Origin of the sequence: Streptomyces longispororuber (assembly GCF_024448165.1) — a bacterium.
Lineage (GTDB): Bacteria > Actinomycetota > Actinomycetes > Streptomycetales > Streptomycetaceae > Streptomyces > Streptomyces longispororuber_A.
On sequence record NZ_JAMOLN010000030.1, the window covers coordinates 1 to 56,653 of the forward strand.

Annotated in this window: 54 protein-coding genes and 1 pseudogene (1 of these 55 cut by a window edge); 27 read left to right on the forward strand and 28 right to left on the reverse strand. The window is 69.2% G+C overall.

The features are described from left to right. Nucleotides 1-244, reverse strand: a pseudogene (dnaA, locus tag M4J07_RS11415) (chromosomal replication initiator protein DnaA); the annotation flags it as partial. 410 nt (nt 245-654) lie between these two features. On the opposite strand from dnaA, the gene rpmH reads away from it, so the two are divergent. The 9 genes from rpmH to M4J07_RS11460 all read left to right on the forward strand — a co-directional run bounded on the left by rpmH (nt 655) and on the right by M4J07_RS11460 (nt 7,656). Further along, on the forward strand, nt 655-792 hold the full coding sequence (rpmH, locus tag M4J07_RS11420; protein ID WP_006381191.1) for a 50S ribosomal protein L34: 138 nt from the start codon (nt 655-657) through the stop codon (nt 790-792). A gap of 20 nt (nt 793-812) precedes the next feature. After that, nucleotides 813-1,184, forward strand: a complete 372-nt coding sequence (rnpA, locus tag M4J07_RS11425) for a ribonuclease P protein component (protein ID WP_255970620.1) — start codon at nt 813-815, stop codon at nt 1,182-1,184. Then, nucleotides 1,181-1,531: a membrane protein insertion efficiency factor YidD gene (yidD, locus tag M4J07_RS11430; RefSeq protein WP_255970622.1), complete on the forward strand. Its 351-nt coding sequence runs from the start codon at nt 1,181-1,183 to the stop codon at nt 1,529-1,531. The genes rnpA and yidD overlap by 4 nt, the downstream gene beginning before the upstream one ends. Before the next feature lie 3 nt (nt 1,532-1,534). Continuing rightward, on the forward strand, nt 1,535-2,818 hold the full coding sequence (yidC, locus tag M4J07_RS11435) for a membrane protein insertase YidC (RefSeq protein ID WP_255970624.1): 1,284 nt from the start codon (nt 1,535-1,537) through the stop codon (nt 2,816-2,818). A gap of 54 nt (nt 2,819-2,872) precedes the next feature. Further along, entirely contained in the window at nt 2,873-3,385 is a 513-nt protein-coding gene (locus tag M4J07_RS11440; RefSeq protein WP_255970626.1) for a Jag family protein, read from the forward strand. Between the two features lie 106 nt (nt 3,386-3,491). Beyond that, entirely contained in the window at nt 3,492-4,208 is a 717-nt protein-coding gene (gene rsmG, locus M4J07_RS11445; protein ID WP_255970628.1) for a 16S rRNA (guanine(527)-N(7))-methyltransferase RsmG, read from the forward strand. A gap of 348 nt (nt 4,209-4,556) precedes the next feature. Next, entirely contained in the window at nt 4,557-5,633 is a 1,077-nt protein-coding gene (locus tag M4J07_RS11450; protein WP_305127571.1) for a ParA family protein, read from the forward strand. Further along, a complete protein-coding gene (locus M4J07_RS11455) occupies nt 5,630-6,733 on the forward strand; it encodes a ParB/RepB/Spo0J family partition protein (RefSeq protein WP_255970630.1) in 1,104 nt (367 codons plus the stop codon). Before M4J07_RS11450 ends, M4J07_RS11455 begins: the two co-directional genes overlap by 4 nt. 305 nt (nt 6,734-7,038) lie before the next feature. Beyond that, entirely contained in the window at nt 7,039-7,656 is a 618-nt protein-coding gene (locus M4J07_RS11460; protein WP_255970632.1) for a GNAT family N-acetyltransferase, read from the forward strand. A 109-nt stretch (nt 7,657-7,765) separates the two neighbouring features. Here the strand turns inward: M4J07_RS11460 and trxA are convergent, their stop codons facing one another. From trxA to M4J07_RS11495, 7 genes are all read right to left on the reverse strand, one after another. Beyond that, on the reverse strand, nt 7,766-8,098 hold the full coding sequence (trxA, locus tag M4J07_RS11465; protein ID WP_111663056.1) for a thioredoxin: 333 nt from the start codon (nt 8,096-8,098) through the stop codon (nt 7,766-7,768). A gap of 47 nt (nt 8,099-8,145) precedes the next feature. Then, nucleotides 8,146-9,123: a thioredoxin-disulfide reductase gene (gene trxB, locus M4J07_RS11470; RefSeq protein WP_255970636.1), complete on the reverse strand. Its 978-nt coding sequence runs from the start codon at nt 9,121-9,123 to the stop codon at nt 8,146-8,148. Between the two features lie 142 nt (nt 9,124-9,265). Then, on the reverse strand, nt 9,266-10,177 hold the full coding sequence (locus tag M4J07_RS11475; RefSeq protein ID WP_255970638.1) for an anti-sigma factor family protein: 912 nt from the start codon (nt 10,175-10,177) through the stop codon (nt 9,266-9,268). After that, nucleotides 10,174-10,896 (reverse strand): RNA polymerase sigma factor SigM, encoded by a 723-nt coding sequence (gene sigM, locus M4J07_RS11480; RefSeq protein WP_255970640.1) that lies wholly within the window; start codon nt 10,894-10,896, stop codon nt 10,174-10,176. Before sigM ends, M4J07_RS11475 begins: the two co-directional genes overlap by 4 nt. 42 nt (nt 10,897-10,938) lie before the next feature. Beyond that, nucleotides 10,939-12,666: a protein kinase family protein gene (locus M4J07_RS11485; protein ID WP_255970642.1), complete on the reverse strand. Its 1,728-nt coding sequence runs from the start codon at nt 12,664-12,666 to the stop codon at nt 10,939-10,941. Between the two features lie 120 nt (nt 12,667-12,786). Further along, nucleotides 12,787-15,036 (reverse strand): murein biosynthesis integral membrane protein MurJ, encoded by a 2,250-nt coding sequence (gene murJ / locus M4J07_RS11490; RefSeq protein ID WP_255970644.1) that lies wholly within the window; start codon nt 15,034-15,036, stop codon nt 12,787-12,789. Between the two features lie 45 nt (nt 15,037-15,081). After that, on the reverse strand, nt 15,082-17,424 hold the full coding sequence (locus tag M4J07_RS11495; RefSeq protein WP_255970646.1) for a DUF6049 family protein: 2,343 nt from the start codon (nt 17,422-17,424) through the stop codon (nt 15,082-15,084). 221 nt (nt 17,425-17,645) lie between these two features. On the opposite strand from M4J07_RS11495, the gene M4J07_RS11500 reads away from it, so the two are divergent. Then, nucleotides 17,646-19,118 (forward strand): CCA tRNA nucleotidyltransferase, encoded by a 1,473-nt coding sequence (locus M4J07_RS11500; protein WP_255970648.1) that lies wholly within the window; start codon nt 17,646-17,648, stop codon nt 19,116-19,118. 127 nt (nt 19,119-19,245) lie between these two features. Here M4J07_RS11500 and M4J07_RS11505 read toward each other — a convergent pair whose 3' ends face one another. From M4J07_RS11505 to M4J07_RS11515, 3 genes are all read right to left on the reverse strand, one after another. Beyond that, on the reverse strand, nt 19,246-20,502 hold the full coding sequence (locus M4J07_RS11505; protein ID WP_255970650.1) for an MFS transporter: 1,257 nt from the start codon (nt 20,500-20,502) through the stop codon (nt 19,246-19,248). Nucleotides 20,503-20,627: 125 nt separating this feature from the next. After that, nucleotides 20,628-21,710, reverse strand: coding sequence for an inositol-3-phosphate synthase (locus M4J07_RS11510; RefSeq protein ID WP_255970652.1), 1,083 nt, complete (start codon nt 21,708-21,710; stop codon nt 20,628-20,630). A 43-nt stretch (nt 21,711-21,753) separates the two neighbouring features. Continuing rightward, the gene (locus M4J07_RS11515) at nt 21,754-22,434 is read right to left on the reverse strand and encodes a PadR family transcriptional regulator (protein WP_255970654.1); all 681 of its coding nucleotides are present in this window, start codon (nt 22,432-22,434) and stop codon (nt 21,754-21,756) included. Nucleotides 22,435-22,804: 370 nt separating this feature from the next. Between M4J07_RS11515 and M4J07_RS11520 the strand changes: the two genes are divergently transcribed. After that, on the forward strand, nt 22,805-25,558 hold the full coding sequence (locus tag M4J07_RS11520) for a transglycosylase domain-containing protein (RefSeq protein WP_255970656.1): 2,754 nt from the start codon (nt 22,805-22,807) through the stop codon (nt 25,556-25,558). Between the two features lie 120 nt (nt 25,559-25,678). Beyond that, the gene (locus M4J07_RS11525; RefSeq protein WP_255970729.1) at nt 25,679-27,208 is read left to right on the forward strand and encodes a glycosyltransferase family 87 protein; all 1,530 of its coding nucleotides are present in this window, start codon (nt 25,679-25,681) and stop codon (nt 27,206-27,208) included. A 92-nt stretch (nt 27,209-27,300) separates the two neighbouring features. Here the strand turns inward: M4J07_RS11525 and M4J07_RS11530 are convergent, their stop codons facing one another. The 3 genes from M4J07_RS11530 to M4J07_RS11540 all read right to left on the reverse strand — a co-directional run bounded on the left by M4J07_RS11530 (nt 27,301) and on the right by M4J07_RS11540 (nt 30,050). Next, a complete protein-coding gene (locus M4J07_RS11530; RefSeq protein ID WP_255970658.1) occupies nt 27,301-28,332 on the reverse strand; it encodes an alanine racemase in 1,032 nt (343 codons plus the stop codon). 146 nt (nt 28,333-28,478) lie between these two features. Further along, a complete protein-coding gene (femX, locus tag M4J07_RS11535; protein ID WP_255970660.1) occupies nt 28,479-29,600 on the reverse strand; it encodes a peptidoglycan bridge formation glycyltransferase FemX in 1,122 nt (373 codons plus the stop codon). A 129-nt stretch (nt 29,601-29,729) separates the two neighbouring features. Continuing rightward, entirely contained in the window at nt 29,730-30,050 is a 321-nt protein-coding gene (locus tag M4J07_RS11540; protein ID WP_255970662.1) for a hypothetical protein, read from the reverse strand. Between the two features lie 288 nt (nt 30,051-30,338). Here M4J07_RS11540 and rpsF point away from each other — a divergent pair, with 288 nt between their 5' ends. From rpsF to rplI, 4 genes are all read left to right on the forward strand, one after another. Next, nucleotides 30,339-30,629 carry a 30S ribosomal protein S6 gene (gene rpsF / locus M4J07_RS11545; RefSeq protein ID WP_037615007.1) on the forward strand — a complete coding sequence of 97 codons (291 nt, stop codon included), beginning with the start codon at nt 30,339-30,341 and terminating at the stop codon, nt 30,627-30,629. A gap of 72 nt (nt 30,630-30,701) precedes the next feature. Further along, complete coding sequence (locus M4J07_RS11550; protein WP_255970666.1) at nt 30,702-31,313, forward strand: single-stranded DNA-binding protein; 612 nt, start codon at nt 30,702-30,704, stop codon at nt 31,311-31,313. Between the two features lie 63 nt (nt 31,314-31,376). After that, nucleotides 31,377-31,613, forward strand: coding sequence for a 30S ribosomal protein S18 (gene rpsR / locus M4J07_RS11555; RefSeq protein WP_003949403.1), 237 nt, complete (start codon nt 31,377-31,379; stop codon nt 31,611-31,613). 18 nt (nt 31,614-31,631) lie between these two features. Next, entirely contained in the window at nt 31,632-32,078 is a 447-nt protein-coding gene (rplI, locus tag M4J07_RS11560) for a 50S ribosomal protein L9 (protein WP_018529699.1), read from the forward strand. Between the two features lie 117 nt (nt 32,079-32,195). Here rplI and M4J07_RS11565 read toward each other — a convergent pair whose 3' ends face one another. Continuing rightward, nucleotides 32,196-33,533: an MATE family efflux transporter gene (locus tag M4J07_RS11565; protein ID WP_255970668.1), complete on the reverse strand. Its 1,338-nt coding sequence runs from the start codon at nt 33,531-33,533 to the stop codon at nt 32,196-32,198. 460 nt (nt 33,534-33,993) lie between these two features. Here M4J07_RS11565 and dnaB point away from each other — a divergent pair, with 460 nt between their 5' ends. Together dnaB and M4J07_RS11575 are read left to right on the forward strand one after the other, a co-directional pair. Beyond that, the gene (dnaB, locus tag M4J07_RS11570; RefSeq protein ID WP_255970670.1) at nt 33,994-35,472 is read left to right on the forward strand and encodes a replicative DNA helicase; all 1,479 of its coding nucleotides are present in this window, start codon (nt 33,994-33,996) and stop codon (nt 35,470-35,472) included. A gap of 70 nt (nt 35,473-35,542) precedes the next feature. After that, nucleotides 35,543-36,925: a serine hydrolase domain-containing protein gene (locus M4J07_RS11575; protein ID WP_255970672.1), complete on the forward strand. Its 1,383-nt coding sequence runs from the start codon at nt 35,543-35,545 to the stop codon at nt 36,923-36,925. 106 nt (nt 36,926-37,031) lie between these two features. Here the strand turns inward: M4J07_RS11575 and M4J07_RS11580 are convergent, their stop codons facing one another. Continuing rightward, nucleotides 37,032-37,484: a GNAT family N-acetyltransferase gene (locus M4J07_RS11580; RefSeq protein ID WP_255970674.1), complete on the reverse strand. Its 453-nt coding sequence runs from the start codon at nt 37,482-37,484 to the stop codon at nt 37,032-37,034. Nucleotides 37,485-37,524: 40 nt separating this feature from the next. After that, entirely contained in the window at nt 37,525-37,983 is a 459-nt protein-coding gene (locus M4J07_RS11585) for a MarR family winged helix-turn-helix transcriptional regulator (RefSeq protein WP_255970676.1), read from the reverse strand. A gap of 144 nt (nt 37,984-38,127) precedes the next feature. Here M4J07_RS11585 and M4J07_RS11590 point away from each other — a divergent pair, with 144 nt between their 5' ends. Beyond that, entirely contained in the window at nt 38,128-39,345 is a 1,218-nt protein-coding gene (locus tag M4J07_RS11590) for an MFS transporter (RefSeq protein WP_255970677.1), read from the forward strand. Nucleotides 39,346-39,421: 76 nt separating this feature from the next. Beyond that, complete coding sequence (locus M4J07_RS11595) at nt 39,422-39,841, forward strand: GlcG/HbpS family heme-binding protein (protein WP_255970679.1); 420 nt, start codon at nt 39,422-39,424, stop codon at nt 39,839-39,841. An 84-nt stretch (nt 39,842-39,925) separates the two neighbouring features. On the opposite strand, the gene M4J07_RS11600 is transcribed toward M4J07_RS11595, so the two are convergent. Together M4J07_RS11600 and M4J07_RS11605 are read right to left on the reverse strand one after the other, a co-directional pair. Beyond that, the gene (locus M4J07_RS11600) at nt 39,926-40,792 is read right to left on the reverse strand and encodes a GNAT family N-acetyltransferase (protein ID WP_255970681.1); all 867 of its coding nucleotides are present in this window, start codon (nt 40,790-40,792) and stop codon (nt 39,926-39,928) included. Nucleotides 40,793-40,797: 5 nt separating this feature from the next. Beyond that, nucleotides 40,798-41,334: a DUF2269 domain-containing protein gene (locus M4J07_RS11605; RefSeq protein ID WP_255970683.1), complete on the reverse strand. Its 537-nt coding sequence runs from the start codon at nt 41,332-41,334 to the stop codon at nt 40,798-40,800. Nucleotides 41,335-41,410: 76 nt separating this feature from the next. Here M4J07_RS11605 and M4J07_RS11610 point away from each other — a divergent pair, with 76 nt between their 5' ends. Then, the gene (locus M4J07_RS11610) at nt 41,411-42,049 is read left to right on the forward strand and encodes an HAD family hydrolase (protein WP_255970685.1); all 639 of its coding nucleotides are present in this window, start codon (nt 41,411-41,413) and stop codon (nt 42,047-42,049) included. A gap of 443 nt (nt 42,050-42,492) precedes the next feature. Beyond that, complete coding sequence (locus tag M4J07_RS11615) at nt 42,493-43,938, forward strand: globin domain-containing protein (protein WP_255970687.1); 1,446 nt, start codon at nt 42,493-42,495, stop codon at nt 43,936-43,938. 73 nt (nt 43,939-44,011) lie between these two features. Here M4J07_RS11615 and M4J07_RS11620 read toward each other — a convergent pair whose 3' ends face one another. The 5 genes from M4J07_RS11620 to M4J07_RS11640 form a co-directional block, all read right to left on the reverse strand. Next, nucleotides 44,012-44,494 carry an NUDIX domain-containing protein gene (locus tag M4J07_RS11620; RefSeq protein ID WP_255970689.1) on the reverse strand — a complete coding sequence of 161 codons (483 nt, stop codon included), beginning with the start codon at nt 44,492-44,494 and terminating at the stop codon, nt 44,012-44,014. 59 nt (nt 44,495-44,553) lie between these two features. Beyond that, nucleotides 44,554-45,459 carry a LysR family transcriptional regulator gene (locus M4J07_RS11625; RefSeq protein WP_255970692.1) on the reverse strand — a complete coding sequence of 302 codons (906 nt, stop codon included), beginning with the start codon at nt 45,457-45,459 and terminating at the stop codon, nt 44,554-44,556. 192 nt (nt 45,460-45,651) lie between these two features. Next, nucleotides 45,652-46,797: a cystathionine gamma-lyase gene (locus M4J07_RS11630; RefSeq protein ID WP_255970694.1), complete on the reverse strand. Its 1,146-nt coding sequence runs from the start codon at nt 46,795-46,797 to the stop codon at nt 45,652-45,654. Beyond that, nucleotides 46,794-47,288 (reverse strand): low molecular weight protein-tyrosine-phosphatase, encoded by a 495-nt coding sequence (locus tag M4J07_RS11635; protein WP_255970696.1) that lies wholly within the window; start codon nt 47,286-47,288, stop codon nt 46,794-46,796. The genes M4J07_RS11630 and M4J07_RS11635 overlap by 4 nt, the downstream gene beginning before the upstream one ends. A gap of 22 nt (nt 47,289-47,310) precedes the next feature. Then, complete coding sequence (locus M4J07_RS11640) at nt 47,311-47,688, reverse strand: phage holin family protein (protein WP_255970698.1); 378 nt, start codon at nt 47,686-47,688, stop codon at nt 47,311-47,313. A 59-nt stretch (nt 47,689-47,747) separates the two neighbouring features. Here M4J07_RS11640 and M4J07_RS11645 point away from each other — a divergent pair, with 59 nt between their 5' ends. From M4J07_RS11645 to M4J07_RS11660, 4 genes are all read left to right on the forward strand, one after another. Continuing rightward, nucleotides 47,748-48,065: a cupin domain-containing protein gene (locus M4J07_RS11645; RefSeq protein ID WP_255970700.1), complete on the forward strand. Its 318-nt coding sequence runs from the start codon at nt 47,748-47,750 to the stop codon at nt 48,063-48,065. 146 nt (nt 48,066-48,211) lie between these two features. Continuing rightward, nucleotides 48,212-48,424, forward strand: coding sequence for a DUF5326 family protein (locus M4J07_RS11650; RefSeq protein ID WP_255970702.1), 213 nt, complete (start codon nt 48,212-48,214; stop codon nt 48,422-48,424). A 183-nt stretch (nt 48,425-48,607) separates the two neighbouring features. Next, nucleotides 48,608-49,384, forward strand: a complete 777-nt coding sequence (locus M4J07_RS11655; protein WP_255970704.1) for an IclR family transcriptional regulator — start codon at nt 48,608-48,610, stop codon at nt 49,382-49,384. Nucleotides 49,385-49,484: 100 nt separating this feature from the next. Next, nucleotides 49,485-49,952, forward strand: a complete 468-nt coding sequence (locus tag M4J07_RS11660) for an SsgA family sporulation/cell division regulator (protein ID WP_255970706.1) — start codon at nt 49,485-49,487, stop codon at nt 49,950-49,952. 71 nt (nt 49,953-50,023) lie between these two features. Here M4J07_RS11660 and M4J07_RS11665 read toward each other — a convergent pair whose 3' ends face one another. After that, the gene (locus M4J07_RS11665) at nt 50,024-51,355 is read right to left on the reverse strand and encodes a YibE/F family protein (RefSeq protein WP_255970708.1); all 1,332 of its coding nucleotides are present in this window, start codon (nt 51,353-51,355) and stop codon (nt 50,024-50,026) included. Nucleotides 51,356-51,586: 231 nt separating this feature from the next. Here M4J07_RS11665 and thiC point away from each other — a divergent pair, with 231 nt between their 5' ends. After that, nucleotides 51,587-53,374 (forward strand): phosphomethylpyrimidine synthase ThiC, encoded by a 1,788-nt coding sequence (gene thiC, locus M4J07_RS11670; protein ID WP_255970710.1) that lies wholly within the window; start codon nt 51,587-51,589, stop codon nt 53,372-53,374. A gap of 101 nt (nt 53,375-53,475) precedes the next feature. Here thiC and M4J07_RS11675 read toward each other — a convergent pair whose 3' ends face one another. From M4J07_RS11675 to M4J07_RS11685, 3 genes are all read right to left on the reverse strand, one after another. Continuing rightward, nucleotides 53,476-54,333: a hypothetical protein gene (locus M4J07_RS11675; protein ID WP_255970712.1), complete on the reverse strand. Its 858-nt coding sequence runs from the start codon at nt 54,331-54,333 to the stop codon at nt 53,476-53,478. A 183-nt stretch (nt 54,334-54,516) separates the two neighbouring features. Continuing rightward, a complete protein-coding gene (locus M4J07_RS11680) occupies nt 54,517-55,611 on the reverse strand; it encodes a metallophosphoesterase (RefSeq protein ID WP_305127566.1) in 1,095 nt (364 codons plus the stop codon). 217 nt (nt 55,612-55,828) lie between these two features. Further along, nucleotides 55,829-56,653 carry the 3' portion of a LacI family DNA-binding transcriptional regulator gene (locus M4J07_RS11685; protein WP_255970716.1) on the reverse strand. It continues 288 nt past the right edge of the window, so 825 of the gene's 1,113 nt are visible here — the last part of the coding sequence; its start codon lies beyond the right edge, outside the window — the gene reads right to left on this strand; the stop codon is at nt 55,829-55,831.

The window sequence follows — 56,653 nt, forward strand, 5'->3', positions numbered from 1 at the left end:
TCGGGCGGCCGCACTCGCGGCTCAGGGTCTCGCTGACCACCGGGGCGAGCCGGCCCTCGAGTACGCCCTTCGCGAACTCGTTGGGGACCGCCAGGAGGGCGGTGTCGGCGACGAGTGCCAGTGGCTGGCAGCGCCGGATCCAGTGTTCGTCCTTCGTCTCGACGCCCTGCCCGTGACCTTCCCCGAGGAGTTTCTCCAGTACTCGTGGCCACACTGCGGCAAGATCGGCAGGTACGTCAGCCACAGGGCACGCTCTCTCGCTGGTCCCACGAACGTGTGATTCCTGGGACGGGTTGGGTGGGAGGTTCGAAGCCCGGGTCGGGCAGAAAATCGGGTGGGGTGGTGAGAAGGGAACGAATCGGAGTTCAGCCACGGTAGTCAGCGCGACCGCTGCGGTTCAAGTTGTTGTCCCCAGCCTGTGGACAGTGTCTCCCGCGTGACCCTGGTTTGACCGGATGGCGTAGCCGCGCGTACCGTAACCAGGTCGAGTTGTCGATGGCTGCTGCCGCCTGCCTCCGATGGGCAAGGTCATGGTCCGCAAGTTCTTTGCAGTCTGTGTAGCGGTGCACTCGGGCGTATTGCGAGCTTCTCGTGGGCGCACGGTGACAGCCAGGCGATGTCCCGCCACCACCCGAATTTCTCTGGAGCCCCCGAGTGAGCAAGCGCACCTTCCAGCCGAACAACCGTCGTCGCGCCAAGACCCACGGTTTCCGCCTTCGCATGCGGACCCGCGCCGGTCGTGCGATTCTCGCCAACCGTCGTGGCAAGGGTCGCGCCAGCCTGTCCGCCTGATTTCGTAATCAGGTCATGACGTGCTGCCTACCGAGTATCGGCTGAGGCGGCGCGAAGACTTCGCGACCGCGGTACGCCGAGGACGCCGGGCCGGACGCCCGCTTCTCGTCGTCCATCTACGCAGCGGTTCAACGGACCCGCACGCGCCTGGGGAGAGCGTTTCCCCACCGCGTGCGGGTTTCGTCGTGAGCAAGGCCGTAGGTGGAGCCGTCGTACGGAACGCGGTGAAGCGCAGGCTTCGGCACCTCATGCGCGACCGAATGGCCTTGTTGCCCCCAGGTAGCCTGGTAGTCGTACGTGCGTTGCCCGGATCGGGCGACGCCACCCACGCACAACTGGCCCGAGACCTGGATGCCGCCCTGCAGCGGCTGCTGGGAGGGGGCACGCGATGAAGTACCCACTGCTCGCATTGATCAAGCTGTACCAGTGGACCATCAGTCCGCTGCTCGGTCCGGTGTGCAAGTACTACCCGTCGTGCTCCCACTACGGCTTCACGGCCATCGACCGGCACGGTGCGATCAAGGGGACAGCCCTCACCGCCTGGCGGATCCTCCGGTGCAATCCGTGGTCGCTCGGCGGTGTCGATCATGTTCCGCCGCGTAAGCGTCCGCGGTGGCACGAAATGCTGCGCAACGCCTGGCGCGAACGCAAGGGCGGGCCTTCCGCCGCCGGCGCGCCTGCCCAAGGCTCCCCCGAGAGCCTGGCCGCCGAGACCCCGTCCCATGCTCAAGGAGCCTGATTAGTGGACACGATTGCCGGTTTTTTTAGCTTCATCACGACACCAGTTTCGTGGGTCATCGTCCAGTTCCACTCGCTGTACGGGAAGATCTTCGGTCCCGACACGGGCTGGGCCTGGGGCCTGTCGATCGTGTCCCTGGTGGTCCTGATCCGGATCTGCCTGATCCCGCTCTTCGTGAAGCAGATCAAGTCGACTCGGGCGATGCAGACGCTGCAGCCCGAGATGAAGAAGATCCAGGAGCGCTACAAGAACGACAAGCAGCGCCAGTCCGAAGAGATGATGAAGCTGTACAAGGAGACGGGTACCAACCCGCTCTCCTCGTGCCTTCCCATCCTGGCGCAGTCCCCGTTCTTCTTCGCCCTGTACCACGTGCTCAACGGCATCGCGACGGGCTCGACGATCGGTGTCATCGACGAGCCGCTGCTGGCGAGCGCGCGCAAGGCGCACATCTTCGGCGCCCCGCTGGCCGCGAAGTTCACGGACAGCGCCGACAAGGTCGCCTCGCTGGGCGCCACGCTGACCGACGTCCGCGTCGTCACGGCGATCATGATCGTCCTGATGTCGGCGTCGCAGTTCTTCACGCAGCGCCAGCTCATGACGAAGAACGTCGACACCACGGTGAAGACGCCGTTCATGCAGCAGCAGAAGATGCTGATGTACGTCTTCCCCGTCATGTTCGCCGTCTTCGGTATCAACTTCCCCGTCGGTGTCCTCGTCTACTGGCTGACCACCAACGTGTGGACCATGGGCCAGCAGATGTACGTGATCCGCAACAACCCGACGCCGGGTTCCAAGGCCCAGTCCGCGTACCTGGAGCGCCTGCTCAAGCACGTCACGCACGCCGAGAAGATCCGCACCCGCCGCGACCGCAACGTGGTCAAGGCGATCGTCTCCAAGGGCCGCGACCGCAACGAGTTCGAGCGCAAGTTCATCAACGGTCTGACCAAGGCCGGTCTCGCGGCCCAGGCCGACGGCCAGGTGGCCAAGAGCACGGCGACCGCGGTGCTGGACGAGGACGGCGCTCCCGCGTCGACCGCGACCCCGAAGCGGCAGCAGCCCAAGCGGCAGTCCAAGTCGCAGCGCCAGTCCGGGACGACCACGGCCAAGGAGGACTCCTCCTCCGAGACGAAGACGTCGCTCGAGAAGACGGACGAGCCGCAGGACGCGAAGCCGCAGGCCAAGCAGTCCGGTGGCGCCAAGCCCGCCGGCGGCACGCAGCAGCGGAGCAAGGCCAAGTCCGGGCAGCGCAAGGGCCCGCAGCGGCCCAAGTCCCCGTCCAAGAAGTAAGACCTCGACGTAAGACCGTGGCGCAAGCCTTTGACGCAAGAAGGAGTCCATCCCGTGACGGAAGGCACCACCTCCGCCGCTCCTGAGGGTGGCGACACCCTGTCCCGCCTCGAGCAGGAAGGCGAGATCGCCGCGGATTACCTTGAGGGTCTGCTGGACATCGCCGACCTCGACGGCGACATCGACATGGACGTCGAGGCCGACCGTGCCGCGGTGTCCATCGTCAGCGACTCGGCCGGCCGTGATCTGCAGAAGCTGGTCGGGCGTGACGGAGAGGTTCTCGAGGCCCTCCAGGAGCTCACCCGCCTCGCCGTCCACCGGGAGACCGGGGACCGCAGCCGCCTGATGCTCGACATCGCCGGGTACCGCGCCAAGAAGCGCGCCGAGCTCACCGAGCAGGGCGCCAAGGCCGCGGCCGAGGTGAAGAGCAGCGGTGAGCCGGTCAAGATGAACCCGATGACGCCCTTCGAGCGCAAGGTCGTGCACGACGCGGTCAAGGCCGCCGGCCTGCGCAGCGAGTCCGAGGGCGAGGAGCCGCAGCGCTTCGTCGTCGTGCTCCCTGCCTGAACGGCACGTCGCTCTCCGGCCCCGTCTGTTCGCAGGCGGGGCCGATCTTTGTCAGCCTGTTAGTCAGCCACCCAGTGCGGTAGTGCGGTACGGAAGGACGGTCCCCGTGACGGAGGCAGCAGAACTCCCCCCTGCTCCCGAGCAGGCCCGGACGGTGTTCGGCGAGCGCTTCCCGGACGCTGTGCGGTACGCGGAGCTTCTCGCTGACGCGGGAGTGCAGCGTGGTCTGATCGGCCCGCGCGAGGTGCCGCGCCTGTGGGAGAGGCACATCCTCAATTGCGCCGTGCTGTCCGAGGTGGTCCCCGAAGGCGTCACCGTCTGCGACGTGGGTTCCGGGGCGGGGCTGCCGGGCATTCCGCTGGCCCTGGTCCGGCCGGATCTCAAGATCACGCTGCTGGAGCCGCTGCTGCGGCGTACGACGTTCCTCACCGAGGTCGTCGAGCTGCTCGGGCTCGACCACGTGACGGTGGTGCGGGGCCGCGCCGAGGAGGTCCTCGGGAAGCTGCAGCCCGTCCATGTCGTCACCGCGCGAGCCGTGGCACCGCTCGACCGCCTGGCCGCGTGGGGCGTGCCCCTGCTGCGGCCGTACGGAGAGATGCTCGCCCTCAAGGGCGACACCGCGGAGGAGGAGCTCAAGGGGGCCGGCGCCGCCCTGAGCAAGCTCGGTGCCGTGGAGACGTCGGTCCTCCACGTCGGCGAGGGCGTGGTCGACCCGCTGTCCACCGTGGTGCGCGTCGAGGTCGGAGAGAGCCCCGGCGGTGTGCGCTTCGCCGCGAAGCGCGCCAAGGCGGCTCGTACGGGACGAGCGCGTCGCAGGCGCTGAGCGTCTGTCGCGCGCTGGTCTTGAGCGATCTTCCCGTGTGAGCTCCTGGCGTGATTGCCTGGCGTGATGATGAGTACCGCTGATCCGTCCTGACGACCAGCGGTACTCCACAAAAGCTGTCAAACGTACGCATCTCGGGGTGTCGCCAGGGAGCGCACCACCCTGCGGTGCATCGTGTTTCACGTGAAACGTCGCTCACTGCTGCATGGCATCATCAGTCGCGGCCGCGCAGCGGCCGCTCCCCGCGACCGTAGACCTCTCGGATCCCTCGATACGGGCACGGAGTTGTCCACAGAGGGGGATTCATCCACAGAAGACCGGGCCTCGCTGGTTCTTGACCCCGAAGGCATGGGAGGCTCTGTTCATTGCGAGCCTGAAGTCGAGGAGAGTGAATCCTTGCGGTCCGACGCCAACATCGCGGGACCGATGACCGATCCGGTCCCCGGTCCCCGTACCGAGTCGGCGGGGGAGGATGTTTCACGTGAAACACCGCCTCCGATGGACGACACCCCCATCGGTCGTGCTGCCCAACTGGCAGTAGAAGCTCTTGGTCGTGCCGGCGAGGGCCTGCCACGTCCTGAGCAGACCCGCGTCATGGTGGTGGCCAACCAGAAGGGCGGGGTCGGCAAGACCACCACGACGGTCAACCTTGCCGCCTCGCTCGCGTTGCACGGCGCACGCGTGCTGGTGATCGACCTGGATCCACAGGGCAATGCCTCCACGGCTCTGGGCATCGACCACCACGCCGAAGTGCCGTCCATCTACGACGTGTTGGTCGAGAGCAAGCCGCTCTCCGAAGTGGTTCAGCCCGTCCCTGATGTCGAAGGGCTCTTCTGCGCCCCGGCCACCATCGATCTCGCCGGTGCGGAGATCGAGCTGGTCTCCCTGGTGGCGCGTGAGAGTCGGCTGCAGCGAGCCATCCAGGCGTACGAGCAGCCGCTGGACTACATCCTCATCGACTGCCCGCCGTCGCTGGGTCTGCTGACGGTCAACGCTCTCGTCGCGGGGGCGGAAGTGCTGATCCCGATCCAGTGCGAGTACTACGCGCTGGAGGGGCTCGGCCAGCTCCTGCGGAACGTGGATCTGGTGCGGGGGCACCTCAACCCCGACCTGCACGTCTCGACGATCCTCCTCACCATGTACGACGGACGTACGCGGCTGGCCTCCCAGGTCGCCGACGAAGTCCGCAATCACTTCGGTGGAGAGGTTCTGCGGACGAGCATCCCGCGCTCGGTCCGTATCTCGGAGGCTCCCAGCTACGGGCAGACCGTGCTGACCTACGATCCAGGGTCGAGCGGTGCACTCTCGTACCTCGAAGCGGCGCGGGAGATGGCGCTGCGCGGGGTCGGGATCCACTACGACGCCCAGCATGCCCACGCGGGCACTCAACTTGACCAGCAGAGCACGCCGGAGGGTATTCAGTGAGCGAGCGACGGAGGGGACTGGGCCGTGGTCTCGGCGCGCTGATCCCGGCTGCCCCCACACCTGAGAAGACGGCGCCGGCAAGTCCGGCAGGAGGGGTCTCGACTTCTCCCGCCGCCGTGCCGGTACTGACAGCGGTGCGTGGGGTCGCGGCGGCCAAGGTGGCATCGCTCTCGCAGCAGAATGTTTCACGGGAAACCGAGGAACCTGCGACGGCCGCGGTGGACGGTTTCGAGAGCCCCGCAGGGGCGCACTTCGCGGAACTGCCGCTCGACTTCATCACGCCCAACCCGCGCCAGCCGCGTGACGTGTTCGACGAGGACGCCCTTGCCGAGCTCATCACGTCCATCAAGGAAGTTGGCCTGCTGCAGCCCGTCGTGGTGCGGCAGGTGGGTCCCGGGCGCTACGAGCTCATCATGGGCGAGCGGCGCTGGAGGGCCTGCCGTGAGGCGGGTCTGGAGCGCATCCCGGCCATCGTGCGCGCCACCGAGGACGAGAAGCTGCTCCTCGACGCGCTCCTGGAGAACCTGCACCGTGCCCAGCTGAATCCGCTGGAAGAGGCTGCCGCCTACGACCAGCTGCTCAAGGACTTCCACTGCACGCACGACCAGCTGGCGGACCGCATCGGCCGGTCCCGTCCGCAGGTCTCCAACACCCTGCGTCTGCTGAAGCTCTCTCCGGCCGTGCAGCGCCGGGTCGCGGCGGGTGTGCTGTCCGCCGGCCACGCGCGTGCTCTGCTGTCCGTCGAGGACTCGGAGGAGCAGGACCGTTTGGCCCACCGCATCGTCGCCGAGGGGCTCTCGGTGCGTGCCGTCGAGGAGATCGTGACCCTGATGGGGTCCCGGCCCACGAGCACGGCGCGGGCGAAGGGACCGAGGGCCGGCACGCGGGTCTCCCCGGCACTGAGTGAGCTCGCCACGCGGCTCTCGGACCGGTTCGAGACGCGGGTGAAGGTCGACCTGGGCCAGAAGAAGGGCAAGATCGTCGTCGAGTTCGCGTCGATGGACGACCTGGAGCGCATCCTCGGCTCGCTCGCCCCCGGCGAGGGACCGGTTCTGCAGAACGCCCTCCCGGAGTCGGCCGAGGACGACGAGCAGGACTGACCGCTGCACCGCAGTGACCTGGAGCGGGCTGTGTCCGGTGTGTACCGGAACACGGCCCGCTCTTTGCTTTCTTACGGTATCGATGGAATCGCATCGTGGTTACGATGCGACGGGAAGAGCGCATCCACCCGGCAGCACCTCATAGGGGAGGCGGGGGTCATGCGATCGGTGAGTCGCAGCGGACTGATGACCGCAGGTCTCGGGCTCGGCGCAGTCGGCGGATTCGTCGGCAGCCTGCTCAGGGAACGGAGCGCTCTGGCAGCTGCCCGCGTCGCTGCGGGCGAAGGAAGCGAGGAACTGCCTTCATGGGGCGTCGGCTCGTACCGCTCACACTGGACAACCTTCCGGACCTTCCCAAGCGCTGCCGGTCGTGTGTCTTCTGGGAGCTGGACCCGGTCAGTGGCGAGGCCGCGGTAAAGGCGGGCACCCCCGAACTGGAGAAGGAAGCCTGGATCTCCGCGGTCCTCCTGGAGTGGGGCTCCTGCGGACGCGTCGTCTACGTCGATGACGTTCCGGTCGGCTTCGTGCTCTACGCTCCGCCCGCGTACGTCCCCCGGGCGGCATCCTTCCCGACGAGTCCCGTGTCCCCCGACGCCGTCCAGCTGATGACCGCCTGGATCATGCCGAGCCATCAGGGCCAGGGGCTGGGCCGGGTCATCGTGCAGACGGTCGCCAAGGACCTTCTGCGCAGGGGCTTCAAGGCGATCGAAGCCTTCGGCGACGCCCAGTGGAAAGAGCCGGCCTGCTTGCTGCCCGCGGACCATCTGCTCTCGGTCGGCTTCAAGACGGTGCGACCCCATCCCCTGCACCCCCGGCTGCGCCTCGAGCTGCGTACGACGCTGTCCTGGAAAGAGGACGTGGAGCTGGCGCTGGACCGGCTCCTGGGCGCCGTGCAGAAGGAGCCCGCGCTTCGGCCCCTGTGACGGCCGAGGGGTGGCTGCCTACGAAACGCCGAACGGGCCGGCCCGGAGGGGCTGGCCCGTTCGTGTTTCACGTGAAACACCGTCTGCCGTTCGCGAAAGGCGTCGTCGCTTACTCGGCGATGAAGTCCTCGAGGTCGCGCACGATGGCGGCCTTCGGCTTGGCGCCGACGATGGTCTTGGCGACCTCGCCACCCTGGTAGACGTTCAGGGTCGGGATCGACATGACGCCGTACTTGGCGGCCGTGCCCGGGTTCTCGTCGATGTTGAGCTTGACGATCTCGATCTTGTCGCCGTACTCGGCAGCGATGGCCTCGAGCGACGGCGCGATCTGGCGGCACGGGCCGCACCAGGCAGCCCAGAAGTCCACCAGGACGGGCTTGTCGCTCTTGAGGACGTCCTCGTCGAAGGAGGCGTCCGTCACGTTCTTCAGGTTGCCGGCCACAGCAGGCTCCTCATTTCTTGGGGGGAGGGTCGGGAGGGAAGTTCAGGTCAGACGCTGGCGGTCTGGGTCTTCTCGGGCTCGGCGGCCTCACCGTCGGCCAGCGCGGCCAGGAAGCGCTCGGCGTCGAGGGCGGCGGAGCAGCCGGTGCCGGCCGCCGTGATCGCCTGCCGGTAGGTGTGGTCCACGACGTCGCCGGCGCCGAAGACGCCCGTGAGGTTGGTGCGCGTCGACGGGGCGTCGACCTTCAGATAGCCCTCGTCGTCCAGCTCGAGCTGACCCTTGAAGAGCTCGGTCCGCGGGTCGTGGCCGATCGCGATGAACAGGCCGGTGACCGGCAGCTCCGACGTCTCGCCCGTCTTGAGGTTGCGCAGCGTCAGACCCTGGAGCTTCGGGTCGCCCTTGATCTCGGCGACCTCGCTGTCCCAGACGAACTTGATCTTCGGGTCGGCGAAGGCGCGCTCCTGCATGGCCTTCGAGGCGCGCAGGGTGTCGCGGCGGTGCACGATCGTCACGGACTTGGCGAAGCGCGAGAGGAAGGTGGCCTCCTCCATCGCGGTGTCACCGCCACCGATCACGGCGATGTCCTGGTCCTTGAAGAAGAACCCGTCGCAGGTCGCGCACCAGGAGACGCCACGGCCGGACAGGGCGTCCTCGTTCGGCAGGCCGAGCTTGCGGTGCTGGGAGCCGGTGGTGACGATGACGGCCTTGGCGCGGTGCACGGTGCCGGCGGTGTCCGTCACGGTCTTGATCTCACCGGTCAGGTCCACGGCCACGACATCGTCGGGCACGAGCTCGGCGCCGAAGCGCTCGGCCTGGCCGCGCATGTTGTCCATGAGCTCAGGGCCCATGATGCCGTCCTGGAAGCCGGGGAAGTTCTCCACCTCGGTCGTGTTCATCAGCGCGCCACCTGCGGTGACGGCGCCCTCGAACACAAGCGGCTTCAGCGACGCGCGCGCGGTGTAGAGCGCCGCCGTGTAGCCGGCGGGCCCGGAGCCGATGATGATCACGTTACGGACGTCGCTCACGGCTTGATTCCTCGTCTCTGCGGGACTGCTGCGTACTGCCGGGGGAGCCTCTTCTCAGGACTCTCACCCCACCCAACGGATCCTACGGGGCATGCATTCCCGACGTGTCCGGGCGCACGTCGGGAGTGCGTTCGGGTGCCCCTCAGCGACGCTTGTAGGAGTGGGTGTACAGCAGCTCGCCCGTGGACGTGTGCCGGCTCATGCAGGAGGAATCCACGATGAACGCGGTCACCTGATGCGCCGGGTCGGACTCGTGGGGCAGCACGACGAGGTAGGCGTCCTTCCCCTCGTACGTGCCCTTCTCCACAGCCAGCGGGTCCTCGTTGCGCTGGGTTCCCTGCTGGACGCAGGGCGGTGCGTAGGGCGCCTGCTTCTTCATCGGCGAGTTCGAGCCCGGAGCCTTGGGGCCGGTGTCCTCGGTGCCGAACGGCTCCGTGCTGGACGACTGGGTGCCGAGCAGCTTCGAGACCTTGGTCTGCAGCGTGCTCTGCGCGAAGGTGTCCGATGCGCTGCTCGTGGGCGCTTTCGCAGTCGGGGATCCGCCGGTGTTCTGCATCAGAAGCGCGCCCACGCCGAGCGCGGCCACCGTCAGGACGGAGCCGATGGCGGCACCGGTGCGGCGCCGTGTGAAGCGGGACTTGCGCCCCGGCCCCGTGGCGGCGCGTGCGTGCCCTGCGGGCCGGTCCGTGGAACGCAGCGAAGGCTCGGCGGTCTCGGTCGTCGATGTTTCACGTGAAACAGGATCAGTGGTTTCACGCGGCGAGGTCTCGGCGAGCTCGTGCTCCGGGGCCGCGGTGACACTGTCCAGAAGCGCTTCGGCGGCCAGCGCCGCGTCGATGCGTGTGGCGATGTCCTCGGGCATCCGCGGCGGACCCGGCAGGGTGCCGAGCATGCCGCGGATCTCCTCCAGGGAGGCATAGACGTCCGCGCAGAGCACACAGCCGTCGAGGTGACGCCGGATGTCGGAGGTGCGCGAGGGCGGCAACAGGCCTTCGGCGAGATCGGAGATCTCGGTGACCTCCGGGTGCTCTGCCGTGTCGGTCGTGGATGTCACGCTCGCCCACCTCCGCCCTTCACCGCAGCCGAATCATTTGGTCCTGCGTCGTCCCGAGGACCCGCTGCGGGTGGGACGGATGTCCCCTGCGTCCGGTTCCTTCCAGGGGTCGGGTTCTCGCCACCTTCGGTACTCTCCTTGGCCCCGCTCTCCGTACGGAGATGGGTCAGGAGGGGAAGCAGTCTGGCTCTGCCGCGCGCACAGCGACTCTTGACCGTTCCTGTGGGGACGTCGAGGAGCCGGGCGGCCTCGGCCACCGGGTAGCCCTGCATGTCGACGAGGACGAGCGCGGCCCGCTGGTCCGTCGGCAGCGATCCCAGGGCGGCCAGGAGCTCGCGGTGGAGGTCGTTGCGCTCGGCGGGCGCGGCCGCCGATTCGTGCGGCTCCAGGAGCTGGTCCAGGCGATCGGCGTCGTCCACGGGGGACGTCTTCCGCGATGCCATTTTGCGAGCCCGGTCCAGGCACGCGTTCACGGTGATGCGGTGCAGCCAGGTCGTGACGGCGGACTGGCCGCGGAAGGTGTGCGCGGCGCGGTAGGCGGAGACCAGCGCGTCCTGCACCGCGTCCGCGGCTTCCTCGCGGTCTCCCAGCGTCCGCAGCGCCACCGCCCACAGTCGGTCCCGGTGCCGTCGCACGATCTCGCCGAAGGCGTCCTTGTCCCCCGCGACGTGGCGGGCGAGGAGGTCCTGATCGCTCGCTCCGCCGTAGGCGTCGTCCACTGCCGAACCCCCTCCCCCTGGTGAGTCACGGTGTCCCGGTGGTCAGCCGGTGAACTTCACATCCGTGATGCCCTGCTTGTAGCCGGCCTGGCTGTACCCATCCTGACCCGCGTGCGGCAGTGCCGTCAGCCATACGAGTACGTACCGCGTCCTGACCGGCTTGTCGGCCTCGACGCTCGCCGTCTTGGCCCGGGTCTTGGTCTGGGCGCCGATCCGCTTCAGACCGTCCACGGAGGCCGGTGAGAGCGAGTCGGCCGCGTACAGCGAGACCGTGGTGTGGTCGCCGTCGTAGCGGAGCCCTATCGACGCGGCCGACACGTCCTTGGCCGAACCGAGGTCGTACACGATGCCGACACCCGGCTTTATGACCATCTCGGGGCCGTCGAGGAACGACTTGGTGCGCCAGTACGTGGAACTGTCGCCGTCGTACGTGTCCGCGACGTCGTTGGGTGCCTGGGGGTCGCCCTTGGCGACGTACTCCTGGGCGCCCTTGATGGTGTGCGGCTTGGCGGGCTTCTTGTCGTCCTTGCCGCCGCCGCCGTCGGTCGTGTGCGTGGTCTCGGAGTCGCCGGACTTGCCCTGGTCCATGAGGGCGTCCGCGAGCTGCCAGCTGCCGAGCCCCAGCGCGGCGATGAGCAGCGCTGACACGGCCCACTTGAGGGCCTTGCCGGTACGGCTCTGCAGCGGGGGCGGCGGGGTGGGCACCGGCTGGGTGACGCCGGGCGCGGCCTGGCGGCCGTACGTGCCCTGCTGGTAGGTGGTCCGCTGGTACTCCGGCGGAGCGGTGAAGGCGGGCTCCGGCGGGCGGATCCTGGGCATCTCGCCGATGGCCTTCACCAGGTCCTCCGGCGTGGTGCACGGAGGCTCCTGGCGGGACGCCGTCGCCCCGTCGTTGGCGAGCGCGCGCATGGCGAGCTCCGCGAGGCCGCGGTGCACGCCGGCCCTCACCTGGTCGGGCGCGATGAGGCCGACGCCCTTGGGCAGCCCCGACAGGCCGTACGCGTCGTTCTCGTACGGCCAGCGCTGCGTCAGGGCGGCGTACAGCAGCGCGCCGATCGCCTCGGTGTCGGTGCGCTGCGGGGTGTCGGACGTGATGCCGCGCAGCGCGGCGTTCACGGCGAGGCCGCGGATGCGCCACTGGCCCGTGGAGGTACGCAGCACGGCGCTCGGCGTGAGCCGCAGATGGGCCAGGCCCTCGCGGTGTGCCGCGGCCATGGCGTGCGAGACCTGGTTGACCATCTGGTACGCGTCGTGCGCCTCGAGCGAGCTCACGGCGAGCAGCGCGGTCAGCTCCGTGGCGTCGGGCAGCCACTCGTGGACGACGTAGACGAGATCGTTCTCCTCGACGGCGTCGAGGACCTGGACGAACCGCGGGTCGCCGAGCAGCGCCGACGAGCGGGCCGCGGCGAGCACCGAGCGGGCCCGCGGATGATCGGCGGGCAGCAGGTGCACGCCGACAGCGCGGCGGAGCTTCTCGTCCACCGCACGCCAGCTGCTGAAACCGTCCAGACGGGTGACGCACTCCTCGAGCCGGTAGCGTCTGGCGAGCTTGTGCCCGCTGTGCAGCTCGGGTGGTGTCGTCTTCCCGGGGCTCACGTGTGTCCCCGTCTCCGCGGTGTCCGCGGGTTCCTCGCGTGCCGCCGTGTCCCGCTCCCCGGTCTGGGCCGCCCCGTCGGCCGTGGCCTGCTCCGCCTTGTCCGCCTTGGCGGCCAGCGGCTCGTCGCCGCCGTTGTCGGCCACGTCGACGGCAGCCGTGCTCCGTTCCGCCACCGTCGTTCCTGCCTCCCCATCCGTTGCACTCACTGCGACGTCAAAGCCAATTGTGCCCACAGTCCGGCGCTATGCACGACACGCGGTAGCCGCCGATGGTTGCACGCACTTCCGGTCGGATCACCGGCCGAGACGGCCACGCACCATTCCGACCATCGAATTGAGCTCCTCGATCCTCATCTTCCGGGCCGCCACGTAGAAGACTCCCAGCAGCACCGCACCTCCGACGACCAGTGCCGCGATCGATCCGACCGCGCCGTGGCCGAGGGCCTTCGTGAGCGCGTACCCGATTCCGCCGCCGATCACCGCGGCAGGCACGGACGCGAGGCAGAGGCGGGCGTACGTACGCACGACGTTCGGGCCGTCCAGGTCGCCCCCGAGCCGCTTGCCCAGCCGCTTCCATGCGACGCCGACACCGATCGCGTACGCGAGACCGTACGAGAAGGCCATGCCGACGACCGCCCACCGGGCGGGCAGGATGGCGTAGCAGACGGCCGAGGCGGCGGCGTTGACCGCGGCGACGATGACCGTGTTGTAGAAGGGCGTCCGAGTGTCCTCGTACGCGTAGAAGCCGCGCAGCACCACGTACTGCACGGAGAACGGGATGAGGCCGAGTCCGAACGCCATGAGGATGTAGCCCATGGACTGGGCGGCCTCGGTGCCGCTGGAGCCGAACAGCAGGGTGCACATCGGGACGCCGAGCGCCACGAACATGAAGGCGACGGGGACGATGGCCACCGCCGAGGTCCGCAGACCCGAGGAGATGTCGTCGCGGACCGCTCCGGGGTCGCCGTCGTGCGCGGACCGCGAGATGCGCGGCAGCATCGCCGCCATGACCGAGACGGTGATGATCGCCTGCGGCATGCCCCAGATCAGCTGGGCGTTGGAGTAGCCCAGGATGCCGGTGCCCTTGACCGGGGACGCCTCGCCCGCCGCTGTGGCGAGCTGGGTGACGACGATGACGCCGGCCTGGTTGGCGAGGACGAACAGCACGGTCCACTTGGCGAGCTTCACGGCCTTGCCCAGGCCGTGGCCCTTCCAGTCGAAGCGGAGACGGAAGCGGAAGCCGGTCTCGCGCAGGTACGGGATCATCGCCAGCGCCTGCACGGTCAGACCGAGCAGCGTGCCGATGCCGAGCAGGCGGACGCCGTCGTCCGGGATCGTCTTCACGCCCATGTGGGTCTCGGCCGCGGTGCCGTAGACCCAGATGAACATGCCGAACGTGAAGATCATGACGATGTTGTTCAGGACCGGGGTCCACATCATCGCGCCGAACTTGCCGCGGGCGTTCAGGATCTGGCCCATGACCACGTGCACACCCATGAAGAAGATCGTGGGCAGGCAGTAGCGGGCGAAGGTGACGCCGACACTGTCGGCGTCCGGGTTGTTCGAGACCGTGCTCGACATCAGGTTGATCAGCAGAGGTGCGGCGACGACGACGATCACGACGATCGCCGCGAGGGCCACCATGACGAGCGTCAGCAGCCGGTTCGCGTACGCCTCGCCGCCGTCCTCGTCCTCCTTCATGGAACGGACGAGCTGCGGCACGAACACGGAGTTCAGACCGCCGCCGACGGTCAGGATGTAGATCATCGTCGGCAGCGTGTACGCGACGGTCCAGGTGTCACCGAGCAGTCCGGCGCCGAGCGCCGCGGTGATCACCATGGTGCGGACGAAGCCGGTGAGGCGGGAGACGAGCGTGCCCGCCGCCATCACCGCGCTCGACTTCATCAGGCTGGAGGCCCGGCCGCCCTTCTTCGCGGGCGCCGGGGCGGGCGCCGCTGCCGGCGGAGGCACCGGCACGGGGGCCTGACCGAGGAACTGGGTCGGGTCGTCCACCGGCTGCTCCACCGGGGCGCGACCGCTGCCGTAGCCGGGCTGCTGGTCGCGGAAGAGGTGGGCGAAGGCGTCCGGCTCGTGGCGCTCCTCGCTCGCCTGCGTCACGAGGTCGTCGACGCCCACGAACTGCGTCGTCCGCGCGTCGTCGCCGTACGGCAGGTACTGGGTGGCGCCGTCCGGCTCCGGCGCGGGCGTCTGCGCCCACACCCGCGGGTCCGGCTGGTACTGGTTCGCGGGCGGCGGAGCGTAGAGCGGCTGCTGTTGCTGGTACGTGCCCGGGGGCGGCGGCGGATGCGCGGCGCGGTCGTACAGCGCCTCGGTCACCGGGTCCTGGGCGGCCAGGTCGTTGGCCCGGTACGGGTCCTGGTCGTAGGCGTCCTGGAGGTACGCGTCCTGCGGATACGCGTCGGGCGCGGGCTGGGGCGGCGGGACCTGCCCGCCGGCCCCGTGCGAGCCGGCGTACGGGTGGCCATCGCCCGAGGCAGAGCCGCCCGAGCCCTGGCCACGGTCACCGTCGTACGGCGCGTTCATGGATACCCCACCTCATCGTCCCCGGCCCACCGGCCACGACATCGCTCAACGGTCCACTCTCTCACCCGTCCCCGACGGGGCCGTGCTTTCGGAGGAGGTGTCAGCCGTCGGGTCACTCGGCTGCTGCGGAACGTCTGCCCGGGCGGTGGGAGCCGACTCGTCCTCCGGCGCGGGCTCCGCCGCAGCCTCCGAGTCGCTGTCCGGGGCGTCCTCGCCGGCCTTGGCCGCCTTGTCGGCGGCGGCCCGCTTGCGCTGCGTGTACATCCGGAACCCGGCCAGGACCAGCAGCAGGACTCCGCCGGCGATGACGAGCATCACGGTCGGCGTGACCTCGTTGGCATCCACCTGGAAGGACACCTCCTGGCCGTAGGCGTCACCGTCCTGGGTGAAGAGCTGGGCGTGGACCGTGACCGGGCCGGTCGCCTTGGCCGTGGTGGTGAACTTCACGGACTGGCTGTGGCCGCTGGCGATCTTCACCGGCTGGTCCTGGAACGTCTCGCCGTTGATCTTGAGGCGGGTGCCGTTGCCGGAGGTGAGGCGCAGCGTCAGGTGGTCGACGTCCTGCCACAGGTTGTTCTGCACCGACACCGGGATGGTGGCGCTGCGACCGGAGAGCTTCACCTCGGACTTCTCGATCAGCATCACCTGATCGGTGAGGCCGCGCAGATAGCTGGAGACCCCGTCCCGGAAGGTCGTCGCCGTGCCGGTCCGGCCCCGCCACGACGTGGACACCTCGCGGTCCATCGCCCGGCCGAACGGAGTCACCACGCGCGACTTGTCGGTGAGGATGACCTTGAAGTTCTCGAGGTCGCTCTCGGTGGCCGCGATCTGCTCGAAGGCGGGCGGCTTCAGCTCCTGCTTGCGGAGGTACGCCGGATAGGAGCGCGGCACGCGGGTCGTGGCGCCCGGGTCGGGCTTGGCCTTGGCGGCGGCGGCCAGGCTCTGGGGCTGCGACCAGGTGCCGCTCTGCAGGATGCCCACCGCCTCGGCCATCGTCTGGGCCTGGCTCGCCGTGGGCATCCGCTGCGGGGCCACGACGACGCTGCGCTGCTTGTCCGTCTGCAGGTCGAACATGAGGCTCTGGGCGAGGAACTCCTGCACGGCGAGCGTGGACCTCTCGGCGCCCGTCATGTCGCCCTGGAACGCCGTCGACAGCCGTGCGTCGGCGACCACGGCCGTGGCCCCGCCGCCGATGGGGCGCGCGGCGGACGGGGTGTACGTGAGGGTGCCCGTCTCCCGGAGGCTGTCGCTGCGCGCGATGATCTTGTCCGCGCCCGCCGACGTCGCGACCTTGACGATGTCGGGGTCGACGGCGCCGTCGGCGGGCCAGGCGTACGAGGTGTCCGGCTTCACGTGGAGGATCGTGTCCACGGTCTTCTCGGCGGCGTCCGTGGCGTTCTTGAGGTGGCCGAGGGAGCCGGAGATCTTCGTGCCGCTGTGGGCGAGGGAGGCCAGGTCCGGGTCCGCGAACGGCAGCGTGACCACCTTCTGGCCCTGCACCGCGGTCTCCAGTTCGCTCAGCCACGCCTTGGCCGTCGACTGGTCCTTGCCGGACGTGAGCTTTCCGTCCACTTCCTTGATCTTGTACGACTCCGTCATCGCGTCGACGGAGGCCAGCAGGTCGGGGTCGATCACCCAGGTGACGTCGAGTTCGCTGCCGAGCTCCAGCATCCGCTGGAGGCGGCCGCCGGCGCCGATCTGCTCGGCCAGGCTGTCGTCGTTGAAGACGGGCGTCTGCTCTTCGTTCGTGCCCGTCTCGGCCGTCAGATGGGTGCTGGAGATCAGCGGCCACAGCACCGTGGTCTTCGTCCGGGGGCCGGCGCCGTCGGGCTGCCAGGGAAGGAAGCTCCGCTGGATGCCCAGCGTCTGCAGGTACGGCTGCGCGGCCGTCTGGCCCATGAGGGCGACGCTGATCTGGTAGACGCCCTCGGACCCGAGCTGCAGCGCCTTCGCCGGGACGGAGAGCGTGAAGTCCTGCTGCGCGCCGGGCGCGAGCGTGGGGACCTTCTTGGCGTACTTGCCGCCGATCTCCCGGCCGCTGGGCGTGCCGCCCGTGCTGCTCTTCGCGTCGGCGTCGATCTGGGAGCGGCCGCCGTAGGACGTGCCGACGCGCAGGGCCATGTGCGCGCCGGTGACGGCCTGCTTGCCGTTGTTGGTGATCCGGCCCTTGACGGTGAGCGTGTCACTCTCGCTCGGCGCGCCGGGCGAGAGCTCGTTCACCGCGACGTCGACCGTGGTCGTGCCCGTCGCGGCGGCGGTGGCCGCGGACGGTGCCGAGGCATGGGCGGGAGTGGCTCCGGACAGCAGGGGGAGCGCCGCCACGAGCGGCGCCGCGGCGAGCAGGGCTCCCGCGTGCCGCAGCAGTCGGCGGGCAGGTGAGGGACTCATCCCTGGGAAGTCTGCCGCCTCGGCCACGCGCTCGTCCGTCCCTCGTCGTCGTCAGTGGTCGCAGATGTGTCCACGCATGGTAACGAGGAGCACTGTGGCTGAGTGCCCGGGTCTGCCTCACAAGATCGTGGAGCCAGGGTAGGGGGCCGCCCGGACGGTCCGGGCGGTGGCCCGGCAAACGGTTCGGTGCGGGCCGCCCGGGCCACGTACCCTGTCCTGTTGTGCCGAACGCCAATGAAGACAACCCCAGTGCCCTGAGCCAGGTGCAGCGTCTCGCGGTCAGCGAGCTGCTGCGGGTCTCGCCTGTCGCGGACGATCTCGCCCGCCGATTCCAGGAGGCCGGGTTCTCTCTCGCCCTGGTCGGCGGTTCGGTCCGGGACGCACTGCTCGGCCGCCTCGGCAACGACCTGGACTTCACCACCGATGCCCGCCCCGACGACGTACTGAAGATCGTGCGCCCGTGGGCCGACGCGGTCTGGGAGGTCGGGATCGCGTTCGGCACCGTCGGCTGCCAGAAGGACGCCCGCGTCGACGGCGTCGACCAGAGCTTCCAGGTCGAGGTCACGACGTACCGCTCCGAGGCCTACGACAGGACCTCGCGCAAGCCCGAGGTGTCCTACGGCGATTCGATCGAGGAAGACCTCGTCCGTCGCGACTTCACCGTGAACGCGATGGCCGTCGCGCTCCCGGAGAAGGACTTCATCGACCCGCACGGCGGCCTGGACGACCTCGCCGAGAAGGTCCTGCGCACGCCCGGCACCCCCGAGGACTCGTTCTCGGACGACCCGCTGCGGATGATGAGGGCCGCCCGGTTCGCCGCGCAGCTGGACTTCGAGGTCGCTCCCGAGGTCGTCGCGGCGATGAAGGCGATGTCCGGCCGCATCGAGATCGTCTCGGCGGAGCGCGTCCGGGACGAGCTGAACAAGCTGATCCTCTCCGCGCACCCGCGCAAGGGGCTCACCCTGCTCGTCGACACGGGCCTCGCCGACCACGTCCTGCCCGAGCTGCCCGCCCTGCGTCTGGAGCGCGACGAGCACCACCGGCACAAGGACGTCTACGACCACACGCTGATCGTCCTGGAGCAGGCGATGGCGCTGGAGACCGAGGGTCCCGACCTGACGCTGCGCCTCGCGGCGCTGCTGCACGACATCGGCAAGCCGCGCACGCGCCGCTTCGAGAAGGACGGCCGCGTCTCCTTCCACCACCACGAGGTGGTCGGCGCGAAGATGACGAAGAAGCGCATGACCGCGCTCAAGTACTCCAACGAACTGGTGAAGGACGTCTCGCGCCTGGTCGAGCTGCACCTGCGCTTCCACGGCTACGGCACCGGTGAGTGGACGGACTCCGCTGTGCGTCGCTACGTACGCGATGCGGGACCGCTCCTGGGCCGGCTGCACAAGCTGACCCGCTCCGACTGCACGACGCGCAACAAGCGGAAGGCCAATGCCCTCTCGCGGGCGTACGACGGCCTTGAGGAGCGCATCGAGCGGTTGCAGGAGCAGGAGGAGCTGGACTCGATCCGGCCCGACCTGGACGGCAACCAGATCATGGAGGTCCTGGACGTGACGCCGGGGCCGGTGATCGGTCAGGCGTACAAGTTCCTGCTGGAGCTGCGTCTGGAGAACGGACCGATGGAGTACGACGCGGCGGTGGCGGCGCTCAAGGAGTGGTGGGCCGCCCGCGCGCAGGACTGACGCCCACGTCATCACTCGGGGCTCTGTTTCACGTGAAACAGAGCCCCGAGTCGCGTCTGAGTGGCCCGACCGGGAGGCAATGTTTCACGTGAAACATTGCCTCCGCGCACCGACCGTGCGGCGACGCCTAGCGCGTGGGGAAGCGGGACACGGCCAATGCGACCGCTCCGTAGAGAGCGGCCACCAGGACCACGAGCTGGATCGAGCGGCCGTCCGGCGGCAGCATCAGGGCCGCCACTCCGGCCGCGCCGACGAACGAGACGTTGAACAGCACGTCGTAGACGGAGAAGATCCTGCCGCGGAAGCCGTCGTCGACGGACGACTGCACGACCGTGTCCGTGGCGATCTTCGCGCCCTGGGTGGTGAGGCCGAGGACGAAGGCGGCCACCATGATCGGCGCGGGCTCGAAGGTGAGCCCCAGGGCCAGCTCCAGGACCGCCGCGACGCCGGCGCAGATCATGATCCAGCCGCCGGCTCCGAAGCGCCCGACGGCGGCCGGTGTGATGGCTGCTGCCACGAAGAAGCCGGCACCCGAGATGCCCACGGCGAGACCGAGCAGGGCCAGGCCTTCGGACTCCGTCGACGACCAGGCGTACCGGCAGAGCATCAGCACCATGACCAGAAGGGCGCCGTAGCAGAACCGCATCACCGTTATCGCGGCCAGCGCGCGTGTGGCCGTCGGCCGGGCGGTGAGGTGGCGGACACCGGAGAGCAGTCCCTGTGCGGTGCCCGCCAGCGCGGCCCGCAGCCGGGGCTGCACCAACTCGGGATCCGGGCCGAGGAGCTGTACGTCCATCCGCAGGGACGCGAGTGCCGCACAGAGATAGAGGAAGGCGCCGAGCAGAACGACCGCCGCGTCGGAGTCCGAGGCGACCAGCCGGACACCGAAGGCGAGGCCGCCGCCCAGCGTCGCGGCGAGGGTCCCCGCGGTCGGTGAGAGCGAGTTCGCCATGACGAGACGGTCGGCGTCCACGACCCGTGGCAGCGCGGCCGAGAGGCCCGACAGGACGAAACGATTGACCGCGGTCACACAGAGGGCCGATGCGTAGAAGAGCCAGTCCGGTGCGTGACTCAGCATGAGGACGGCCGTCACGGACGCCAGCAGGACCCGCAGGAGATTCCCGTAGAGGAAGACCTGGCGGCGCCGCCAGCGGTCGAGGAGGACGCCTGCGAACGGTCCGACGAGCGAGTACGGCAGCAGCAGGACGGCCATCGCCGAGGCGATCGCCCCCGGCGAGGTCTGCTTCTCCGGAGAGAAGACGACGTAGGTGGCGAGCGCGACCTGGTACACGCCGTCCGCGCCCTGGGAGAGCAGTCGCAGCGTGAGCAGGCGCCGGAAGTCACGCAGGCGCAGCAGTACACGCAGGTCACGGACGACAGCCATGAGGCACAGCCTCACATACGAGGAAGGCCCCTGGAACGCACGACGTGTGCGATCCAGGGGCCTCGACAACCCTCGGACGATCGGTGTTTCACGTGAAACACCGACGCGGCCCGGTCAGCGGGAGGTCAGCGCTCGACCTCGCCCTTGATGAACTTCTCGACGTTCTCGAAGGCCTCGTCGTCGAAGTACTGAACCGGCGGGGACTTCATGAAGTACGAGGACGCGGAGAGGATCGGGCCGCCGATGCCGCGGTCCTTGGCGATCTTCGCGGCGCGCACGGCGTCGATGATGACACCGGCCGAGTTCGGGGAGTCCCAGACCTCGAGCTTGTACTCAAGGTTCAGCGGGACCTCGCCGAAGGCGCGACCCTCGAGGCGGACGTACGCCCACTTGCGGTCGTCGAGCCACGCGACGTAGTCGGACGGGCCGATGTGGACGTTCTTGTCGCCCAGCTCGCGGTCGCGGATCTGCGAGGTGACGGCCTGCGTCTTCGAGATCTTCTTCGACTCGAGGCGGTCACGCTCGAGCATGTTCTTGAAGTCCATGTTGCCGCCGACGTTGAGCTGCATGGTGCGCTCAAGACGGACACCGCGGTCCTCGAACAGCTTCGCCATCACGCGGTGCGTGATGGTCGCGCCGACCTGCGACTTGATGTCGTCGCCGACGATCGGGACGCCCGCCTCGGTGAACTTGTCCGCCCACTCCTTGGTACCGGCGATGAAGACCGGCAGAGCGTTGACGAACGCGACCTTGGCGTCGATGGCGCACTGGGCGTAGAACTTCGCCGCGTCCTCGGAACCGACGGGCAGGTAGCAGACGAGAACGTCGACCTGCTTGTCCTTGAGGATCTGGACGACGTCGACGGGGGCCTCGGCGGACTCCTCGATCGTCTCGCGGTAGTACTTGCCCAGACCGTCGAGCGTGTGGCCACGCTGGACCTGGACGCCCGTGTTCGGGACGTCGCAGATCTTGATGGTGTTGTTCTCGGAGGCGCCGATGGCGTCCGCGAGGTCGAGGCCGACCTTCTTCGCGTCGACGTCGAACGCGGCGACGAACTCGACGTCGCCGACGTGGTAGTCGCCGAACTGGACGTGCATGAGGCCGGGGACCTTGGTCTCCGGGTCAGCGTCCTTGTAGAACTCGACGCCCTGCACCAGCGAGGCGGCGCAGTTGCCCACGCCGACGATGGCTACGCGAACCGAACCCATTCCGGTTGCTCCCTGTGTGTACTGGTGAAGTCCTGATCGGACTTCACGTGGCGGTGTCGTCGGACGGATCCGGCCGGGTGCTGTCCCGGTGCCGGGGCAGGCCGCCCGTCTCTCCAGATGTGTCCTGCTGAGCTGCGTCCCCCGGGCCCGACCGTCGCTGGTCGCGGCCCGCGCGCTCGCTCTCGATGAGCTCGTTCAGCCAGCGCACTTCGCGCTCCACGGACTCCATGCCGTGGCGCTGCAGCTCAAGCGTGTAGTCGTCCAGGCGCTCCCGGGTGCGGGCGAAGGAGAGGCGCATCTTCTCGAGGCGCTCCTCCAGCCGGCTGCGACGGCCCTCGAGGACACGCATCCGCACATCACGCGACGTCTGCCCGAAGAAGGCGAATCGCGCGGCGAAGTGCTCGTCCTCGTACGCATCGGGGCCGGTCTGCGAGAGCAGGTCCTCGAAGTGCTCCTTACCTTCCGCCGTCAACCGATAGACGATCTTGGCGCGACGCCCTGCGAGTGGTGTCGCCAGGGCATCGGCGGGATTGTTTCCCGACTCCTCGATCAACCAGCCGTTGGCGACCAGCGTCTTGAGGCAGGGGTACAGCGTCCCGTAACTGAAGGCTCGGAAGACGCCGAGCGACGTATTGAGTCGTTTGCGCAGCTCATAGCCGTGCATCGGGGACTCACGGAGCAGGCCGAGTACGGCGAACTCAAGGATGCCGGAGCGCCGGCTCATGTCGCCTCCTCACTGTCGCGGTCCCGTATATCGACTCTTTATGTCGTGCTGATGTATCGGCTCGATACATCTCGACGATAGAACGACCCTGCGACTGCGACAAGAGGGATCACGGTGAACGGCGTCACATCACCGATTCGTAGGAAGCAACTTGCCTGATTTGGGGTGAACTTCGGCCCTAGGAGGGTTTTGACGGTGCGTAGTCTGTCCGCCATGCAGACCACCGGGAACCGAGTGACGCCTGAGGACGTCGTCGTCCCCGGGGCAGTGCGGGTGAGTGCCGGACGAGGCGCATCCGTACTTCGGGGGGACCGGAAACCAGCCGCCGTCCAGGTGCGCGTGCCGCGCCTGCCCTAGGAGTAGTCGTTCGATGAGCGAGCACCGTCGCAAACCGCCGCCGCCGCAGGGTGGCGGGCGTGCCGCGGCCCGTCGCGGAGCATCCGGAGCGTCATCGGGCCGTCGCGCGGCACCGCGTGGCAGCACCGCTTCCCCCTCCGATTCCTACGGTGGCCCGAGTTCGTCGGGGTCGTCCGGGAGCGCGGGCGATGACCGTCAGTGGGGCGGCCGTGCCGAAGCGCGCCGCGCGGCCCAGCGCAGTACCAGCGGCAGCAGGCGCAGGGCGCCTGACGGCGGCGCCGGACGCGGTGGCGCCGGTGGCGGCGGCCGTCGTGGCGGCGGGGGCCCCGGGGGCCCGAACGGGCCGGGGCGCGGCCGGGGCCGCCCGGGGAAGAAGAAGTTCATCGATTACCCGCGTGCCTACAAGGACGGGTGGCGACGGTGGATGCCGTCCTGGCGTCTGGTGACGGGCGTGTGCGTCGGCTTCTTCGGGAGCCTGATGGTGGCGGCCGGCATCGCGTACGCGTTGGTGGACACGCCGAAGGAGGCCCTGACCGCCAAGGCGCAGAACAACGTCTACTACTGGGCCGACGGCAAGCAGATGATCGCGACCGGTGGTGAGACCAACCGGCAGATCATCAAGTACGAGGACATCCCGAAGTCCATGCGCTACGCCGTGATGTCGGCGGAGAACAAGACCTTCGAGACCGACAAGGGCGTCGACCCGATGGGTATCGCCCGTGCCGTGTTCAACATGGCCAAGGGCGGCGAGACCCAGGGCGGCTCGACCATCACGCAGCAGTACGTGAAGAACGCGATGCTGGACGATCAGTCGCAGACGGTCTCCCGAAAGTTCAAGGAGCTCCTCGTCTCCATAAAGGTCGGCCGCACGGTCGACAAGGACGTGGTCATGGCCGGGTACCTGAACACGGCCTACTACGGGCGTGGCGCCTACGGCATTCAGGCCGCGGCTCGTACCTACTTCGGCAAGGACGCCTCGGAACTCGACGCGAGCCAGTCCGCGTTCCTCGCGTCCGTGCTCAAGGGCGCCACGTACTACGACCCGGCGGGCTCGCCCGAGATCGACCCGGTCAACGCGACGGCGGCGAAGAACCGCCAGCGCGCCGAGGACCGCTGGAAGTGGATCCTCGACGAAGAGGTCAAGGACGGCCGCCTGTCGGCCTCGCAGCGGAGCGTCTTCGACAAGAAGGGCTTCCCGAAGCTGCAGAACCCTCGTACCAACGCGCAGCTCGGCGGTCAGATCGGTTACCTCGTCGACCTGGCCAAGGCGTACGTCATCAACAACAGCGACGGGCAGATCACTGCCGAGAAGCTGCAGCAGGGCGGCTACGAGATCCACACCACCTTCGACAGGCACAAGGTGAAGGAGCTCGAGGACGCGGTGAAGAAGGTCCGCAAGGAGAACCTCGACTCCAAGCGCAAGTTCAAGGGCGAGTACGTCGACAAGTACGTCCAGTTCGGTGGCGCTTCCGTGAGCCCCAAGGACGGGGCCATCCAGGCCATCTACGGCGGTGAGGACGCGACCAAGCACTTCACCAACAACGCCGACGTCACCGGTGCCCAGGTCGGTTCGACCTTCAAGCCGTTCGTGCTGGCCGCGGCCTTCAAGTACGGCGTGCGGGACCCGGACGGACTGCCGGACCAGGACGAGTCCGAGCGGACGATCGTCTCGCCGAAGAGCCTGTACAGCGGCAAGAACAAGCTCAAGATCGAGACGTACGACGGCGTGCCCTGGAAGAACCAGAAGGGCAAGGAGTGGCTGCAGACCAACGACGGCGGCGCCTCCTACAACCGGCCCAGCTTCCAGATCGACCTGCGTGAGGCGATGCGGGAGTCCGTCAACTCCGCGTACGTCCAGCTGGGCATGGACGTCGGCCTCGACAAGGTCAAGGAAGCCGCCCAGAGCGCCGGCATCCTCGAGGACAGCTTCGCCAGCGCCAACTTCCCGTCGTTCTCGCTCGGTACCTCCGACCCGAGCGCGATCCGGATGGCCGGTGCCTATGGGACCTTCGCGACCAGTGGCCAGCAGAACGACCCGTACTCGGTGAAGTCCGTCGACCATGAGGGCGAGACCGTCTACCGGCACGAGACGAAGCCCAAGCGTGCCTTCGACCCCCAGGTCGCCGACAACGTGACCGACGTGCTCAAGACCGTGGTCGACAAGGGAACGGGTACCAAGGCGCAGCTGCCGGGCCGGGACGTGGCCGGCAAGACCGGTACCACCGACGGCAACAAGTCCGCCTGGTTCGTCGGCTACACGAAGCAGCTGTCCACCGCGATCACGATGTACCGGATGGACGACAACGAGAAGGCCAAGGACCGCAAGTTCCTGGAGATGTACGGAACGGGTGGCCAGGACAAGATCCACGGTGCGTCGTTCCCGGCCGAGATCTGGCACGACTACATGTCCAAGGCGATGCAGGGCGCGAAGTACGAGTCCTTCCCGACGCCCGAGCCCATCGGCAAGGTGATCGGCGAGACTCCGAGCCCGACGCCGACCCCGTCGGCCACCGCGCCCCCGTCCTCGTCCGCTCCGCCCTCGCCGACCCCGAGCCAGTCGACGGCTGACCCTTCGCCGTCGACCAGCGAGAGCTGCAGCCAGTGGGACTGGAACTGCAACCAGAACGGCGGTGCGGCGAACGGCGGCACGGCGGACGGTGGAACGACGGACGGCGGAGTGACGTCGTCGCCGACGGCTACCGAGACCGACGGCAACGGAAACACCAGAGGGAACGGAAACGGAACCCTCTTCGGCGGAGGAGGCTGACCGGAGCAGCCGCAACGCTCCGTGTTTCACGTGAAACGCTGCGTGTTCCACGCCGATCGAGGGCCGTCGCACCGACCAGGTGCGGCGGCCCTCGCCGCGTTCTCAGCCGCGTACGGCAGGATGTGCGGCATGCCCAGTGCAGAGACGACACGAGCGAACCCGCAGCAGCCGGACCCCGTGCGGCCGACCAGAGAGGACGAGGTCGCGGAGGCCGGCAGCGAGTTCATCGGAGGCCCCATCGGACGGCGTGCCCTGCTCGGCCGCTCGTGGTGGACCCCGGTGCGCGTCATCGCGCTCGTCATGCTGGGCATGTTCGCGCTCGGCATGGTGCAGAAGTTCCCCTGCTACGACGGTGCCTGGTTCTACGGGGCGAGCTCCCAGTACACGCACGCGTGCTACTCGGACATCCCGCACCTCTACCAGGGGCGCGGGTTCGCCGACGGGCTCGTCCCATACTTCGACAAGCTGCCCGGCGACATGGACTACCTCGAATACCCGGTCCTCACCGGTGTGTTCATGGAGGTCGCCGCGTGGCTGACGCCCGGCAGCGGATCCATCCAGCACCAGGAGCAGGTGTACTGGATGGTCAATGCCGGGATGCTGATGATCTGCGCCGCGGTCATCGCCGTCTGCGTCGCCCGCACCCACCGCAGGCGCCCCTGGGACGGCCTCCTGGTGGCCCTGGCGCCCGCGTTCGCGCTGACCGCCACCATCAACTGGGATCTCTTCGCCGTGGCCCTCACAGCGGCCGCCATGCTGATGTGGTCGCGCGGGCGTGCCCTCGCCTTCGGCGTGCTGCTGGGACTCGCGACCGCCGCCAAGCTCTACCCCGTCCTGCTCCTCGGCCCGCTGTTCGTGCTGTGCTGGCGGGCGGGCAGGTGGCGGGCCTTCGGGGTCGCGACGCTCGGCGCGGCCGGTGCCTGGCTGGTCGTGAACCTGCCGGTGATGATCATGGCGCCGGACGGCTGGTCGAAGTTCTACACGTTCAGCCAGGAGCGCGGTGTCGACTTCGGCTCCTTCTGGCTGGTCATCTCCCAGCACATGGACTCACCGCTCGACACCGACGTCGTCAACACCCTGGCCACGGCCCTGATGGTGCTGGCCTGCCTGGGCGTCGCGGCCCTCGCGCTGACCGCCCCCCGCCGGCCGCGCTTCGCGCAGCTCGCGTTCCTGGTGGTCGCCGCCTTCATCCTCACCAACAAGGTCTACTCGCCGCAGTACGTCCTGTGGCTCATCCCGCTCGCCGCTCTGGCCCGCCCGAAGTGGCGGGACTTCCTGATCTGGCAGGCGTGCGAGGTCGCGTACTTCCTGGGGATCTGGCTGTACCTCGCGTACACGACCAGCGGCGACAAGCACCAGGGCCTGCCGACGGACGGGTACCAACTGGCCATCGCCGCCCATCTGCTGGGCACGCTGTACCTCTGCGCCGTCATCGTGCGGGACATCTGGATGCCCGACAGGGATGTCGTGCGGCGTTCCGGGGACGACGACCCGTCGGGCGGCGTCCTGGACGGCGCTGAGGACGTCTTCGTGCTCGGGTACGCGGCCCATCCCCCGCGGCACGCAGGCCACGGCGGCGAGCAGCCCCCGCCCGTGAACTGGGGCGCTGATCCCGGTGATTGGGGCAAGGACCCCGGACGTTCACTCTGAGCGAACCGGGCCCGTGACGGGAACGAAGAAGGGGCCGCGCACCTCCTGGATGCGCGGCCCCTTCTCTCATGCCCTGTGGATGGTGCTCCGGCTCAGCGGTCCACGATCCGGTCGAACTGCGTGGTGGTGTGCCGCAGATGGGCGACCAGTTCCTCGCCGACCTTCGGCTCGGCGGCGTCCGACGGCACGAAGAGGATCGACACCTGCATGTGCGGCGGTTCGGCGAACCAGCGCTGCTTGCCCGACCAGACGAACGGCGCGAGGTTCCGGTTCACCGTCGCGAGGCCGGCCCGGGCGACGCCCTTGGCGCGCGGCATGACGCCGTGCAGCGCCTTCGGGGCCTCCAGGCCCACACCGTGCGACGTACCGCCCGCCACGACCACCAGCCAGCCGTCGGAGGCGGCCTTCTGCTGGCGGTAGCCGAACCGGTCGCCCTTCGAGACGCGGGTGACGTCCAGGACGGCGCCGCGGTACTCGGTCGCCTCGTGGTCGCCCAGCCACAGCCGCGTGCCGATCCGGGCCCGGAAGCGGGTCTGAGGGAACTGCTGCTGCAGGCGCGCCAGTTCCTCGGCCTTGAGGTGGCTGACGAACATGGTGTGCAGCGGGAGGCGGGCCGCGCGCAGCCGGTCCATCCAGCCGATGACCTCCTCGACGGCGTCCGAGCCGTCGGTGCGGTCCAGCGGCAGGTGGATCGCGAAGCCCTCCAGGCGGACGTCCTGGATGGCGTGTGCGAGCTGCGGCAGGTCCTGCTCGCTCACCCCGTGCCGCTTCATCGAGGACATGACCTCGACGACGACGCGGGCGCCGACGAGGCCGTGCACGCCGTCGACGGAGGAGACGGAGCGGATGACGCGGTCGGGCAGCGGCACCGGCTCCTCGCCGCGCCGGAACGGGGTCAGGACCAGCAGATCACCGCTGAACCAGTCCTTGATCCGGGCGGCCTCGTACGTGGTCCCGACGGCGAGGATGTCGGAGCCCAGGCGGGTGGCCTCCTCCGCGAGCCGTTCGTGGCCGAAGCCGTAGCCGTTGCCCTTGCAGACGGGGACGAGCCCCGGAAACTGCTCGAGCACGTGCTTGTGGTGTGCCCGCCAGCGCGCGGTGTCGACGTAGAGCGTGAGCGCCATGGCCGGTCCCGGAACCTTTCTCGTGGCTGCGGTGTATCAGAGGTATGAAGAAACTTTGGAGCTACGTGAATTGTGCCGGGTCCGCGGCGAAAGCGGAGCAGGGAGTGCCGAGCCGAGTCGGTACGGGCCCCGTGCACGCCCAGCGGTCAGCGCCGCGACATGTAGATGTCGAGCGCCTTGTGCAGCAGCTTGTTGAGCGGGAAGTCCCATTCGCCCAGGTATTCGGCTGCCTCGCCACCCGTGCCGACCTTGAACTGGATCAGGCCGAAGAGGTGGTCCGTCTCGTCGAGCGAGTCGCTGATGCCGCGCAGGTCGTAGACCGTGGCGCCGAGCGCGTAGGAGTCGCGGAGCATCCGCCACTGCATCGCGTTCGAGGGCCGGACCTCGCGGCCGATGTTGTCGGAGGCGCCGTAGGAGTACCAGACGTGACCGCCGACGACGAGCATCGTGGCCGCCGAGAGGTTCACCCCGTTGTGGCGGGCGAAGTACAGCCGCATGCGGTTGGGGTCCTCGGTGTTGAGGGCCGTCCACATGCGCTGGAAGTACGAGAGCGGGCGCGGCCGGAAGTGGTCGCGCACGGCCGTGATCTCGTACAGCCGCTGCCACTCGGCGAGGTCCTGGTAGCCGCCCTGGACGACCTCGACACCGGCCTTCTCGGCCTTCTTGATGTTCCGGCGCCACAGCTGGTTGAAGTTCTTGTGGACCTCTTCCAGGGAGCGGTTCGCGAGCGGCACCTGGAAGACGTAGCGCGGCTGCACGTCGCCGAAGCCGGCGCCGCCGTCCTCGCCCTGCTGCCAGCCCATGCGGCGCAGCTTGTCGGCGACTTCAAAGGCCCGCGGCTCGATGAAGTCCGCCTCGATGTCGCGCAGGCGCTTCACGTCCGGGTCCTGGATGCCCTTCTTGATGGAAGCGGCTTCCCAGCGGCGGATGATCACCGGGGGGCCCATCTTCACGGAGAAGGCACCCTGCTGCTTCAGATGCGCGAGCATCGGGCGCAGCCAGTCGTCGAGGTTCGGCGCGTACCAGTTGATGACCGGACCCTCGGGCAGGTACGCGAGATACCGCTTGATCTTCGGCAGCTGGCGGTACAGCACGAGGCCCGCGCCGACCATCTCGCCGGTGCGGTCGTCGAACCAGCCCATGTTCTCGGAGCGCCACTCCGCCTTGACATCTGCCCATGCCGGGACCTGCATGTGGCTCGCCGCGGGCAGGCTCTGGATGTAGGCCAGATGCTGCTCTCGGCTGATGGTCCTCAGGGTCAGGCTCATTCGGGGCGCTCCTCGGGCTGGTGTGTCCCCATGGGTACAGGGGCTCCGGCTCTCGCGCCGAAGCCTACTGCGCCCTGCGAGCGCCCCGACTGGCCGTATGGGAGGTCGGGCTCCGAGGGGGGCCTGACCTCAGCCGATGACCCCTCCGAAAAGGCCTCCGTGGGCCATCCCGATGAAGAAGCCGACGGCCGAGGCCCCGAGGCCCAGGATCAGGCCGAAGCGTTCCCGGGTGGTCTCCGAGATGAACTGGCCGTAGGCGCCCGTCAGGATCCCGACCAGCCCGGCCCAGGAACTGAGGAGATGGAGCCCGCTCCAGATCGAGGTGATGATCGCGATCGCTCCGAGCACGACGGTCACGGCGAGCAGGGTGTCCGGAAGGGGATGGGCCTTGCCGTCCGTCGCGAAGAGGGACGACGAGGCCGTGCTGTTCGGTCGCATTACTTGTGCCATAGCGGCACCTCCTGCGGAAGGCGGCGCATCGTAGCGCCATACACACCCGATGTGTACAGATTGCGGTGCTCCGCTGTCGGATTTCAACCGGAAGCCGAGGTGCGGGTAGTCTGTACCGTCTGCATTGGTGTCTGCCCACGTCCCGACCAGGGACTGATACCCACTGATCTGCAGGGTTCTCCTCGCGAGACCCGGTTGTCAGTGGTGGCCGATACCGTTGCTCACGCATAACAACCCTCCTGCCACGGAACGACCGTGGCCGCTGAGTCCAAAGGAGGTGGGTTCCACATGCGTCACTACGAGGTGATGGTCATCCTCGACCCCGATCTGGAGGAGCGCGCCGTCGCCCCCCTGATCGAGAACTTCCTCTCCGTCGTCCGCGAGGGCGCCGGAAAGGTCGAGAAGGTCGACACCTGGGGCCGTCGTCGTCTCTCGTACGAGATCAAGAAGAAGCCTGAGGGCATCTACTCGGTCATCGACCTGCAGGCCGAGCCTGCGGTCGTCAAGGAGCTCGACCGCCAGATGAACCTGAACGAGTCGGTCCTCCGGACCAAGGTCCTCCGCCCCGAGACCCACTGAACCTCGCGGTTCAGTCCCTCGGGATTCGAGTAGCAGCAAGCAGTCCGCAGCAAACCCGCCGAGAGGTACCCCATGGCAGGCGAGACCGTCATCACGGTCGTCGGCAATCTTGTCGACGACCCCGAGCTGCGCTTCACCCCCTCCGGTGCGGCGGTCGCGAAGTTCCGTGTCGCGTCCACTCCCCGCACCTTCGACCGTCAGACGAATGAGTGGAAGGACGGCGAGAGCCTGTTCCTGACCTGCTCGGTCTGGCGTCAGGCGGCGGAGAACGTCGCGGAGTCGCTCCAGCGAGGCATGCGCGTCATCGTGCAGGGCCGGCTGAAGCAGCGGTCCTACGAGGACCGTGAGGGCGTCAAGCGCACGGTCTACGAGCTGGACGTCGAGGAAGTCGGTGCCAGCCTCCGCAGCGCCACGGCCAAGGTCACCAAGACCAGCGGCCGCGGTGGCCAGGGCGGTTACGGCGGCGGTGGCGGCGGCGGCCAGCAGGGCGGCGGCGGTGGCAGCTGGGGTGGAAACTCCGGCGGCTCCGGCGGCGGTCAGCAGGGCGGCGGCGGTGCTCCCGCCGACGACCCCTGGGCGACCGGTGCCCCTGCCGGCGGCGGCCAGCAGGGCGGCGGCGGTGGCGGCTGGGGCGGAAGCTCCGGCGGCTCCGGCGGCGGCTACTCGGACGAGCCCCCCTTCTAGGGATCACCGCCCTCCGGGGCTGGGCTCGTACCCCAAACTTCTTGATCACACAGGAGAAACACCATGGCGAAGCCGCCTGTGCGCAAGCCTAAGAAGAAGGTCTGCGCATTCTGCAAGGACAAGGTCACGTACGTGGACTACAAGGACACGAACATGCTGCGGAAGTTCATTTCCGACCGCGGCAAGATCCGTGCCCGCCGCGTGACCGGCAACTGCACGCAGCACCAGCGTGACGTCGCCACGGCCGTGAAGAACAGCCGTGAGATGGCGCTGCTGCCCTACACGTCCACCGCGCGATAAGGGAAGGGTGACCGAAAAATGAAGATCATCCTCACCCACGAGGTCTCCGGCCTCGGCACCGCCGGCGACGTCGTCGACGTCAAGGACGGGTACGCCCGCAACTACCTGGTCCCGCGTGGTTTCGCGATCCGCTGGACCAAGGGTGGCGAGCAGGACGTGGCGCAGATCCGCCGCGCCCGCAAGATCCACGAGATCGCGACCATCGAGCAGGCCAACGAGATCAAGGCCAAGCTCGAGGGTACGAAGGTCCGTCTGGCCGTCCGCTCCGGCGACGCCGGTCGTCTCTTCGGTTCCGTCACGCAGGCTGACGTCGCTTCGGCGATCGAGACCGCTGGTGGCCCGAAGGTCGACAAGCGCCGCGTCGAGCTGGGCTCGCCGATCAAGACGCTGGGCGCCCACGAGGCGACCGTGCGTCTGCACCCCGAGGTTGCCGCCAAGGTCAACGTCGAGGTCGTCGCTGCCTGAGCACTGCCCTGAGCAGCGCTGAAGCGATATGTGGGGCCGCACCCTTCGGGGTGCGGCCCCACATGCTTGTCGTCCGGTTTCACGGTGCGCCGTTTCACGTGAAACGGCACGCTTCGGTCAGCGGGTCGCTCCGGTGACTGCCCAGCGGCCCGAGCGGTACCGGACCCAGAGCGTCAGCATCCGCACCGCCATCATCAGCGTCATCGCTCCCCACAGGGCGGTGAGTCCACCGCCGAAGGTCGGTACGAGAAGTGCCACCGGGGTGAAGAACGCCAAGGTGACGAGCATGGCCCAGGCCAGGTAGGGGCCGTCGCCGGCGCCCATGAGGACGCCGTCGAGCACGAACACGATCCCGCAGATCGGCTGGGAGAGCGCCACGACGATCAGAGCGGGCAGCGCCGCGTCCTGTACGACCTGGTCGCTGGTGAACAACGGGACGAACAGTGGTCGCGTGACGATCACCAGAAGACCCAGGACCATGCCCGCCGCGATGCCCCACTGCACCATCCGACGGCAGACGTCGCGTGCGCTGTCGGCGTCATCGGCACCGAGATAGCGGCCGATGATGGCCTGGCCCGCGATCGCGATGGCGTCGAGCGCGAAGGCGAGCAGGTTCCAGAGGGACAGGACGATCTGGTACGCCGCCACGTCCGCGTCTCCGAGCCGGGCGGCGACGGCTGTCGCGATCATCAGGATCGCGCGGATCGAGAGGGTGCGGACGAGCAGAGGTGCTCCTGCTTGTGCACAGGCCCGGATACCTGCGGCGTCGGGGCGCAGAGAGGCACCGTGGCGTCGGGCTCCACGGACGACCACGACGAGGTAGACCACGGCCATGCCGATCTGGGCGATGACGGTGCCCCAGGCGGATCCTGCGATGCCGAGATCGGCGCCGTAGACGAGTCCTACGTTGAGGACGCCGTTGGCGACGAAGCCGGCTACGGCCACGTACAGCGGGGTCTTGGTGTTCTGCAGTCCGCGCAGGACGCCGGTCGCGGCCAGGACCACGAGCATCGCGGGGATGCCCAGGGCGGAGATCCGCAGATAGGTGATCGCGTACGGGGCGGCGGTGTCCGAGGCGCCGAAGAGGCTCACCAGGCCGGGGGCGGTGGGCAGGACGATCGCGATGACGGCGGCGCCCAGGAGCAGGGCGAGCCAGATGCCGTCCATGCCCTGCTGGATCGCGGCCCGCAGATCGCCTGCGCCGACCCGGCGGGCAACGGCCGCCGTGGTCGCGTAGGCGAGGAAGACGAAGACGCTGACCGCGGTCGTGAGGAGGGCCCCGGCGATGGCGAGACCCGCCAACTGGGCCGTGCCGAGATGGCCCACGATGGCGCTGTCGGCCATGAGGAAGAGGGGCTCGGCGACGAGCGCGCCGAAGGCCGGAACGGCGAGGGCGACGATCTCTCGGTCGTGCCGGCGACGAGCGGCCTTGGGAGTCGCGGGAGCCTGTGTCATGGGCACCAATCTAATCTTCCACAGGTAAGAGATGCAACGCTGCTGTGACCCTTACCTTGAGAGGTCTTGCGCGTGTTGCGTGAAGGCCTTCCCAAAGATCTTGGTCCGACTGGGGAAGTTTTTCTCCTGCACAGCCGGTGGACGGAAAAGGTGCAGGTCAGCATGGGTGCGTGGAAATGCTTGAGGGCTTGTTCACAGGGCTGTCCACCGAGCCGTGCACAGGTTTTCCCCGGTTCTCCACAGCGAGAGGCCCGTCGTCCACAGTGCCTGTGGATAACCAGATTGGCTGACGGTGCCCGCACGCCTACCGTGGTGCGGCGCCCACCGTGTCCTCCGCCCTCGGAAACCTCACAAAACCGACGCGTCAGAACCGGAATCGGGTCCCCTGATTTGTCAGTGTCGTGCCGTAGGAAAGAGTGGCACGGCGAGGTCCGCTCGGCGGACGGGAGGAGGCGGCCCGGTGAGTATCTCCGAGCCCTTGGACGACCCTTGGGCCGACAGCGGTCCCGGTGACCGTCTGCCGTCCTCCCGCAAGCGCCGCGACGGTGGCCGGGGCCAGGGCGACCAGCACGAGCGAGGTCATGACGACGGCGGCTGGGACGACGGTCCGGCCACGTTCGAGCGCGTACCGCCGCAGGATCTGGACGCCGAGCAGTCCGTCCTCGGTGGCATGCTCCTGTCCAAGGACGCGATCGCGGACGTCGTCGAGGTCCTCAAGGGCGCCGACTTCTACAAGCCCGCCCACGAAACGATCTTCCAGGCGATCCTCGACGTCTACGCCAAGGGCGAGCCGGCCGACCCGATCACCATCGCCGCCGAGCTGACCAAGCGCGGCGAGATCAACAAGGTCGGCGGCGCATCGTATCTGCACACCCTCGTCCAGACGGTCCCCACCGCGGCGAACGCCGAGTACTACGCGGAGATCGTCCACGAGCGGGCGGTCCTGCGGCGCCTCGTCGAGGCGGGCACGCGGATCACGCAGATGGGATACGCGGCGGACGACGACGTCGACGAGATCGTCAACAAGGCGCAGGCCGAGATCTACGCGGTCACCGAGCAGCGCACCAGCGAGGACTACCTCCCGCTCGGCGACATCATGGAGGGCGCGCTCGACGAGATCGAGGCGATCGGCTCCCGCAGCGGCGAGATGACCGGTGTGCCGACCGGCTTCACCGACTTCGACTCGCTGACGAACGGTCTGCACCCCGGCCAGATGATCGTCATCGCGGCCCGTCCCGCCATGGGTAAGTCCACGCTCGCGCTCGACTTCGCCCGCGCGGCCTCGATCAAGCACAACCTGCCCAGCGTCATCTTCTCCCTCGAAATGGGGCGCAACGAGATCGCGATGCGTCTGCTGTCGGCCGAGGCGCGCGTGGCCCTGCACCACATGCGGTCCGGCACGATGACGGACGAGGACTGGACGCGGCTCGCGCGCCGGATGCCCGAGGTCTCGGCCGCCCCCCTCTACATCGACGACTCGCCGAACCTGTCGATGATGGAGATCCGCGCGAAGTGCCGTCGCCTCAAGCAGCGCAACGACATCAAGCTCGTGATCATCGACTACCTGCAGCTGATGCAGGCCGGTGGTTCGAAGCGTTCCGAGAGCCGTCAGCAGGAGGTCTCGGACATGTCCCGAAACCTGAAGCTGCTCGCCAAGGAGCTCGAGGTCCCGGTGATCGCGCTCTCGCAGCTGAACCGTGGTCCCGAGCAGCGCACGGACAAGAAGCCGATGGTGTCCGACCTGCGTGAGTCCGGCTCCATCGAGCAGGACGCCGACATGGTCATCCTGCTGCACCGCGAGGATGCCTACGAGAAGGAGTCACCGCGCGCGGGCGAGGCGGACATCATCGTCGGCAAGCACCGTAACGGCCCGACGGCCACGATCACGGTCGCCTTCCAGGGCCACTACTCGCGCTTCGTGGACATGGCGCAGACCTGATCAGGACGCCATGATCAGCCGCCGGTGAAATCGGCTCGACGCGGGCCGACTCCCACGGTGGACTGAGCACATGACGACACCCCTGGAAGAGCTGTTGCCTGGCACGCGCCGGGCCCTCCTGCACCGCATCGCCGTCGCCCAGAGCGAGGGCCGCGCCCCGTCCCTCGTGGCGGCGGTCGCCCGTGACGGGAAGCTGGTCTGGACGGGGTCGCGGACCTCGGTCGACGGACACGGGCCCGACGAGAACGTGCAGTACCGCATCGGCTCGATCACGAAGACGTTCACGGCCGTGCTGGTGCTGAGGCTGCGCGACGAAGGACTGCTCGACCTGGGCGACCCGCTGGAGAAGCATCTGCCCGGAACCGGCGCAGGTGAGGTCACCATCGCCGAACTCCTCGCGCACACCGGCGGACTGGCGGCCGAGACCCCGGGCGAGTGGTGGGAGCGCAGCTCCGCGTCGTTGCGGCCGACCCTCGCCGACGTGCTGGGCGAGCAGCCCTTCCGGCACCCCGTCGGACGCCGCCACCACTACTCGAACCCTGGCTACACGCTCCTCGGCTCCCTGATCGAGAAGGTGCGCGGCGTCTCCTGGGAAGAGGCCCTGCGCGGCGAGATCCTCGAACCGCTCGGCCTGAGCCGCACGGGCCTCCAGCCGCAGATGCCGCACGCGGGCGGCTGGGCCGTGCACCCGTTCGCGGACGTACTGCTGCCGGAGCCCAGCGAGGACCTCGGCCTGATGGCCCCGGCAGGGCAACTGTGGTCCACCACGCGTGACTTGGCATCCTTTGCCACCTTCCTTTCCACGGGCGACGACCGCGTGCTGAGCGCGGAGTCCGTGCGCGAGATGCGGACGCCGGCCGCGCCGACGCTGCCAGGTGACCGGGAGATGTCGTACGGGCTCGGGATGCAGATCGTGCACGGCGAAAGGCGCACCCTGGCCGGCCACACCGGATCGCTGCCCGGCTTCCTGGCGGGGCTGTGGCTGAGCGAGGAGGACGGGCTCGTGGCCGTCACTCTCGCCAACTGCACGTCGGGCGTTCCGGTGGCCACGGTCGCCGCCGAGCTGCTGGGCATCGTTGCCGAGGCCGAGCCCCGCATCCCCGAGCCCTGGCGTCCGCTGCCCGAAGTGGACGCGGCCGTCCTGGAGTTGGCGGGGCCCTGGTACTGGGGCACGCAGACCGTGGCACTGCGACTGGCGTCCGAGGGCGGTGTCGAGCTGGGCCCGGCGGCCGGTGGCGGGCGACGCTCGCGGTTCCGTGCGAACGGGGACGGGACCTGGACCGGACTCGACGGCTACTACGCGGGGGAGCAGCTGCGGGCCGTACGCCGCCCCGACGGCTCGGTCAGCCATCTGGACCTCGGGTCGTTCGTCTTCACGCGTGAGCCCTACGACAAGAACGCCCCGGTGCCTGGCGGGGTGGACGCGGAGGGATGGCGCGGGGTGCCGCAGTAGGAGTCCCCATCCGGTCGGCCGTTTCACGTGAAACGGCCGACCGGGCAGTTCCACGTGAAACATCCCCGCCGACCCACTTCACGAACGCAGGAACGCAGGGAACGCCTCAGAGAGGCAGCTTGAACCCCACGTGTGAGGCCACGAAGCCCAGCCGCTCGTAGAAGCGATGCGCGTCGGTGCGGGTGGCGTCCGAGGTGAGTTGCACCAACTGGCAGTCCTGGCGCCGGGATTCTTCGACGGCCCACTCGATGAGCTGGGTCCCCAGACCGGTGCCGCGCTCGTCAGCGTGGACCCGGACCCCTTCGATGACCGAGCGGGTCGAGCCCATCCGGGAGAGTCCGGGGATGACGGTGAGCTGCAAGGTGCCCACGACCCGGCCCTCGCGCACGGCGACGACCAGGTGCTGGTTGGGGTCGGCCGCCAGGCGGGCGTGGGCGGCGAGGTACGGCGCGAGGTCGTCAGGGGACTCGCGCCGAGCGCCCAGTGGATCGTCCGCCAGCATCGCGACGATCGCCGGCACGTCCTCGGCCGCGGCCGGCCTGATCTCAAGATCTCCCATGGGCGCAGCCTAAGCTGGGCGTCCTCCCGGGCACATCGCCCTACGCGGGGACGCGCAACCCCTCGACGGCCCTGACCAGCGGCGCGAGCTCGGGGTTCTCGGCGGCCGTGTCGAGGGCCTCGCGCAGCGCGGTCTCGTTCGTGGGCCGGGCTTCTTCGAGGAGCTTGAGGCCCGCCTCGGAGACGTTGGTGTAGATGCCGCGGCGGTCCGTGGGGCACAGGTAGCGCGCGAGCAGGCCACGGTCCTCCAGGCGGGTCACCAGGCGGGTGGTGGCGCTCTGGCTGAGCACGACGGCGTCGGCGACCTGCTTCATCTGGAGGTGGCCGCCGTCCCCGTCGTGCTGGCGGCTCAGTACGTCGAGGAGGGAGTACTCGCGCACGCTCAGGTCGTGCTGGGCCTGCAGCGCGCGCTCGATGTGGGCCTCGATCCTGCCGTGCAGCAGGGAGAGGGCGCACCAGCCCTGGGAGAGGGCGGTGAGTGCGGGGTCTGTGGCGGTCATGGCTCGTGGATCCTCCGTTCCGGAGTGGCTGCACACCAGGGTAGTCGATATCTGTAAATTGCCCGCGCTTGCAATTAGCCAGCGTCTGCAATTATTGTGAGGTCTCGTAAAGCGCACCCGCAACAACCTGGGAAGGTGGACCCCATGCCTCTCGCGCTTCTCGCCCTCGCGATCGGGGCCTTCGGGATCGGAACCACGGAATTCGTGATCATGGGACTCCTCCCAGAGGTCGCGGGTGACTTCGGCGTCTCCATCCCCACGGCCGGATTCCTGGTCACCGGCTATGCCCTCGGTGTCATGATCGGCGCCCCGCTGATGACGGTCCTGGGCACCCGCATCTCGCGCAAGCGGATGCTGATGCTGCTGATGGGCCTCTTCATCGTCGGCAACCTGCTCTCCGCCGTCGCCCCGGTCTTCGCCGTCATGCTGATCGGCCGGGTGGTCGCCTCGCTCGCCCACGGCGCCTTCTTCGGCATCGGTTCGGTCGTCGCGGCGGAGCTGGTCGCCCCGGAGAAGAAGGCCGGCGCGATCGCCATGATGTTCACGGGCCTGACCGTGGCCAACGTCGTCGGTGTCCCCCTCGGCACCCTGATCGGCCAGACCGCGGGCTGGCGCGTCACCTTCACGGTCGTCGCCGCGCTCGGCGTCCTCGGCCTCGTCGGCATCGCCAAGCTCGTACCCGACCTGCCCAAGCCCGCGGGCGTGCAACTCCGCCACGAACTGGCCGCCTTCAAGAACGTGCAGGTCCTGCTCGCCATGGCGATGACCGTGCTCGGCTTCGGCGGCGTCTTCGCGGCCATCACCTACATCGCACCGATGATGACCCACATCGCCGGCTATGCGGACGGCTCGGTCACCTGGCTGCTCGTCCTCTTCGGGCTCGGCATGGTCGGCGGCAACCTCGTCGGCGGCAAGTTCGCCGACCGGGCCCTGATGCCCATGCTGTACGTCTCGCTGGGCGCCCTGGCGATCGTGCTCGCCCTGTTCACGGTCACCGCGCACGACAAGATCCTGGCCGCGATCACCATCGCCCTGATCGGTGCGCTCGGCTTCGCCACCGTGCCGCCGCTGCAGAAGCGCGTCCTGGACCAGGCGTCCGGCGCCCCGACGCTCGCCTCGGCCGTCAACATCGGCGCCTTCAACCTCGGCAACGCCCTCTCCGCCTGGCTCGGCGGCATGGTGATCGCCGCGGGCCTCGGCTACACCGCCCCGAACTGGGTCGGCGCCGCTCTCGCCGCGGGAGCCCTCGTCCTGGCCGTCCTGTCGGCCGCCCTGGAGCGCCGCTCGCCCGCCCCGAGCCTCGTGGCGGCCGGAGCTGCCGGGGCCACCGGACGGCAGCACGCCGAGCCGGTCCACCACTGACCGCACCCCGCCCCCGGGGCCGACGACGTCCCCGCCCCACCGGAACGACCAGCACCACCCCGCAAGGAGCACCCTCATGAGCACCACCGTCGCCGCCCCGCTGACCACCCAGGACGCCGAGACGCTCGTCTCCGCCGCCCGCAGGGCCGCCGAGGCGGCCGGGGTCACCGTCAGCGTCACCGTCCTCGACGCGGGCGGCCACCTCCTCGCCTTCCGCCGGGACGACCGCGCGGTCCTCATCTCCGGCGAGACCAGCACCCGCAAGGCGTACACGGCCCTCCAGCTCAACGCCCCGACCGCAGACCTCGTCGACCTGGTGAAGCCCGACGGGCCCTTCCACAGCCTGCCGACCGCCCTCGACCGGCCGCTGCTGTTCATCGCCGGTGGTCTCCCGATCCACCGCGACGGGCGCCTGATCGGTGCGATCGGTGTCGGCGGCGGCGCCCCCGAGCAGGACCACGGCTTCGCCGGCGAGGCCCTCGACGCGCTCGTCTGAAGCACCGGCACCCACGACTCCGCCCCCGAGCGGCCGCGGTTCAGCGGCGCTCGGGGGCGGAGTCGTCGTGGTGCGGGCCGGCGGTCAGCCGGCCGCGACCGTCAGCGGGGCGAAGCGGCGGGTCCAGTCGCCGGGCAGGTCCGGTGCGCCGTGGTTCATCACCGCGTTCATGGCGATGCCTTCCAGGCCGCGCTCCTTGATCCAGGTGAGCAGCTCTTCATGGCGTACGTCGATGTCGGTGCGCAGCGGACGGTCCGTGTGCGCCGCGAGCGAGGCGACCAGGGCCTTGGCCGTCTCGGTGTCGCGGGCCACCAGCGGTCCGACGACATGGGTGTCCATGTTGGGCCAGGCGGCCGCGTAGCCGATGAGTTCGCCGCCGTCCTCGGCCACCCGCAACTGGTCCGCGAAGGCGGGCAGCCGCGTGATGATGTGCGTGCGGTCGGGGCCGAACACCTCGGCGTCCAGCCGGAGGATCGCCGTGAGGTCCTCCGCCGTGGCGGGCCGCGTGGGGACCTCCGGCAGGGGGCCGCCCGGTGTGAAGCGGCCCCGCACCATCTCGGCCCTACCGGTCACCTTGAAGCCCAGCTCCTCGTAGAGGGGCCGCCCGTACGGCGTCGCGTGCAGCGTCAGCGGTGTCGTCCCCGCCCGCTCGACGACCGCGTGCATCAGGCGCCGGCCGACGCCCTTGCGGGCGTGCCGTTCGGCGACCAGCACCATGCCGATCGCGGCGAGTTCTGGCCGCTCCCGCGGCCCGTACTCGGTCACCACGCAGCAGCCGACGAGCCCGCCGTCGGGGTCGTCGATGCCGTAGCCGGTACCGGCGGCGAGCAGGAGGCCCCATTTGTGCTCCTCGCGGGGCCAGCCCCGGTCCTCGGAGAGGTCCGCGCACGCGAGGACGTCGCGTCGGGTGAGACGGCGGATGGGAAGGTCGGAGAGGGAAGGTGTCGACACGCAGGTCAGGCTGTCGGACTCGGCCCCGTGGCGTCCACCGCTTTGCGAGCAGTGCCCCGGTGCTTTCGGCCACGTCGGGTCAGTCCCCACGGCTTGAGCACCGAGATCGCGGTCATGAAGGCGTACGAGGTGAGCGAGACGATCGGGCCCGCCAGCAGATCCGTGGGGCGGGTCAACCGACCGCCGTCCGCCAGCGTCGCCACGGCGTCGTTGACGCCCGGCCGCAACGCGAAGATCGACGCGGCGGTCGTGGCGAGCGTCAGCCAGAACTTGACGTAGACCCATCGGTGTCGGGCGAGGCCCCACCGCGTGCCCAGGGAGAGCACCAGACCGCTCAGCAGGGTCAGCAGCGCGAGCGGAAGCACCAGCCAGTCCGCGAAGAGCTTCATGGAGCGGGCCGACGCCTCCACGGCGGGCCCGGCCCCGGTGGCCGTCGCCGTGATGGCCAGCGCGAGCAGCCCGAGCGAGACGCCGAGCCAGGAGGCCGAGGCGGCGACGTGGACAACGAGGAGTGCCCGTCGAGGGCGGCGCTGAAGTTTCACGTGAAACACGGTGCCGGGAGCGGCGTCCGCGGGCGTCTGACGGCGGGAGTAACCCCGGGTACTAGCCTCGGCGTACATGACCCGACCGAGACTGCATCTCTTCGACATGGACGGGACGTTGCTGCCCGGCACCACCGCCCCCGTGCAGATATCGCGTCAGCTGGGCCTGGAGGCCGAGACCGTCGCGCTGGACGCCGAGATCGGGGCGCAGCGCATCGGCCCGCCGGAGTACGCGCACCGTATCCACGCCCTGTGGGCGCGGCTGACGGCCGATCACGTCACGGCCGCTTTCGAGGGAGCGCCCTGGCTCGGCGGGATCCGGGAGACGTGGGCGGAGATCCGTGACCGCGGGGACTACTGCGCGGTTGTCTCCCTGTCCCCGTCCTTCTTCGTCGAGCGGCTCACGGCGTGGGGCGCGCACGCGGCGTACGGATCGCGCTTCCCCGCCGTGCCGTTCGCCGAGCCCGTCGACCCGGCCGGGGTGCTCAGCGCCGCGGCCAAGGTGAAGATCGCGGACCGGCTCTGTGAAGAGTTCGGGGTGGCCCGAGAGGACTGTGTCGCGTACGGAGACTCGCTGTCCGACGTGGAGCTTTTCGGCGTCGTGCCCGTATCGGTCGCGGTCAATGCGGATCGGCATGTAGCAGGACTTGCCACCCACTCCTATGTGGGGCGTGATCTGCGGGAAGCCTACGAATTGGTGCGGCGCGACCGGTAATTGAGCGAATTCGGAGAGCGCGCGACGCCCGCTTAATCGGTGGTTAGGGCGGGAGGGGCTTGTGCCCCTCCCGGCTGCCGGTATGGTCGACTCCGGTTCGTGTCCGGGACCGTGCGAAGACAGCGGAGAAGTCCGTGGACCGCATGCAGGCCGACGCAGCCTAGCCGGACGGGGAGATCGAAGACCCGCACTTTCCGCTTTGCGTTCTGTGCAATGGCACCGGGTGGCATGCTGCGGTGAGGGGACTGCGGGCAATGTCACACTCTTGCCTTACTTGTCCGTAGCAATCCGGGAAACGGGTTCAATGTGGCCGCATTGACCGTCCGAAGTGAGTGGGGGCAGGAGACAGCACGCGGGGGAATACCAGCTTCCGATCACGCGCGAGCAGGAATGCGCGCGGAAGTACAGAGACCGACCGAAAGATGTTCGAGGCGAGGCTCAGGATGGACGCTCCGACCACTACGTCGGCCGATTCCGGTTCGGACGAAGGCGGCGGCTGGTTCATGCCGCGCACCACGCCGGCCCCGGATCCGACCACCAGCGGCGCAGGTCAAGAAGCCACGGACGGCCGCCGGATCACCCCCATACGCCCTGTCGGCCGCCCCGCACCGGCACCGGTCCCCACAGCGGACGCCCAGCAAGAGGGCCGAATACCGCAGCCCCGCACCCACCAGGAGCCGCCCGCCTCATCAGCGCGCGCCTGGACCCAGTACCCCGCCCTCGCCACCGGGCCCGTGGCCGACCCCCGTCCGCCCCGGCCGCCCCAGCCGACCGGTTCCCCTGACGCGATCCTGGTCCGCCGCACGATGGAGGAAGTCGGCCCCGTCGCCGACAAGGTCACCTCGTACTTCTACGCGCTGCTCTTCGTGCGCCACCCCGAGCTGCGCCAGCTCTTCCCCGCCGCGATGGACACCCAGCGCGACCGGCTCCTGCGGGCGCTGCTGACCGCGGCCGAGCACATCGACAACGAGGACGTGCTGGTCGCGTACCTGAAGAACCTCGGGCGCGGCCACCGCAAGTACGGCACCCAGGCCGAGCACTACCCGGCCGTCGGTGAGTGCCTCATCGCGGCGCTCACCCGGTACGCCACGACCACGTGGGACGCGGAGACCGAGGCCGCCTGGGTCCGCACGTACACGACGATCTCGCAGGTGATGATCGACGCGGCGGCCGTGGACGAGCTGACGGCCCCCGCCTGGTGGATGGCCGAGGTCGTCTCGCACGATCTGCGCACCCCTGACATCGCTGTCGTCACCGTCCGGCCCGACCAGCCCTATCCCTTTCTCGCCGGGCAGTACACGACGCTGGAGACGCCGTGGTGGCCGCGGATCTGGCGCCACTACTCGTTCGCGTCGGCGGCCCGGTCCGACGGGCTGCTCTCGTTCCACGTGAAGGCGGTCTCCGCGGGCTGGGTCTCCAACGCCCTGGTGCACCACGCCCGCCCCGGAGACGTCCTGCGGCTCGGCCCGCCCGCCGGCTCCATGACGGTGGACCACAGCAGCGACAGCGGTCTCCTCTGCCTGGGCGGCGGCACCGGAATCGCCCCCATCAAGGCACTCGTCGAGGACGTCGCCGAGCACGGCGCGCGGCGCCCGGTCGAGGTGTTCTACGGCGCCCGCACCGATCACGACCTGTACGACATCGACACGATGCTGAGGCTCCAGCAGAGCCACCCCTGGCTCTCGGTCCGGCCGGTCATCGACCAGCGGGCCCATCTCCATCTGCCGGACGCGGTACGGGAGTACGGCCCCTGGAACGAGTACGACGCCTATCTCTCGGGGCCGCCCGGAATGATCCGCAGCGGGGTCGACGCGCTGCGGGCCGTCGGCATCCCCGGCAACCGCATCCGGCACGACTCGGTGGAGGAACTCGTCGGGGCCGGCGACTGAGCCAAGCACGGACCACGTACGGACCACGTACGCATCGCGTACCCGCCGCACGACGCCTCCTGCGGGGAGGGGCTCAGCCCAGATCGGGTGCGTGCATCGCCCGTACACCCTCGATGTTGCCGTCCAGATAGTGCCGCAGCGACAGCGGCACCAGATGGACCGAGGCGATGCCGACGCGGGTGAACGGCACCCGGACGATCTCGTACTCGCCGCACGGCTCGTCGATCTCGGGGCCGTGCCGCTGGTCGAGGTCCATCGACTCCAGACGGCAGACGAAGAAGTGCTGGACCTTCACGCCGGTCGCGCCGCCGTCCTCGCCGATGTGCTCGACGGTGTCCACGAAGCAGGGCACCACATCGACGATCTTGGCGCCTAGTTCTTCGTGCACTTCACGGTGGAGGGCGTCCACGACAGTCGTGTCCTCCGGCTCGACGCCACCACCGGGCGTCAGCCAGTACGGATCGATGCCGGGCTTGGTCCGCTTGATCAGGATCAGGTCGTCGCCGTCGAGCAGGACGGCGCGTGCGGTGCGCTTGACCACGGGTCGGACGGTCATGGGAGAAATGTGGCCCGGCTGGTTCCACGTGAAACATTCCGCACCGACGACGCTCCCCCTCATGACCAGTCGACAGCAGCGCGCAGCAGCCACTCGTGCGCCCGCGCGATGTGCGGCAGGGCGAGTGTGCCGGTGCGTACGACCAAGAAGTACGTGCGCAGCGGAGGCACGGGCGGGTCGAGCAGCGCCACGATCTCCCCGCGGTCCAGGGCCGGAGCGCACAGATAGCGCGGCAGGACGGCGAGCCCCGCCCCCGCGATCACACAGGACAGCACCGCGCGTAGATCCGGCACGACGACCGTGCCCGAGACCGCGGGCCGGGAGTCGAAGACCGCGGTCCAGTACCGGGCCACCAGCGGCAGCGACTCATGGACCTCGACCACCGGGAACTTCTCCAGCGAGGGCGCCGCGTCGCGGTGCAGCTTCCCTGAACCGATGCGAGCGGCCCAGCGCGGAGCGGCGACCAGGACGTGCTCCTCGTCGCAGAGCGGAGTCGCCGTGAGCAGGACGCCCCTCGGACGGGCCGTGGCGATGGCCAGATCGTGGTGTCCGGCGGCGAGGCCCTCCAGTGACTCCTCCGCCGTGCCGAACGAGGCGCGCAGGGCGATGCTCTGGCCGTCGTAGCGCGTCAGTGCCGTGAGCGCGGGCAGGGCGCGCTCCGCAGTGAACTCAGGCGGCCCCGAGAGGTGCAGGGTGCGGACGGCCGACTCCTCGTCGAGGCCGACCTCGGTGATCTCCACGAGGGCGTCGAGATGCGGGGCGGCCTTGTGCGCCAGCTCGTCGCCTATGGTCGTGGGGGTCACCCCGCGCGCCTGGCGCAGAAACAGAGGGCGGCCCAACTGCCGCTCCAGCGTGCGGATCTGGGACGTGACGGCCGGCTGCGAGAGACCGAGCAGGGCGGCGGCGCGCGTGAACGAACCGGCCCGATGCACCGTCACAAAGGTGCGCAGCAGGGCGATGTCCATGGCGACGCCCCTCCCTCCCGGCTTCCGGGTCGGGCCCAACTATAAATATGTCGATAGGTCTCTGTCGCTACCGTGATTGGACACTGACACAGAGTCAACTAGCCTTGTTTGCGCGGTTCTTCGCGCGCAGAACCGGGACGGTCCGAGCCACGAGGGGGGAGGCTCGGACCGTCCGTTTTCCGTAGCCCGGTATTAGACGCCGGGTGAGATCGACTCATCCAGGGCCCGCAGGACGTCGGCCACCAGGTCCTCGGGGTCCTCGGCGCCGGCCGAGAAGCGGATGAAGCCGGCCGAGACCGCGTCCCCGCCCCAGCGCCCGCGCCGCTCGGCGGTCGACCGGACGCCACCAAAACTGGTCGCGTCGTCCACCAGCGTCAGGGCTTCGAGGAAACGCTCGGCGCGCTCCTGCGACGGCAGTTCGAAGGAGACGACGCAGCCGAAGCGCCGCATCTGACGCGCGGCGACGGCGTGCGCGGGATCGTCGGGAAGCCCCGGGTACCGCAGGCCCGTGACGCGTCCGCGCAGGGCCTCGGCCACCGCCAGGGCATTGGCGTCCTGCCGGTCGGCCCGCAGCGCCAGCGTGGCCAGCGAGCGGTGGGCGAGCCAGGCCTCCATCGGCCCGGGGATCGCCCCGACGATCTTGCGCCAGCGCCGCACCGAGGCCATCGCCTCCGCGTCCGCGCAGCTGACGTAGCCGAGCAGGATGTCCCCGTGCCCGGTGAGCTGCTTGGTGCCGCTGGCCACCGAGAAGTCCGCGCCGAGCTCCAGCGGGCGCTGCCCGAGCGGTGTCGCGAGGGTGTTGTCGACGGCGACCAGCGTTCCTCGTGCATGGGCGGCCTCCGCGAGCCGGCGGATGTCGCACACGTCGAGCCCGGGATTGGACGGCGACTCGATCCACAGCAGCCGCGCCCCGTCGAGGACGTCGAGCTGGGCGTCGCCCCCGGTCGGCGCCGTGCGCACCTCGATGCCGTACGCGGTGAGCTGGTCGCGGACGAGCGGGAAGACCTGGTAGCCGTCGGACGGCAGCACCACCGCGTCGCCCGCCCGCAGCTGCGAGAAGAGGACCGCGGAGATCGCCGCCATGCCGGAGGCGAAGGCCAGAGTCTGCACGCCGGACTGCCCCGGCGCCTCCAACTCGCCGATGGCACGCTCGAGATGGGTCCACGTCGGGTTCTCATCGCGCCCGTACGTGTAGGGCCCTGCCACATCGCCGGGCAGGTGGAAGTGTGCCGCGAACACCGGCCCGGGCAGGGTCGGCTCGTTCCTGACCGGCTCGGGCAGACCCGCCCGGACCGCCCGTGTGCCGTCCCCCGCCCGCTCCGGCGACGCGTCCGTCACGCGGCCCGCCCTGCCACGGCCGCGCGCACGGCGTCGAGCAGCCCGCCGCTCGCCGCCTCGACCATCCTCAGACACTCCTCGAAGCCCGCCGTGTCGCCGTAGTACGGGTCGGGGACGTCCAGGTCGCCGTCGGTGGCAGCGGGGTCGTAGGAGCGCAGCAGACGGATCTTGTCCGCATCCTCGGGCAGCGCCGCCATCCGCCGCAGCGTCCGCTGGTGGCCGGTGTCGAGGGCGATGACCAGGTCGAGCCGGGAGAACCAGTCGCGACGGAACTGGCGGGCCGTGTGGTCGGAGGTGTATCCGCCCTCATCGAGGACGTGGACGGTGCGCGGGTCGGCGCCGTCGCCCTCGTGCCAGCCGTCCGTGCCCGCGCTGTCGACCTCGACGAGGCCGGAGAGACCGGCCTCCTCGACGCGGGCCCGGAAGACGTGCTCGGCCATGGGCGAACGGCAGATGTTGCCGGTGCAGACGAAGCAGACGCGGAAGGTCATCGGAGGGGCTCCCGTCCCGGTCTCAGTCCTCGTCGGGCAGGACGACGTTCAGCGCCCAGGAGACGATCGAGATGATCAGGCCGCCGAGCACCGCGGTCCAGAAGCCGTCGACGTGGAAGCTCAGGTCCAGCTTGTCGGCCAGCCACGAGGTCAGCAACAGCATCAGGGCGTTCACGATCAGCGTGATCAGACCCAGCGTGAGGATGAAGAGCGGGAAGGTGAGGACCTTCACGATCGGCTTCACGATGAAGTTGACCAGGCCGAAGATCAGCGCGACCAGGATCAGCGTGCCGATCTTCTTGCCCGTGCTGTCGCCGGTCAGCGTGATCTTGTCGAGCACCCAGACCGCGACGGCCAGGGCCCCCGCGTTGGCGATCGTCTTGACTACGAAATTCTTCATGTGTCTGATCGTGGCAGACGTGACTGGTGTTGAACGTGGACAGGGGCGGGCGAGCGGCGATGAAGGCATTCCGGCTGGACGAGCTTGAGGCGGAACGGGCCGCCAACGACGGTGCGTATCTGCAGTTCCTGCGCGAGCGGAACATGTCGGTCGGCCTCTACGCGCTGAACGCGGGGGAGCACGACCCGCAGCAGCCGCACCAGCAGGACGAGGTGTACCTCGTGGTCAGCGGCCGTGCGTCGATCACGGTCGGCATGGAGACCACCCAGGTCGGCCGCGGCAGCGTGGTGTACGTGCCGGCCGGTGTCGCCCACAAGTTCCACCACATCAGCGAGGATCTGAGGGTCCTGGTCGTCTTCTCCCCGCCCGAGGGCTGACACCGGACCCCGGGGTTCCCTAAGGGTCGGGTCAGGGGAGGACAAGGGATCGGCGGGCCCCATTCGGGCCCGCCGCGTGCCAGCATCGGGTGCAGGACGTCAGAAGAGTCCCGACCGGGACTCTCGTCAACGAAGGAGCGATGGCAGTGCGGGAGATATTCGCGGGCATGCCGTGGTGGGTGAAGTGGGTCGCGGTGCCGGTCATCGCCCTGGTCGTGTTCGGCGGGCTGATCGCCAGCGTCGTCGGCTTCGTGATCGGCCTGCTCTTCAAGATCCTGGTGTTCGCCGCACTCGTGGGCGGGCTCATCTATGTCGTACGGAAGTTCATGACGGGATCGTCCTCGCGCAGCGACTGGTGAGCGGCGGGGTGAACACACGTGCGGGCTCTGGTCGCCGCGTCGTGCGAAGGTTCGCACGACCGGGGGAAGTTTCCCTTCCGGGCCCGCACAAAGCGGTGGCCAAGGGTTAAAGTCCGGAATCCGACGGCTTCACCCCCGTGAGCCCCGGGTATGCGGGGGACCCATGCGCATCGGGAGTGAACCTTGGCCACGGCTGATCCCGCACCCGCCAGCCCCCAGACGCTCATCGGCTCGGTCCAGCGAGCGATGCGGCTGCTCGAGGCGGTCGCGTCGCACGACGACGGGGCCCCCGCCAAGCAGCTCGCCCGGGAGGCCGGGCTCGCCCTCCCCACGGCGTACCACCTGCTGCGTACGCTCGCCCACGAGGGATACCTCCGCAAGGAGAACGGCGTCTTCGTGTTCGGCGAAGCGACCGAGCGGTTGAGCAGTAGCGGAGCGCAGCAGAAACGTCGCGGCATGATCATCGACGCGCTGCGGCACTGGCGCGACACCATCGGCGTCCCGATCTACTTCGCGGTCTACCGCGACGGCGAGATCGAGATCGTGGCCGTCGCCGACACTCCGGCCAATCCGGCCGTCGAGGAATGGGCCGACTTCCGCGAGACCGGCCATGCGCACGCCATCGGCCAGTGCCTGCTCTCCCAGCTCGACGAGGAGGCCCGCGTGGCCCACCTCGAACGCTATCCCGCCCGGTCCATCACGCCCTACTCGGTGCGTGACGACCGCTCACTGCTGCGCAAGCTGAGAGCCGTGGGACGGATGGAGCCCATCATCGAGCGGCAGGAGTACGCGCTCGGCACGGCCTGCGCCGCCTTCCCGCTCACGATCGGGTCGACCGCGGCGACCTTGGCCATTTCGCTCCCTACCCACCAGGCCGAGAAACTGCTTCCCGCCGCACGTCAGCTGCAGCAGGAGATCGGGAAGCTCGTAGGGACACTCGCCTTCTCTATCAGCATCTGAAAACTCACTCCTTGTGATCCTCCGTGTACGTTGAGCAAGATGCCAGCAGTGTCAGGAAGGTCATTCCTGGCCAATCGACGGCAAGTTGACGGGGTAGGCGATGCGCGAGTCGGTACAAGCAGTTCAGGCAGAGGTCATGATGAGCTTCCTCGTCTCCGAGGAGCTCTCCTTCCGCATTCCGGTGGAGCTCCGGTACGAGTCCACCGATCCGTACGCCGTGCGGCTGACCTTCCATCTCCCCGGGGACGCGCCCGTCACCTGGGCGTTCGGCAGGGAGCTCCTCGTGGACGGGGTCAACGGGGCGGCAGGCGACGGCGACGTACGCGTCTCTCCGGTGGAGCTCGCGGGGGGCGGCGGCGCCGGAGAGATGCCGGGCGAGGTGCACATCCGGCTCCAGGTCGGCCATGACCAGGCGCTGTTCCGGGCCGGAGTGGCCCCGATCATCGCCTTCCTCGACCGCACGGACAAGCTCGTCCCGCTCGGTCAGGAGCAGGCCCTCGCGGACTTCGAGGCCGATCTCGACCAGGCACTGGACCGGATCCTGGCCGAGGAGCAGAGCGCGGGCTGACCCCCCGTCGGACGGTACGACAAGAGGCGTAACGCTTCAGCAGCGCGGTGCACCCGAGCAGTTCCGCGCACTCAGCGCTTACGCCGTCGGCCTCTGCCCGTACGCACCGGAGCGGCCTGCACGGGCCCGTGGGACCCCGGGCGGTCGGCGGAGACCACCAGGGCGGCCAGCGCGGTCGTCACCGGCACAGAGGCCACCAGGCCGATCGAGCCGACCAGCGTGCGCACGATCTCCTCGGCCACCAGCTCGCTGTTGGCCACGTCGAGCACGCCGCTCTGCGCGATCGAGAAGAGCAGCAGCAGCGGCAGCGCCGCGCCCGCGTACGCGAGCACCAGGGTGTTGACGACGGACGCGATGTGGTCGCGGCCGATCCTGATGCCCGCCCGGTACAGGCCGCGCCAGCCCATCGTCGGGTTGGCCTCGTGCAGCTCCCACACCGCCGACGTCTGCGTGACCGTCACGTCGTCGAGCACACCGAGGGAGCCGATGATGACGCCCGCGAGCAGCAGACCGCTCATGTCGATGTCGGGGTACAGGCCGTGGATCAGGCCGGTGCTGTCGTCGGTGTTGCCGGTCAGCGCGGCCCAGCCGATGAACAGCGAGCCCAACAGGCCGATCAGCAGCAGCGATACGAGCGTGCCGAGCACCGCGACGGAGGTTCTGGCCGACAGGCCGTGGCACATGTAGAGCGCGATCAACATGATGGCGCTCGCTCCGACGACCGCCACCACCAGGGGATTCGAGCCCTGGAGGATCGCGGGCAGGATGAAGAAGGTCAGGACGAGGAAGCTGACCGCGAGCGCGACCAGCGCCATGAGGCCCCTCAGCCGGCCCACCACGACCACGGCCAGGGCGAAGATCCCGGCCAGCAACGCCATGGGGATCTTCCGGTTCACATCGGTGACGGAGTACTGCAGGTTCTCCGGGGCGTCGGGCGCGTAGGCGACGATCACCTTCTGGCCCTCGTGCAACTGCCGCGGTGAGTCCGGCTGCACGATCTCCGTGAACGTACGGCCCTTGTCCTTGCCGGTGTCGATGCGGATCGTCGCGTTCTCGCAGGTGCCGCTGGGCTGGTCCGTGCCGGCGGAGCCCTCGGCGGTGGTGGGGTCGCCGGCCTGGTTGCCCCCCGAGGCGTTCACGGACTTGCAGTCGACCTTCTCGACCTTCGTGACCGTGGCCTGCTGCGTCTGGCGGTCGAAGCCGACTCCGGTGCGCTCGTGCGCCGGTGCGCCACCCGGCCACAGCACCGCGAGCCCCACGACGACCGCGACGGAGAAGGGGATCAGGACCGCTGCGATGACCTTGCGCAGATGCTGAGAGACGGGCGCCGCGGGCCCGTGGCTGTGGGAGTGCCCATGAGGAGGATGGGACGGCGGGGGCGGGGGCTGCTGCGTGGTGGTCACCGCCCGATCATCGCAAGAACGGCGGGGGCCCTCTGTTCAACGCGTCCGACATGACGCTAGCGTGGAGGCACCTTTGCACACGCGGGAGCTCGGAGCACCGGGCTGAGAGGGCGCTGACCTTCGTACCGAAGCGTGTTTCACGTGAAACGACGTGGAACATCCTGGGACGGACTTCGCTGCGTCGACCGCCGAACCTGTTACCGGGTAATGCCGGCGTAGGGAGTAGGTCTCATGACCACAACGGACGCACGCACGCCTGCCTCCACCCAGGGCGAGAACCCTGCTGACGAGGCCGGGAAGTCCATCGGCTGGCACAAGGGGTACATCGAGGGCTCGCGCCCCGACCTCCACGTGCCGGTCCGTCAGGTGCATCTCACCAACGGGCAGTCGGTCACCCTGTACGACACCTCCGGCCCGTACACCGATCCGACCGTCGACACCGATGTCCGCAGGGGTCTCGCCCCGCTGCGGGAGAACTGGATCATCGGCCGCGGCGACACCGAGGAGTACGCGGGACGCCCCGTCCGGCCCGAGGACGACGGCATCAAGCACACGTCGCCGCGCGGCGGCCTGCGCAACCTCGACGCGGTCTTCCCCGGCCGTCCGCGCCAGCCGCGCCGCGGCCGGGACGGGCAGGCCGTGACCCAACTCGCGTACGCACGCCGGGGCGAGATCACCCCGGAGATGGAGTACGTGGCCATCCGGGAGAACGTCGCGCCCGAGGTCGTCCGCGACGAGATCGCGGCCGGCCGCGCGGTGCTGCCGGCCAATGTGAACCACCCGGAGATCGAGCCGATGATCATCGGCAAGCGGTTCCTGGTGAAGGTCAACGCCAACATCGGCAATTCCGCGGTCACTTCGTCCATCGAGGAGGAGGTGGAGAAGATGACGTGGGCGACCCGCTGGGGCGCCGACACCGTCATGGACCTCTCCACCGGCCGCAACATCCACACCACCCGCGAGTGGGTGCTGCGCAACTCCCCCGTGCCGATCGGCACCGTGCCGCTCTACCAGGCCCTTGAGAAGGTCGACGGCAAGGCCGAGGAGCTGACCTGGGAGATCTACAAGGACACGGTCATCGAGCAGGCCGAGCAGGGCGTGGACTACATGACGGTCCACGCGGGCGTCCGCCTCCCGTACGTCCCGCTGACCGCCAACCGCAAGACCGGCATCGTCTCGCGCGGCGGCTCGATCATGGCCGCCTGGTGCCTCGCGCACCACAAGGAGAGCTTCCTCTACGAGAACTTCGAGGAGCTCTGCGAGATCCTCGCCGCGTACGACGTCACGTACTCCCTCGGCGACGGCCTGCGTCCCGGCTCCATCGCGGACGCCAACGACGAGGCCCAGTTCGCGGAGCTGCGCACGCTCGGCGAGCTCAACTCCATCGCCAAGCGGCACAACGTACAGACGATGATCGAGGGCCCGGGCCACGTGCCCATGCACAAGATCAAGGAGAACATCGACCTCCAGCAGGAGATCTGCGAGGAGGCGCCGTTCTACACGCTCGGCCCGCTGACCACGGACGTCGCCCCGGCGTACGACCACATCACGTCCGGGATCGGTGCCGCGATGATCGCCTGGTGGGGCACGGCGATGCTCTGCTACGTGACGCCCAAGGAGCACCTGGGCCTGCCCAACCGCGACGACGTGAAGACCGGTGTCATCACGTACAAGATCGCGGCGCACGCGGCGGACCTCGCCAAGGGGCACCCCGGTGCGCAGGACTGGGACGACGCGCTCTCCGACGCCCGCTTCGAGTTCCGCTGGGAGGACCAGTTCAACCTGGCCCTCGACCCGGACACGGCACGGGAGTTCCACGACGAGACGCTGCCGGCCGAGCCCGCGAAGACCGCGCACTTCTGCTCGATGTGCGGTCCGAAGTTCTGCTCGATGAAGATCTCGCAGGACATCCGCCGCACGCACGGCACCACTCAGGCGGAGGTCGAGGCGGGCATGGAGCAGAAGTCGAAGGAGTTCGCCGACGCGGGCAACCGCGTCTATCTGCCGATCGCCGACTGAGCACGGCGACCACCGCGTGACGCGATGACGGCATGACAGAGGGCTCGGGGCCCGCGCAGTTCGCCCCGAGCCGATGTCATGGCCCCGTGCCCCGCCGGAGGTCAGTCCGGCTGGTGCTCGGGGCCGCCGAAGTCCGGACTGGAGAAGTCCGGGCTCGAGTAGCCGGCGCGCTGCCCGGTGGCGGTGCCGCCGCCGTCCGGGCTGGAGAACCCCGGCCGGTTGTAGCCGAGTTGGGGCATGCGGCTGGTGGAGCCGCCGCGGCTGCCGCCGAGCGAGGCGCCGCCGCCCGTCGGGGGGTCCGCGAGGGCCTCCCGCAGGAACGGCAGGATGCCGCGCTCCAGGAGCGCTTTGCCCCAGGCTTCCCTGGCCCGTGCCACCTCCTCGCTCGACTCCCCGTGCGCGCCCGCCTGGAGTGACGTCGCCCCGTTGCGCAGGGCCGTCAGCAGCAGGCAGACGGCCGCGACGAGGATGCCCGCCGCGGTGAGGGCGCCGAATATCCAGCCGGCCGCGAGGAGCGTGTCGGCGAAGTCGGGTGCCGGGTTGAGCATCTTCAGGATGTAGCCGACCAGCAGGAAGATCGCGGCGGCGGTCCCGGCGAGAACCGGGGCGAGCACGACGGCGACCGCGGCGACGCCGGGTCCCGTGGTCTCCGCGACCAGACCGATGGTGGTGTTTCCGGACTCGGTGGCGGTGCCTCCTTCGCGTAGCGGACGGACGGGCCGCGGCGAGGTGCGCAGTTCCTCGCGGGCCTTGACGAAGTGCTGGTACTCGGTGGCGGCCGCCGTGCTGATCAGTGCGGCGGCGTTCAACGCCATGGTGCGCAGCTGTTCGGGGTTGAGCCGCTGGCCCACTGCGGCGAGATCAGGCCGGTTCGGTGCGGTACGCAGCGCCTCATCGAGGATCCGCTCGAACTCGGGGCGGTCCTCGTTCAGCAAATGCGGAGCGCTGTTCATGTGCATCCCCCGATGCTCCGTAGGGCTTGGTGGCCCGCATGGTTACGAGCCGTCGGGCAGAAACGGAGGGGAGCCTGCTACGGATAAGCCGATGGTAGAGCTGTCACGGCACGCGGTGACAGGGGGTTTCCGGAAATTGGCCCCCTGGCCAGCCGAAGCCTCCGTTTACCGCGCCTGCCCGATCAACCCTCAGATATCCATGGGGAGTTGCTGGACCAGCAGCTTTCCGGCCATGGTCACGCCGCCGTCCATGGCGATGGCGAGGCCGCCCGCGTACACATGCGGTCCCTCGACGACGGGCCTGCTGTCGGAGGAGTCCGTGCTGTCGGCGCCGGCCTCGGCACCCACCTCGCCGAGGAGGTACGGGATCGGGCTGTGGCCGTGCACGACCCGCGAGCCGCCGTACGCGCCGAGCAGTTCCTGCACGGCGCCGGGGCCGCTCTCCTCGTCCCGGAAGGCGAACCGCTTGGTGAACTTGCGGAACAGGTCCCAGCACTCGTCCGCGTCGTTGCGCGTGAGCGTCTCGCGGACCGTGTCGTTGACCGCCTCGATCGAGTCGCCGTAGTCGAGGTAGGCGGTGGTGTCGGAGTGCATGAGCAGGTGGTCGTCCTCGAGCTCGATCGCGTCGAGCCGGGACATCCACTGCAGGTGCACGTCCTGGAGGCGGTCCATGTCGGACTTCTGGCCGCCGTTCAGCAGCCAGGCCGCCTGGAAGGTGGCGGTGCCCGCGCCGGAGTTCACGGGGGTGTCGCCGAACCGCTTGGCGCCGAGCAGCAGCAGCTCGTGGTTGCCCATGAGCGCCTTGCAGTAGCCGCCCGCCGCGGCCGCCTCGGCGGACAGGCGCATGACGAGGTCGATGACGCCGATGCCGTCGGGACCGCGATCGGTGAAGTCGCCGAGGAACCACAGGCGCGCGTTGCCCGCGGACCAGTTGCCCTCGGCGTCGATCAGACCTTTCTCCTGGAGCGCCGCGACCAGCTCGTCGATGTAGCCGTGCACGTCACCCACGACGTACAGCGGGCCGTGCCCGTCGGCCGGCGGCGCGGGTGCGGGCGCCGGCTGCGGGATCTCGACCTGGACCGTGTCCCCGCGGTTGATGACCGGCAGGTCGCGCGCGGTCGGGGTGTAGCCGTCGGGGAAGGCCTCGGCATCGTCCGGGGCGGGGCCGGATTCGGGCTCGGTGGGCACCACGTTCGCCGGTACGTCATGGACGTACGCGGGAACACGGAAGTCGCGCAGCGTCTCCGTGCGCGCTGCGGGTCCCTGACCGGCCCCCTGAGTCATCGACCCCTCCACCATTGCGCCGCCTGTGCACCGGATCGGACTGCCTGGTCGCAGCGGCCCGCGGTGTCGTCCGCCCATCATAGGAATGCGGCTCGCGCTGTGTGATGCACCAGGGGTGGTGAATCGGTGACGGGCGGCTGTTCACCACGCTTTTCTCCCGAATTGGTGTGGACTTTTCCCCACCGTTCCCGGGTGCAGGAGGGTCGGCCGCGGGTGGTCAGCCCTGCCCCGGGGAGCGGGGCGGGCTGACCGTGGTGCGGGGCGGGCGCCTCATCGACGACGTCCGGACGATGAGTTCCGTCGGTATCACCTGCTCGACCGGCTGGTCGGAGTCGACGCCTTCGATGGCGTCGATCAGGAGCTGTACGACGGCCGTGCCGATGCGGCGCGGTTTGAGCGAGAGGGTGGTGATGGGCGGCTCGGTGTTGGCGTAGACGCTCGACTCGCTGCAGCACACGAGCAGCAGGTCGTCCGGGACGCGCAGCCCGTACCGGCGGGCGGCGGCGAGCAGGTCCGTGCCGTTCGGGTCGAACAGGCCGTACACCGCGTCGGGGCGGTCGGGCCGGGCGAGCAGCCGGTCGGCGGCGACGGCGCCCGCGCACGGGTCGTGCGCGGGGTACGACTCGTAGACCGGTTCCTGCCCGATCCGCTCGCACCAGCGCAGGTACGCGGAGGTGGAGAGGTGGGTGTACGTGTCGGTGGTGGTGCCGGTGAGGAGGCCGATGCGGCGGGCGCCGGCCTCGGCGAGGTGGTCGAGGATGCCGAGGACGGCGGCCTCGTGGTCGTTGTCCACCCAGGCGGTCACGGGCAGGGTGCCCGCGGGACGTCCGTCCGAGACGACGGGCAGGCCCTGGCGGACCAGCTCGCTGACGACCGGGTCGTGGTCGGAGGGGTCGATGACGACGGTGCCGTCGAGGGCGACGTTCGACCACACGTCGTGGCGTGAGGTGGCGGGCAGGATGACGAGGGCGTACCCGCGGGCGAGCGCGGCCGAGGTCGCGGCTCTCGCCATCTCCGCGAAGTACGCGAATTCGGTGAAGGT

Excerpts from the sequence above, each read along its gene's own strand:
- yidD (WP_255970622.1), top strand. The coding sequence starts at position 1,181 with ATGAAGTACCCACTGCTCGCATTGATCAAGCTGTACCAGTGGACCATC.
- M4J07_RS11450 (WP_305127571.1), top strand. The coding sequence starts at position 4,557 with ATGGGAGGCTCTGTTCATTGCGAGCCTGAAGTCGAGGAGAGTGAATCC.
- M4J07_RS11460 (WP_255970632.1), top strand. The coding sequence starts at position 7,039 with ATGGGGCGTCGGCTCGTACCGCTCACACTGGACAACCTTCCGGACCTT.
- murJ (WP_255970644.1), bottom strand. The coding sequence starts at position 15,036 with ATGAACGCGCCGTACGACGGTGACCGTGGCCAGGGCTCGGGCGGCTCT.
- M4J07_RS11495 (WP_255970646.1), bottom strand. The coding sequence starts at position 17,424 with ATGAGTCCCTCACCTGCCCGCCGACTGCTGCGGCACGCGGGAGCCCTG.
- M4J07_RS11505 (WP_255970650.1), bottom strand. The coding sequence starts at position 20,502 with ATGGCTGTCGTCCGTGACCTGCGTGTACTGCTGCGCCTGCGTGACTTC.
- M4J07_RS11510 (WP_255970652.1), bottom strand. The coding sequence starts at position 21,710 with ATGGGTTCGGTTCGCGTAGCCATCGTCGGCGTGGGCAACTGCGCCGCC.
- M4J07_RS11515 (WP_255970654.1), bottom strand. The coding sequence starts at position 22,434 with ATGAGCCGGCGCTCCGGCATCCTTGAGTTCGCCGTACTCGGCCTGCTC.
- M4J07_RS11520 (WP_255970656.1), top strand. The coding sequence starts at position 22,805 with ATGAGCGAGCACCGTCGCAAACCGCCGCCGCCGCAGGGTGGCGGGCGT.
- M4J07_RS11525 (WP_255970729.1), top strand. The coding sequence starts at position 25,679 with ATGTGCGGCATGCCCAGTGCAGAGACGACACGAGCGAACCCGCAGCAG.
- M4J07_RS11530 (WP_255970658.1), bottom strand. The coding sequence starts at position 28,332 with ATGGCGCTCACGCTCTACGTCGACACCGCGCGCTGGCGGGCACACCAC.
- femX (WP_255970660.1), bottom strand. The coding sequence starts at position 29,600 with ATGAGCCTGACCCTGAGGACCATCAGCCGAGAGCAGCATCTGGCCTAC.
- M4J07_RS11540 (WP_255970662.1), bottom strand. The coding sequence starts at position 30,050 with ATGGCACAAGTAATGCGACCGAACAGCACGGCCTCGTCGTCCCTCTTC.
- rpsF (WP_037615007.1), top strand. The coding sequence starts at position 30,339 with ATGCGTCACTACGAGGTGATGGTCATCCTCGACCCCGATCTGGAGGAG.
- M4J07_RS11550 (WP_255970666.1), top strand. The coding sequence starts at position 30,702 with ATGGCAGGCGAGACCGTCATCACGGTCGTCGGCAATCTTGTCGACGAC.
- rpsR (WP_003949403.1), top strand. The coding sequence starts at position 31,377 with ATGGCGAAGCCGCCTGTGCGCAAGCCTAAGAAGAAGGTCTGCGCATTC.
- rplI (WP_018529699.1), top strand. The coding sequence starts at position 31,632 with ATGAAGATCATCCTCACCCACGAGGTCTCCGGCCTCGGCACCGCCGGC.
- M4J07_RS11565 (WP_255970668.1), bottom strand. The coding sequence starts at position 33,533 with ATGACACAGGCTCCCGCGACTCCCAAGGCCGCTCGTCGCCGGCACGAC.
- M4J07_RS11575 (WP_255970672.1), top strand. The coding sequence starts at position 35,543 with ATGACGACACCCCTGGAAGAGCTGTTGCCTGGCACGCGCCGGGCCCTC.
- M4J07_RS11580 (WP_255970674.1), bottom strand. The coding sequence starts at position 37,484 with ATGGGAGATCTTGAGATCAGGCCGGCCGCGGCCGAGGACGTGCCGGCG.
- M4J07_RS11585 (WP_255970676.1), bottom strand. The coding sequence starts at position 37,983 with ATGACCGCCACAGACCCCGCACTCACCGCCCTCTCCCAGGGCTGGTGC.
- M4J07_RS11590 (WP_255970677.1), top strand. The coding sequence starts at position 38,128 with ATGCCTCTCGCGCTTCTCGCCCTCGCGATCGGGGCCTTCGGGATCGGA.
- M4J07_RS11595 (WP_255970679.1), top strand. The coding sequence starts at position 39,422 with ATGAGCACCACCGTCGCCGCCCCGCTGACCACCCAGGACGCCGAGACG.
- M4J07_RS11610 (WP_255970685.1), top strand. The coding sequence starts at position 41,411 with ATGACCCGACCGAGACTGCATCTCTTCGACATGGACGGGACGTTGCTG.
- M4J07_RS11615 (WP_255970687.1), top strand. The coding sequence starts at position 42,493 with ATGGACGCTCCGACCACTACGTCGGCCGATTCCGGTTCGGACGAAGGC.
- M4J07_RS11620 (WP_255970689.1), bottom strand. The coding sequence starts at position 44,494 with ATGACCGTCCGACCCGTGGTCAAGCGCACCGCACGCGCCGTCCTGCTC.
- M4J07_RS11625 (WP_255970692.1), bottom strand. The coding sequence starts at position 45,459 with ATGGACATCGCCCTGCTGCGCACCTTTGTGACGGTGCATCGGGCCGGT.
- M4J07_RS11635 (WP_255970696.1), bottom strand. The coding sequence starts at position 47,288 with ATGACCTTCCGCGTCTGCTTCGTCTGCACCGGCAACATCTGCCGTTCG.
- M4J07_RS11640 (WP_255970698.1), bottom strand. The coding sequence starts at position 47,688 with ATGAAGAATTTCGTAGTCAAGACGATCGCCAACGCGGGGGCCCTGGCC.
- M4J07_RS11645 (WP_255970700.1), top strand. The coding sequence starts at position 47,748 with ATGAAGGCATTCCGGCTGGACGAGCTTGAGGCGGAACGGGCCGCCAAC.
- M4J07_RS11660 (WP_255970706.1), top strand. The coding sequence starts at position 49,485 with ATGCGCGAGTCGGTACAAGCAGTTCAGGCAGAGGTCATGATGAGCTTC.
- thiC (WP_255970710.1), top strand. The coding sequence starts at position 51,587 with ATGACCACAACGGACGCACGCACGCCTGCCTCCACCCAGGGCGAGAAC.
- M4J07_RS11675 (WP_255970712.1), bottom strand. The coding sequence starts at position 54,333 with ATGCACATGAACAGCGCTCCGCATTTGCTGAACGAGGACCGCCCCGAG.
- M4J07_RS11680 (WP_305127566.1), bottom strand. The coding sequence starts at position 55,611 with ATGACTCAGGGGGCCGGTCAGGGACCCGCAGCGCGCACGGAGACGCTG.